Raw genomic sequence first — 57671 nt, forward strand, 5'->3', positions numbered from 1 at the left:
TGTACGCCTAACTGGTGGCGAATCTGCGAGGCCAGGCGGGTCGCCAGCAGCGAGTGCCCGCCCAGCTCGAAAAAGTCATCCGTCACACCGACCCGCTCCACACCCAGCACCTCGGACCAGATTCTGGCCAGGGCGCGCTCGGCGTCATTGCGGGGCTCGACATAGCCAGTGGCAGCGGCTTGCGCCTCGACCTGCGGCAACTGCTTGCGATCCAGCTTGCCGTTGGCCGAGAGCGGCATCGCCGGCAATTGCAGCAGTCGCCACGGCACCATGTATTCAGGAACGTGCTGACCCAGATGAAATTTAAGCGCGGCTTCGTCGGCGTCGGTGCCGACCCAGTAGCCGAGCAGCTGATTGTCCCGGGCTATCACCACGCATTCGTGCACCGCGGCATGGGCCAGCAACACTGCCTCGATTTCGCCCAGCTCGATTCGCTGGCCGCGCAACTTGACCTGATGATCGAGACGACCCAGGTAGTCGATGGCACCGTCGGCGCGCCAGCGTGCCAGGTCGCCACTGCGGTACATGCGCTCGCCGGGAGCACCGTAGGGGTTGGCGACAAAGCGTTCGGCAGTCAGTGCCGGACGGCCCTGATAGCCCCGGGCCAGATTGACCCCGGCGATGTACAGCTCGCCCGCCACCCCCACCGGCACAGGATTGAGATCGGCATCGAGGATATGGATTTGCGTGTTGGCGATCGGGCGCCCGATCGGCACGCTGTTGCCGTCCTCGCGGCAGGCCCAGGAGGTGACGTCGATGGCCGCTTCGGTCGGGCCGTAAAGGTTGTGCAACTGGCTGGCGGTTTGTCCCAACACCTGACGCTGCAACTCGGCCGGCAAGGCTTCTCCGCTGCAAATGATCCGTTTCAGCGAAGTGCAAAGGGGTAGTTCGCCGGCAGACACAAAGGCCTGCAACATCGACGGCACGAAGTGCAGCGTGGTGATGCCGTGCTCCACAATCAGTTCGCGCAAGGCCCGTGGATCACGGTGGGCACCGGGTGGTGCCATCACCAGTGCCGCGCCGCTGAGCAGCGGCCAGAAGAACTCCCAGACCGAGACGTCGAAGCTGTAAGGAGTTTTTTGCAGCACCCGGTCGCCGGGGTTCAGGCCGTATTCGGCCTGCATCCATTGCAAACGATTGAGCAGCCCGGCATGACGATTACCGACGGCCTTGGGCTTGCCGGTGGAACCCGAGGTATACAGGCAGTACACCAGGTTTTCCGGGCCGATATCGACCTTGGGTGCAGTCTGCGGCTGAGTCGCCAGCGCCAGGTTTTCCAGTGCATGCATCGGTACCCCGGCAGCACCGGACCAGCTGTCCAGCAGGTGCGCCTGGGTCAGCAACAACGGGCTGCCACTGTCGGTCAGCATCCCTTGCAACCGCTCCCGCGGGTGGTCCGGGTCCAGCGGCAGATACGCGCCACCGGCCTTGATCACCCCCAGCAGTGCCACCACCAGCTCCACCGAGCGTTCGGCACACACCGCCACCGGTACATCCGGGCCAACGCCCTGAGTTTGCAGCCAGTGGGCCAGTTGATTGGCCCGGGCATCCAGTTCGCCATAGCTCAGTTGCGTGTCGCCATACACCAGCGCCAGGGCATCGGGGGTGGCGCGCACCTGTTCGGCAATCAAGGCTGGCAGGCTCGGGTACTGCGCATAGTTGAACCGGGTCGCGTTCCACTGCGAGAGCCGCTGCTGTTCTGCGTTATCGAGCATCTGCAACTGGCCAAGGCGCACCTTTGACGGCCCCTGCGCCTCGGCCGCCATGGCCAGCAGCAGGTTCTGCAAATGCTCACCGAGGCGCGCCACGCTGGCAGGGTCGAAGGCACTCAACAGGTAACTCAATTGCAGGTCCAGGGTGTCACCCGCGTGGATCACCACAGTCAAGGGGTAATGGGTGGTTTCCCGCGAAATCACCTGGCCGAATTGAACGCCGCTGCCGCTGCGCAGGGCGCTGTCCACCGGGTAGTTCTCGAACACCAGCACAGTGTCGAACAGCGCCCGGCCACCCTGCCCGGCCCAACGCTGGATATCGAACAGCGGCGTATGTTCATGCTCACGTACCGCCAGGTTCAGCGATTGCAAATCCCGCAGCCAGTCCCCCAGCAAGCGCTGCGGCCCGGGCGCCTGAATGATCGGCAAGGTATTGATAAACAGCCCCAGCACGCGCTCCGCATCGGCCAGGGCGGTCGGGCGACCGGCCACAGTGGCGCCGAAAGCCACGCTGCGCTGCCCGCTGTAGCGCTGCAACAACAGGCTCCAGGCACCTTGCAGCAAGGTGTTGAGGGTCACCCGCTCGCGTCGGGCAAACACCCCCAGCGCCGAGGTCACGTCCGGGGCCAGTTGCAGGCGCAGGTCACCATGCCCGCTGCGGGCCGGCACCGCCGGCAAGGCATCGGCCAGCAGGGTCGGTTGCTCCAGCTCGCACAGTTGCTGGCTCCAGAATTGCTGGCTCGACGCGCCATCCTGACGGCCCAGCCAGGCCAGGTAATCGCGGTAGCGGCTGGCCCCCGCCGCGGGCGTCTGACCGCGGTAATGCAACAGCACTTCTTCGATCAGGCGCGCCGTGGCCCAGCCATCGAGCAGGATGTGATGGCGGGTCCAGATCAATTGGTAGGCGCTTTCGCCCAGACGCACCAGCAACACCCGTTGCAGCGGTGGCCGGCGCAGGTCGAAGCCCTGATCGCGCTCGGCATCGGCCAGTTCGGCCAGTTCCAGGCGCGCCTGTTCGGCGCCGCGTTCGCGCCAGTCAAGATGGCGCACCGGCGAAGGTAACTGGCGGTGGATCCATTGCAGGGGCTGGGGCAAGTCGCCTTCCCAGGCGAAACCGGCCCGCAGGATCCCGTGCTCATGGCTGACCCGCTCCCAGGCTGCGGCGAAGCGCAGGCCATCGACATCGCTCAGCGGCACGCAGACCTGATTGACATAGGCACTGCCCGCGGCGCCTTGCAGGGCATGAAACAGCATGCCCTGTTGCAGCGGTGACAAGGGGTAAAGGTCTTCGAGGTCGGCGGCGGCCACCGGCAGTGCGTCCAGTTGCGCCTGACTGATGCTCGCCAGCGGGAAGTCCGAGGGTGTGACCCCGGCAGCGCCGGGGCTCAGGCAATGGTCGATCAGCGTGCCCAGGCTCGCCAGGTAGTCCTCGGCCAGACCTTGCACCAGCTCGCTGTCGAAACGCTCGCAGCCATAGCGCCAGCTCAGTTGCAGGCAGCCGTCGCGCACTTGACCGGTGATCACCCATTCGCTGTCGGCATCGGCACTCGGGTCCAGGGACGCACCCAGGTGTTCCCCGGCCAGGTCGAACAGGCCGTCGGCCAGGCGGCCCGGGTCGAACTGCCCCAGATAGTTGAAGGTGATTTGCGGCGCCGTGCGGGACGCCAGCCGGCGGGCCAGATCGTCCTCGCCCAGATAGCGCAACACGCCGTAGCCCAGGCCCTGGCCGGGCACCTGGCGCACTTGTTCCTTGATCGCCTTGATCGCTTCACCGGGTGCGCGGCTGCCGGGGGCCAGGCGCAACGGGTACAGGGCGGTGAACCAGCCGACGCTGCGGCTCAGGTCCAGTCGGGCCGGGGCATCGGGCCCCGGTGTGCGGCCGTGACTTTCCAGGAGGATGTCCAGTGCCGGCTGACCACTCCATTGGCACAGGGTACGGGCCAGCGCGGCCAGCAGCAGTTCATCGATCCGCGTGCGATAGGCCGCGTGGGCCGCCCCCAGCAAGGCGCGGGTCCGCGCCGGGTCGAGCTGCACCTGCACCCGGGCCGTCGCGCCGAGGGCACGGCTGCCTTGGGGCCGCGGCACCCGCAACGGGGTTGCCGTGGTCTCGGCATACGCCTGCCAGTAGGCCAGCTCGCTGTCGCCCAGCCCTTGGCGCTGCCAGCTTGCCAGGTGCTCGCCCCAGGCCTTGAAGCTGCTGGTACGCGCAGCCAGATGCAGCGCTGAACCGGCCAGCGCCTGGGTATAAAGCTGTGCCAGATCTTCGAGCAGGATGCGCCAGGACACGCCATCCACCACCAGGTGATGGGCCACCAGCAACAGCCGTTGCTGGCCATCGCCCAGTTGCATCAGCACTGCCTTGAACAAAGGCCCCTGACCCAATTGAAAACCGCGCTGGGCCGCTTCGCATACGGCGCTGATCGCCTCGGGCCGGCTCAGAGTCAAGCACTCCAGCAACCCGGGGGCGTCGGTGCCATGACTGGCGCTCCACTGCCCGTCCAGCTGCCGGAATTGCAGGCGCAAAGCATCGTGGTGGGCGAACAGCGCGGTCAGTGCCTCATCCAGAGCAGCGGGCTCCAGGCTGTGCAGCGGGCGCAGCAATAATGCCTGGTTCCAGTGGCCCGCAACCGGCACCGCCTGGGCGAAAAAATGCGCCTGAATCGGGGTGACCGGGGCCGCGCCCTGAACCGGACCGCTGTCAGCGCTGGCCTGCTCCAGAGGCACAGCGACACGGGCCAGGGCAGCGATGGTTTGATGCTCGAACAGGTCCCGCGGATTGAGCTGCCAACCGGCGCGGCGCATCCGGCTGATCACTTGCAGGGACAGAATGGAATCGCCCCCCAGCTCGAAGAAATTGTCGCTGATCCCGACCTGTTCCTGACCCAGCACCTCGCCCCAGATGGTCGCCAGGGCCTGCTGGATTTCGCTGGCGGGTGCCACATAGTCTTCGGTCACCTGCCCCTGGGGTTGCGGCAACTGCTTGCGATCCAGCTTGCCGTTGGCCGACAGCGGCAGCGCCGGCAATTGCAGCAGGCGCCACGGCACCATGTATTCAGGAAGGTGGCGGGCCAGATGGGCCTTGAGTGCTTCTTCCTCGATGGCAGCGCCCACCCAGTAGCCGATCAGCTTGTCGTCCCGGGCTATGACCACGCTTTCCTGAACATTGGCGTGGCTCAGCAACAGCGCTTCAATCTCCCCCAGTTCGATACGCAGGCCGCGCAATTTCACCTGATGATCGAGACGGCCCAGGTAATCGATGGCACCGTCGGCGCGCCAGCGTGCCAGGTCGCCACTGCGGTACATGCGCTCCCCGGGAGCGCCGTAGGGATTGGCGACAAAGCGTTCGGCGGTCAGCGCAGGACGCCCCTGATAACCCCGGGCCAGATTGACCCCGGCGATGTACAGCTCGCCAGCCACGCCCACCGGCAGCGGATTGAGATCGGGATCAAGAATATGGATTTGCGTATTGGCGATCGGGCGGCCAATGGGCACGCTGTTGCCGTCTTCGCGGCAGGCCCAAAAAGTGACGTCGATGGCCGCTTCGGTCGGGCCGTAGAGGTTGTGCAACTGGCTGGCGGTTTGTCCCAGCACCTGACGCTGCAACTCGGCCGGCAAGGCTTCACCGCTGCATATGATCCGCTTCAGTGAGGTGCAAAGGGGCAGTTCGCCGGCAGACACAAAGGCCTGCAACATCGACGGCACGAAGTGCAGCGTGGTGATGCCGTGCTCCACAATCAGTTCGCGCAAGGCCTGTGGATCGCGATGGGCACCCGGCGGCGCCATCACCAGTGCCGCGCCGCTGAGCAGCGGCCAGAAGAACTCCCAGACCGAGACGTCGAAGCTGTAAGGGGTTTTTTGCAGCACCCGATCGCTGGCATTTAATCCGTATTCGGCCTGCATCCATTGCAGGCGATTGAGCAACCCGGCATGGCGATTACCGACGGCCTTGGGCTTGCCGGTGGAGCCCGAGGTGTACAGGCAGTACACCAGGTTTTCCGGGGCGATATCGACCTGGGGCGCGGTCTGCGGCTGGGTCGCCAGCGCCAGGTTTTCCAGTGCATGTACCGGTACTTCGGCAGCGCCGGACCACTTCTCCAGTAAGTGTTTCTGGGTCAGCAACAACGGGCTGCCACTGTCGGCCAGCATCCCTTGCAGACGCTCAAGGGGCAGATCCGGGTCCAGTGGCAGGTACGCGCCACCGGCCTTGATCACCCCCAATAACGCGACTACCAGTTCCACGGAACGCTCGGCACACACCGCCACCGGTACATCCGGACCAACGCCCTGAGTTTGCAGCCAATGGGCCAGCTGATTGGCCCGGGCATCCAGCTCGCCATAGCTCAGTTGCGTGTGGCCATACACCAGTGCCAGGGCATCGGGGGTGGCACGCACCTGTTGCGCAATCAGGGCAGGAAGGTTCGGGTACTCGGGGTAGCGACTCGCTGTCGCGTTCCATGTAGTGAGCTGCGCCTGCTCGTCCGCGTCCAGCAACGGCAGGCTGAACACCGGACGGTCGGGCGCTGCGAGCATGCCCTGCAGCAGCTGGCACAGGTGCTGGCCGAGGCGCTCAATGGTCGGGGCGTCGTAGAGCTCAGTCACATACTCCAGACGACAATCGATGGCGTCGGGGCCGGCGATAACATCCAGGGTCAGGTCGAAACGCGCGCTTTCCAGCTCGACATCCAGCACCTCCACCTCCAGCCCCGGCAACTGCAAGGGCTGGGCGTCCCGTGAGTGGCGGAAGTTGAACAGCACCTGGAACAGCGCCGTGTGGCGCAGGTCGCGGGTCAGGTTGAGACCGTCCAGCACGCACTCGAAGGGAAAGTCCGAGTGTTCCAGGGCAATCCGGCTTTCATCCCGCAGGCGGCTGCACAGCTCGCGGGTGGTCAGTTGCGGATCGAGCCGGGCGCGATAGACCTGGGTGTTGACGAAGAACCCGACAATCTCCTGGACCTGGGCATGGCTGCGTGCGGCGTTGGGCACACCGACCGCGAAATCGCGCTGGCCGCTGTAGCGCGCCAGCAGTACTTGCCAGGCCCCCAGCAGTAGCACGAAGGGCGAGCAATGTTGCGCCCGGCACCATTCACGCAGCGCCCGGGCCACAGCGTCCGGCAGCCGGAGATCATGGCGCGCGGCCTGCAGCCGTGGCGCTGCGCTGCGCGGGCGGTCGCTGGGCAATTCCAGCACCGGCACCTCCTGGCCCAGGTACTGGCGCCAGTAGCCCTGGCCTGCAGCAGCGCCCTGGCCTGCAAAGTGCTGGCGCTGCCAGGTCGCGTAGTCGGCGTACTCCAGGGGCAAACCCGGCAACGGCCGGTCATTGCCGTCCAGAGCCGCGGCATAGGCCCGGCCCAGGTCGGCGATCAGCAACGGGTTGGACCAGGCATCGGCGACGATGTGGTGCAAGCACAACAGCAACACCGCCCCCTCGCCGTCGCACAACAGGCTGGCCCGCAGCAACGGTGCGCAACCGAGGTCAAACGGCACGGCAACCCGCTGGCGCAGTTCGGCTTGCAGGTCGGCGCCGGCCGCCAGGGTCACGCATTCAAGATGAAAATCCACAGCGGGTTCGATGACCTGCAGCGGCTGCTCATCCACCAGCACGAAGCGGGTGCGCAGGCTGGCATGGCGCTCGATCAGGCGGCGCAAGGCGGCCTCCAGGGCCCCGACATCCGGCCGGCCCTGAATCCGCAGCGCCCGGGCCGAGTTATAGGCCGGGCTCTGTACTTCGTACTGCTGGAGAAACCACAAGCGGCGCTGGGCGAATGACAGCGGCGCCGGCCCCGGCTCGGTGCGCCGGCCCGGCCCGACGGGTGCGGCTGGCGCGTCATCATCAAGTAACAGGGCAAGCAATAGGTCGCGGTCGATATCGGTCATGGTCAATCCAGTGCGGAATAAAAAAAGCCGGCCTCAGCCGGCCTGTTTTCAGTGGGTCGTCAGGCCCCGGGCGGCGCGGGCCTGGGCCAGTAGCTCGGCGCGTTGTTGATCGCTGAGACTGTCGAGCTCGCGGCGCAGGCGAGCGATCTTTTCCAGACGCAGGGGCTCTGCAAGTTCACCGAGGGCCTCGGCCAGACCGGCGGCACTGGGATGATCGAACACCAGCCCGGGGGCGACTTCTAGCTTGAACATCGTGCGCAGGCGTGCCACCAGCTTGATCACCAGCAGTGAGTGGCCACCGGCCTCAAAGAAGTCGTGGTCCACCCCCAAAGCGTCCGGCGGACACTCCAGCAATTCGGCCATGGCATCGCGCAGGCAGGCTTGCAGTTCGCTGGTGGGGGCCCGTACCGGTTGCCGGGGTACCTGCTGGCCCGGATCGGGCAAGGCTGAGCGATCGACCTTGCCGTTGGCCAGACGGGGCAGGCTCGGCATGGCCAGCAAGCGCGCCGGGCACAGGGCTTCAGGCAGGCGCGCGGCCAGAGCCCGGGGCAACTGTTCCAGGGCACCCTCAGCGGCATCCTCGTTGAGCACCACATAGGCGATCAGGCTGGCCGCGCCATCGCCGGGCGACCATAGCCGGGCCACAGCCTGTTCGACCCCGGGCAAGGCCAGCAGCGCCGCCTCGATTTCACCCAGCTCGATGCGCTGGCCGCGCAACTTGACCTGCTGGTCCTGACGGCCAACCAGTTGCAGGCCGCCTTCGGCCCGATAGCGGCCCAGGTCGCCGGAGCGATACAGACGCTGCCCCGCCAGGAACGGATCCTCGATAAAGCACTCGGCACTGGCTTGCCCCAGGTAGCCACGGCATAGCTGGGCTCCGCCGATGTACAGCTCACCCAGGGCACCGGTGGGTACCAGTCGCAGGCGCTGGTCCAGCAGGTACACGCGATTGCCGTCAAGGACACGGCTCAGGGGCACCCGCTCATCGCGGTCCGGGGCGTCGGCCCGCAGGGGGTGAAACATCACCCCGACCGTGGTTTCGGTGGGGCCGTAGTGGTTGAACAGGCGCAAGCCCGGCGCCCGCTTGAACAGTTGCTCCACCAGACGTTGCGGCGTGGCTTCGCCCCCCAGGATCAGGGTTTCGGGCAACGGCGGGGTATGTCCTTCGAGCAAGGCCGCCAGGTGCGAAGGCACGAATTTCGCCACGTCCGGTCGTTCCCGAAGCAAAAAGCGGCTGAATGCCGCGCCATCCACAAGATCCTCCGCGGCGGCGATGACCAGCCCGGCGCCGACCTGCCAGGCGCCGAACAGCAAGGTGTGGCCCAGGTCGACGCTTAGCGGACTGGTGAGTGCCAGGCGCATGCCGGCTTGCAGACCGAGGGCTGCGCTGGCCGAGCGGGCGTAGTTGCCCAGCGCGCCGTGCTCCACAAGCACGCCCTTGGGTGCCCCGGTCGAGCCGGACGTAAATAGCAGGTACGCCAGGTGCCGGTCAGTCAGTTGCGGTGCCTGGAACGGCAATTCGGCATCCCTGCCCGCCTGCTCCAGACTGGCGCTCGGCCAGGGGCCGTGAGCACTGCTGGACGCCGGATCGCACAGCACCAGTGCCGGTTCGGCGCGGGTCAACAGATCGTGACGGCGCTCCGCCGGCCAGGCCGGTTCCAGCGGCAAGTAGTAAGCCCCGGCCACCAGCACCGCAAGGATATGCAGCACCCCTTGCAACGAGCGCTCGGTCTCGATGGCCACGCATTGCCCCACGCCGACACCCTGCCCTTGCAACCAGCCGGCCATGCGTGTGACGGTCTGCTGCAAGCCGGCATAATCCAGCTGCTGCCGGCCATCGCTGAGGGCCATGGCCTGCGGGGTTTGCCGGGCATGCCGGGCCAGACACTGCGCCAGCCCCTCATTGCTCTGCACCGGCTGCTGCGGGGCCAGGCCCGACAGCCGCTGGCGCTCCCGGGCGCCCACCGGCTCCAGGTCGTCGAGGGTCACGGCGCCATCACCCGGCAGCTGTTGCAGCAGGGTGCGGTACTGTTCCAGCAGCACCTCGATACTGGCGGCGCTGTAGGCCGCGCCATTGGCCTGGATATTCAGGAACAGGGTCTGGCCCCGGACCCGGGCACTCAACAACAATTCGAAGGCCCCCCGGTGCGGATAGGCAAGCACCTGGCGTGGATCGATGTGCGCCTGTTCAAAGACAAACCCCGCCAGCAGCGGCGCGGCGCTGGTGGGCGCCTCGATCGGGCAGTACTCCTGCCAGCCCAGATGATCCCCCAGGCGTTCTTCGGCCTGTTGCAACCATTCGCCGAGATGGCGCGCCGGGTCCAGCTCGACCCGCAACGGCAGGATTTTTTCGAACACCCCCAGGGTGTTCTCGAAGTGGTCGTAGTCGCTGCGGCAATCATGCAACCAGCCAGCGACAAAACCGCGCTGACCGCTCAGGCGCCCCAGCAGCACCCACCACAAGCCTTGCAGCACCAAGTCCAGAGGCTGGCCGAGGAAGTCGGCCAGGGCCAGGGCGCCACCCAGATCCGACAGCGGCACTTCCAGCTGCAGGGTCTGACGCAGCGCCCCTGAGGGCTGCGGGTTGCCGCGCAGGCCCAGATGCAGGGCGTCACCCCGGGCCGGATCAACCCCGGCGTGTTGCCAATAGGCACGGCCCTGGGCAGCGTCTGCATCGGCGGCCATGTCCTGGCGCCATTGCACATAGTGTTCGTAGCCCACTTCGTTGAAGGTCGGCGCCTCACCATTGGCCAGCGCCAATACCTCAGCCACCAGTTGCTCCAGGCTCGGTGGGTCCAGGGCCAGGGCAGCGGCAACGAATTCCAGCTCGACCCCGCCGTTGGCCAGGGTACGCTGGCTGACCGCCAGCACCTCGTCCGGGGCCAGGTTCAAGGCCGCTGCCTGGGTGTCCAGCCCGACCCAGCGTATTGCCCCACCCTGATTGGGCAAGGCCTGACGCCAACCACGCAACCCCGGTACTTGCAGCCAGCAGGCGGCGAGAATCGGCTGGCTCGCCGAATAGCCTTGCAGGGCCGCCTGGATGTCCGCCGGCACCTGTGCCGCAGTCAGCGCCAGGCGCAGTCGATGGCTGCCGGCGTCAGCCCGGGCCGGATCATGGCCGAGCAGGCAGGCACGCTGCTCGGGGCTCAGGGCCAGGGTCTGTGGTGCGGTCAAATCAAGACTCAAATCATTCATCACAGTGTCCTTAAACAGGCAGCCCGGCCGATTGGCCCGAGCGCTCTTCGTTGTCTTGGGCAGCGTCATCGAACACGCTACGGTCGGTCATTTCGCCCATGGCCACGACGATCCGCCGCGGGCCTTCGAACGGGTCCCGGGCGTGGGCCACCAGCATGTTGTCGAGCATCACCACATCCCCGCGCTGCCAGTCGAAGCGCACCGCGCAGGCTTCGTAGAGCTGGCCCAGTTGTTCCATGACCAGGTCATCGATGGGCGTGCCATCACCGAAATACACCTGCCGCGGCATGTACCCGGCACCGACTATGCCCAGCAGGTCGCGGCGCACGTCGGCTTGCAGGCAATAGTCGTGGTGCAGCTGGACCTGGTTGAAAAAGGACTTTTCCCCGGTGTAGGGGTGGCGGATCACTGCCGGGCAAGGGGTGCGGGTCTGCAGGCCGCCATTGGCCAGCCATTCGAACGCCACGCCCTGCTCGCGGCAGGTGGCCTCGACCACGGCACGCTGCTCGGTTTTGTAGAAGTCGCGCCAGTCCACATCGAAGCCCGGGGTGAAGGTGCGCACATACAACAGTCCCTTGCGTTCGAAGGTCTCGGCCAGCGCGGCCGGCAAGGCGCGGTACATCGCCCGGCAGTCGACGATAGGTGTGGCACCGCCCACCGGCGATGGCTGCTCGCAGAAGAACCACTGCTTGCGCGGCCAGCGTCGCAGGTGCGCGCTTTCGTTGTGGAACAGGATCATCTGCCGCTCGGGGTATGGCGTGGAGCGGTAGGTATTGCGCCCGCCCTCTTTCTTCGGCAAGTCGCCATAGGCGCCATACAGGCCCGGCTGGATGGCCTCGGCGAAGGCTTCGAAGTCTTGCGCGGTGCTCAGGCCGAAGCCACGGAACAGCAGGCCGGCATGCCGGCGCAGGCTGGTTTCAATGAACTCTCGGTTGAGGCTGGCCCACACGCAGGGGTCGAGATCGGCACTGACTGGCTCGATTACCAGCGGCAACTCGCAGCCGGCATTCAGCGGCGTGCAGCGCACGGCAGCCTCCGCCACCGACGGCGTGCTCGGACGGGCAAAGGACTTCAACTTGTCGCGCCTGGCCTCCAGCCGCGAGCGCCCGCTGACCGGCGCTGCAACCGCGGGCTGCAAGGCGCCGAGGGTCAGGCTGTCGAGGGAACGCTCGGGGTCGGCGAGGATTTGACCCAGCAGGTCGACCCAGGCCTCGACCCAGCAGCGCACCCGCGCCTCATCGAGGATCGCCGTGGCGAATACCCACTCGCCGCCCAGCCCCCGGGCGTTGGGCGTCAGGAACAGGGCCATGTCGAACTTCGAGGTCTGGGCGGGCGCGGCCAGCAGTTCGGCGCTCAGCCCCGGCACCGCGAACTGACCCCGGGGCATGCTGTGCAGCACGAACAGCGCCTGCACCAGCGGGTTGCGCTGACGGGGCACGGCGCTGGCATCGACGATCTGTTCGAAGGGCAAGTCCGCCTGTTCGAACAGGTTCAATGAATCCTCGCTGACCCGGGCCAGCCATTGGTTGAACGATTGCTGCGGGCGCACCCTGGCGCGCAGCGGCACGATGTTGACGAAGAAGCCGATGAGCTGTTCCAGCTCGGTTCGCGGTCGACCGGCGATATCGGTGCCATAGATCAAATCGTCCTGGCCGGTGAGGCGATGCAGCAGCCAGTCGAAAGTCCCCCGCAGGACCATGAACAGGCTGGCGCCGTGGGCACGGCCCAGGGCTTCGAGACGCCCGACCTGTTCGGCGTCGAGCTGGAAGGCCACGCTGGCCCCACCAGTGTGCGGGGCCGAGGGACGCGCACGGTCAGTGGGCAAGGCCAGTTGCTGCGGGGCGCCTTGCAGATAGTCGGCCCAGAAATCGCGTTCGCGCTGGCGCTCGGCACTGCCGGCCCGGGCGTTCTGCCAGGCCGCATAGTCGCTGTACTGAATACTCAACGGCGCCAGCGCCGACTGGCTGCCGGCCAGTTGCGCCTGATACCCCGCGCCCAGTTCCTGGACCAGCACGCCGAACGACCAGCCATCGCCGATCAGGTGATGCATGCTCAACAGCAAGCGATATTCCTGAGCGCCCAGGCGCAGCAGGGTGGCGCGTAACAGCGGCGCGCGCTGCAGGTCGAACGGCTGCCCCGCCGCTTCGGCCTCGGCCACCGCCAGGGCGGTGGTTTGTTCGCCATCGCGCAGACCACTGAGGTCAAGCACCGGCAAGGCCAGTTCCACCTGACCCGCACAGTGCACCAGGGCCACGCCATCCGGGCCCGGCACAAAGGCACTGCGCAAACTCGCCTGGCGTTGCAGCACACCGGCCAATGCCGCTTGCAGGGCGTCCACCCGCAGCTCGCCACACAGACGCAACTGGGCAACCATGTTGTAGGCCGCCCCGGCCTGCTCCCCGCCCAGCTGCTGGGCCAGCCACAGGCTGCGTTGCACCGGCGACATGGCCTGCGGGCCGCTGACATGCAGCGCCTGCAAGGGTACGCCGGCGGCCAGACGTGGTGCAGCGTCAACCATGGCCGCCAGCCGGGCCAGGGGGCTGGCGGCAAACAGCGCGCTCAGGGGCAATTCGACGTTGAACTCGGTGCGCACCCGCGCCAGGACTTGCACGGCGGCGAGGGAATGCCCGCCTACGGCGAGAAAGATGTCGTCGCGGCTGATCTCGGCGCCTTCCAGCACCTCGGACCAGATCGCCGCCAGACGCTGTTCGGTGTGGCCCAGGGGCGCGGCACCTGCCGGCGCGGCCCCACTGCGGCTCAATACGGGCCGGCGATAGACGTGATACGCGCCCAGTTCACCGGTCTCCAGACGCTGGCGGCAGGCCGAGCGTTGCAGCTTGCCGCTGGTGGTCTTGGGCAAGGCCGCCGGCTCGAGCAGGGCAATGACGCTGGCCGGTTCCTGCTGGGTTTCACTGACCACCCGGTCGATGGCTTCGATCAATACTTGAGGGTCGAATTTCTTTTGCACACTGCGCCCGATCTCGGCGGCGATGCCAATGCACTCGCGCCCGTCGACCTGCACCGGAAACGCTGCGACACGGCCCTTGCGCACCGCTTCGACGCCCTGCTCCACGGCTTTTTCGATGTCTTGCGGGTAACGGTTCTGGCCGCGAATGATGATCACATCCTTGGCCCGCGAGGTGATGAACAGACCGCCCTGGTGCAGGAACGCCAGGTCGCCGCTACGCAGCCAGCGGCCGTCGGGCAGGTCGAGGAAGGTACGGGCGGTGGCTTCGGGGTTGCGCCAGTAGCCACGGGCCACACTGGGCCCGCGCACCCAGATTTCACCCACGCTGTTTTCAGCCACCGGTTGCAGGGTCTGCGGGTCCATCAGGCGCACCTGATCATCGAACAGCAAACCACCGCTGCTGACCATTTCGCTGCCGTGCGGGTCAGGGACCACCCGGCCCAGCGCCAATTGCTCATGGTCCACATGCAGGGTGTAGTACGGGCCGCCACGGGTGTTGCTGGTGACCATCAGGGTCGCTTCAGCCAGGCCGTAGCATGGATGTACGGTGGTTGCCGCCAGCCCTGCCGGCGAGAAGCGCTCAACGAAGTCGGCCAGGGTGTCGGCCCGCACCGGTTCGGAACCGCAAAACGCAACCCGCCACTGGCTCAGGTCGAGCTCGGCAAGCAGGCTGTCGCGCACGCTCTCGGTACACAGGCGGAAGGCAAAGTCAGGGCCGCCGCTGAGGGTGCCGCCGTAGCGGTGGATCGCTTCCAGCCAGCGCGCCGGCCGGGCGAGGAAGTGCTGGGTGGTCAGCAACACCAGCGGCACCCCGGCATAGATAGGTTGCAGCATGCCGCCGATCAGGCCCATGTCGTGGTACAGCGGCAGCCAGCTGACAAAGACATCCCCCGGGCGGGTGCCAAAGCCCATTTGCAACAGGCGCTGATTGTCCAGCAGGTTGGCGTGGGTGACTTCGACGCCCTTGGGTTCGGAGGTGGAGCCGGAGGTGTATTGCAGCATGGCGATGGCATCGCCCGGCACGGCACGGGGTTGCCAGGCCCGGGGCGCTTGCGCTTCAAGATCCTGGACGCTGGCCAGGGCCGGCAAGGACGCCAGGGTCAGGCCGTCACGCAGCAACCGGGAAGCGTCGAGGGCAGCATGCTCGCAGAGAATCAACGAGGGCTCGGCATCCATGGCCATGCCTTGCAGGCGTTCGGTGTGGAACTGGCGATTGCGCTCCGGCGGATAGGCCGGTACCGCGATCAGCCCGGCATACAGGCATGCGAAAAAGGCCACTATGTAGTCCGGGCCGTTGGTCAGCAGCAGGAGCACCCGGTCGCCCTCCCCGGCGTGCTGCCCGAGGCAGGCGGCCAGGTGCCGGACCCGGGCATCCAGCTGGGCGTAGGTGTACAGCTCGGTGGTCTGGTTACCGTCACCGAGAAAGCGCAGGGCCAGTTGATCGCCTTGCTGCTCGGCGCGCTGCGCCAGCATCTCGATCAGGGATTGGGGTTGAGGCTGATGTGGGATGGCCATGGGGCGTCCTCCTGCAATCGCAAAAAGTCAGAAAAAAATCGGGGGGTACTCAGCGCACGTCGGCGCCGTGGGGTTCGGCCATGGCCACCACCACTTTGCGTGGCCCCTGAAACGGTGCGCGACCGTGGGCGGTGAGCATGTTGTCGAGCATCAGCACGTCATTGTCCTGCCAGGAAAATTCGACCTGTTCCTGTTGCATCACGCCGCGAATGTCCTCCAGCAGGCTTTCTTCCAGCGGGCTGCCGTCGCCGTAATAGACGTTGCGCGGCAAGTCCTCTTCCTCCACCAGATCGAGCAGGGTTTCGCGCACCTCCTCGGGCAAGTTGGAAACGTGGAACAGGTGCGCCTGGTTGAACCACACCGCGTCGCCGGTGCGCGGATGGGTGGCCACCGCCTGGCAAACCTGGCGCGTGCGCAGGCCGCCGTCGTCTTTCCACTCCAGGCTGATGCCGTGGGCCTCGCAGTAGGCGTGCACGACAGCGCGGTCCTGGGTGTTGAATACCTGCTCCCAGGACACGTCCAGGCCGTTGCCGTAGTTGCGGGTGTACATCAGGCCTTTGCTGGCGAAGCGCTGGCGAATCTGTTCACCGACCCGGCGATAAATTGCCCGGCTGTCACCAATCGGCGTGGCACCGCCTACGGGAGATGCCTGCTGGCAGAAGAACCAGATTTTCATTGGCCAGTCCCGGGTGTAGGCCTGTTCGTTATGCAGCGGGATGTGCTGGTGCGGCGGATATTCGGTAGAGGTGTAGATGCCGGCGGTGACGTTGCTGCGCGGCGTGGAACCGAACTCGTAGGTCAGCAGGTCCGAACCGAAGCCGGTGGCGAAAGAGCGAAAGCGCTCGGCGGTCTGCACCTCGAAGCCGCGCAGCAATACGCCGCCGGCGACCAGCAGTTGCTGCTCGATCAGCGCCCGCAGCGCGGGCAGGCAGACCGCCAGTTCAAGACCGGGCTCGCGGGCTTCAATCAGCAGCGGCAAGGGGGTATCGGCATGGCGCAGGGGCCGGATATCGAAGCGTGAATCAAGCATGGAAGACTCCGCGAAAAAAGGACGGCGGTACGACCCGGATCAACCCAGGGCGCGCAATGAAGGGAGCGAGAGACGCGATGCCTGCCGGCGTAGATCCAGGCACAGCGCGAGCAGGCGCTGGAGGAAGTCGGCGCGCTGGCGATGCAGGAAAAAGTGCCCGCCGTCGCAGATCTGCAAATGGAACGGCCCGCTGCATTCGGCTTCCCAGGCCGCCAGGGCACTGACGGCGACACTGTCGTCACGCCCGCCGAACACATGCAGGGCGCAAGGCAAAGGCCCACGGCGCGGCGGCTGATAGCGGTCACCGAGGAGGAAATCCGCGCGCAGCACCGGCAGCACCATGGCCAGCAATTGCGGATCGTCGAGTACTGCCCGGGGTGTACCGTCGAGGCGAAGCAACTCGGCGATCAGTTCGGCATCGGTCATGGGTTGCGCATCGGGATTACCGTCGCGCTGCCCGGGGGCGGTACTGGCCACGGCGATCAGGGCTTCGGGCGGTTCGAGCCCCAGAGCGACCAGGGCGTGGGCCACCTCCAGGGCCACCACGCCGCCGACGCTATGGCCGAGCATCAGGTAAGGGCCGTTGATCATCGGCGCCAGTTCGGCCGCCAGGCTGGCGGCGAGGACCTGCATATCCACCTGCAACGGTTCATCGCCACGGCCCCCGTGGCCGGGCAGTTCGACCGGCTGCACATCGAGCCATGCCGGCAATACAGCCCGCCACGGGGCGAAGGCCATGGCACTCGCGCCGGAACAGGCGAAGCAGAACAGGCGGATGCGATCGGGGGCGACGGACACTGCGGATCTCCTTAAAAGCAGTCGACAAGCCGGGCCGGCCTTGCCTGGAACACTGCTAATAAGAACGAAAGAAATACCTGGGGAATTAACTGTCTTTGATAAATATTGTTATTTGCAGGGCACCAGACCTGGCCTGGTCTGTAGTTGCTGGCGAGCTGTGCGAGGCGGCGATCGGGCAAAGCCCGCAACCCCTCAAACCGCGGTATTCCAGTTGCTTGAACTAGGTACATATCCGTTCATTGCGCAACGGCGATTTACGGGTTTCGCCCTTACGGCGAGGCACTTTTGGCAAACGCCGAAGTGCCTACAAGGTCGTTTTTGATCTGCTTTTGATTTTGATCTTCAAGCCCCTTCGGGAGGCCGAGCGGAGGTTCTGCGTAGTGGTCCTCCCGGCATGGATGCCGGGAGAGCCGTGTTGGGCCATGGATGGCCCGTCACGGCGTGGCCACGGAGCAGGACCGGAGCGAGGGGACCTGAGCGCAGCGAAGGCCGTACGCTGGGGCAGGCCTTTTTGGTTCCTTTTGTGGCTGTTTGACAAAAGGGACTCGCTGTAAGAGCGAAACCGATATTTCAGTTAAACGCCTGTAACGGATATGTACGCGGTACCGCAGTTAGAACTGAGCGTACATATCCATTCTATGTATCACGGCTTTTTACGGGTTTCGCCCTTACGGCGAGTCCCTTTTGGCAAACGCCCCAAAAGGAACCAAAAGGTCTGCGCCCTACCATACGGCCGAGCTCGCCTAGGCTCGCCCGGTTCCCTCACTCAGGCACTGTTGTGGGGGCACGCCGTGACGGGCCATCCATGGCCCGGCACGGCTGGCTCGGCGTCCTGCCTCGCCACCCCCCACAACAGCACCTGCGTTCGGCCTTCTGTGATGGGCATCCGCGTCGTTTCGACTATCGAGTGGCGGCAGGGACATCGTTTTTAAAAGCAAAAATCAAAACAGCGCCTACAAGGTCGTTTTTGATCTGCTTTTGATCTGCTTTTGATCTGCTTTTGATCTGCTTTTGATCTTGATCTTCAAGCCCCTTCGGGAGGCCGAGCGGAGGTTCTGCGTAGTGGTCCTCCCGGCATGGATGCCGGGAGAGCCGTGTTGGGCCATGGATGGCCCGTCACGGCGTGGCCACGGAGCAGGACCGGAGCGAGGGAACCTGAGCGCAGCGAAGGCCGTACGCTGGGGCAAGGCCTTTTTGGTTCTTTTTGTGGTGGTCCGACACTCGGCTGTTTGACAAAAGGGACTCGCCGTAAGGGCGAAACCCGTAAAAAGCCGTGATACATCAAATGGATATGTACGCTCAGTTTTAACTGCAGTACCGCGTACATATCCGTTACAGGCGTTTAACTGAAATATCGGTTTCGCTCTTACAGCGAGTCCCTTTTGGCAAACGCCCCAAAAGGAACCAAAAAGTCTGCGCCCTACCATACGGCCGAGCTCGCCTAGGCTCGCCCGGTGCCCTCACTCCGGCGCTGTTGTGGGGGCACGCCGTGACGGGCCATCCATGGCCCGGCACGGCTGGCTCGGCGTCCTGCCTCGCCACCCCCACAACAGCACCTGCGTTCGGCCTTCTGTGATGGGCATCCGCGTCGTTTCGACTATCGAGTGGCGGCAGGGACATCGTTTTTAAAAGCAAAAAGCAAAAATCAAAACAGCGCCTACAAGGTCGTTTTTGATCTGCTTTTGATCTGCTTTTGATCTTGATCTTCAAGCCCCTTCGGGAGGCCGAGCGGAGGTTCTGCGTAGTGGTCCTCCCGGCATGGATGCCGGGAGAGCCGTGTTGGGCCATGGATGGCCCGTACGGCGTGGCCACGGAGCAGGACCGGAGCGAGGGAACCTGAGCGCAGCGAAGGCCGTACGCTGGGGCAAGGCCTTTTTGCTTATTTTTGTGGTGGTCCGACACTCGGCTGTTTGACAAAAGTGAGCCGCCGTAAGGGCGGAACCCGTAGAAAGCCCTGATACATCAAACGGATATGTATGCGGTATTCCAGTTGCTTGAACTAGGTACATATCCGTTCAATGCGCAACGGCGATTTACGGGTTTCGAGTGGCCGCAGAGGCATCGTGTTTAAAAGCAAAAATCAAAAAGAAAACCAGCGACTACCGGACTCTTCGGGAACATTGTGCAGTCGTTGACGAGCCCTACGAAGCTGCGATCGGGCAACGCCCGTAACCCCCTCACCCGCGGTGTACCTGACACACCTCAGGACTCGACTGGCGACTACTGGAGCTGACAATCTGCCCACGCTCAAGCTTGATCAACTGATCGGCCAGATGGAAATAACGGTCATCGTGGGAGATGACCAGCAACGTCTTACCCTGGGCCCGCAACTCAGGCAGCAGTTCGCAATAGAACACTTCACGGAACGCCGGGTCCTGGTCTGCCGCCCATTCGTCAAAGATGATCACCGGCCGCCCTTCGAGACAGGCAACGATCAACGCCAGGCGCTTGCGCTGGCCCTGGGACAGTTCTCGGGTGGAAAACGAACCATTGCTGACGCTGACTTTGTGCTCCAGGTGCAGCTTGGCCAGCCAATCAGATGCCTGGCTGTCGAGGCTGGAATCCGGCGCTTCGAGCAGGGTGTCGAACAGGTGGAAGTCCGAGAATACCGCCGAAAACAGCTGGCGATAATCGTCCCGCCCGTCCGCCGCCACAGGTCGGCCATCGACCCGCACTTCGCCACTTTCCGGCACGTACAGGCCGGCAATCAGCTTGGCCAGGGTGGTCTTGCCGCTGCCGTTGCCTCCGACCAGGAAGGTAATCTCGCCAGGCTTGAGGGTCAGCGTGACCGGGCCAAGGGTAAAAACCTCATCCTCGCGCTCACTGAAATAACCATGGGTCAGACCATCCAGCTCCAGGGTAACGCCCTTGGCCTGCACCGCAGGCGCCGGCGTTTGCGAGCGAGCTTCGGCTTCCAGTTGCGCAAGGGTCGCTTCAATCCGTGCGCTGGCAACTCGTGCCTGACTCATCTGCGGCAGGTTCAGCAGCACGCCTTCCAGAGGGCCCATCATGTACAGGAAAACCATCACGTAGCCGGTGATCACCGCCGTGTCGGAAGGCACCCACAGGCGCAGAAACAGCACCACACCAATCAGCACCAGAAACAGCAAACGCCCCCAGCCACCGGTAATGGCGAACAGCATCAGGCCCTTGGCCCGGTTGCGGCGCACTTGCTCGACAGCGCTGACCAGTACTTCATCGAGAAAACGCCGGGCCTTGGAGCGGTTGAGTTTGAGTTCCTTGGCCCCCGAGACCATGGCGTCGAAATGACCGAAGAGTTCGTCCTGGCTGGCACCGGCCTTGCGGAAGTACTGCAGCATGTGGGAATGGCACAGGTGGTAGCCCAGGGAGCCAAGGCCGATGGCCAACACCGAAACCAGAAAGATCACCCACGACAGGTATGCCAGGTAGCCCAGGCAACCGAGCACCACCACGGCACTGGTCACCAGCATCGGGAAGCCGGTAAAGAAGTTCGACAAGGTGGTGGTGTCGTCGGCCAGGGCCGCCTGGATACGTCCACGTCCGGCCTTTTCCAGCCCGCGCAGAGGCGCCGCAACCACGTGCCGTGAAATGTGCATGCGCAGGGTGGCCAGGCCTTGTTGACTGAGGTAGGCGAACAACGCCCTGGACAGCACCTGGCTGCCCATCACCAGGGCTATCACCAGCACGAAGGGCAGCGCATAGCTGGCCAGGCCGTCCAGTGGAGCATTCAGGGCCTGGTTGATCAGCGCCACCAGCAACACGTTGGCCAGACCGCAGACCAGGCTCGCGCCAATGGCCACGGCCAGCCGTGTGTGCGAGGTGCGAACCAGCATACCGAACAATGACATGGTGTCTCCTTGGGGGTCGGCTGGCGCAGGCCGTCACGCCGCCGCCATCGATAAATTGGGTTCCCGGAATAGACGAAGCCTGTGGCGGATTCTTTAGGACGCAGCATTATTGCAGGTATTGGGAATTAGGTGCTGTTGCTATAGACTCTCATTCTCGCCTGAGGGCGACCTGTCTGCTTCGGAGTCTGTTGCAATGCCCATTACCCGCCGTCGGGCCCTGACCGGCCTCGCATTGTTGCCGGTCGCGCTGTGCGGCTTGCCTGTGGTCCGCGCTGGCGATCCGACACTGCCGAAAGTCGATATTGTCAGTTTCGAGCCTGCCCTTACCGAAAGCCTGCTCGGCCTCGGCGTGGCGCCCCGGGCGGTGGTCAACGCCGGGTATTATCGCGAGTTCGTCGCCAGCCCGGAATTGCCCGACGATGTGCTGGATCTGGGCCCGAGCATCGAGCCCAATCTGGAGTACCTGCAACGCCTGGCGCCGGAGCTGATCATCGGCACCTCCTGGCAGCTGGAAGGCACCTTGCTCTCGCGTATCGCGCCGTTGCGCAGCTTCGATATCTATAGCGCGAACGCCCAGCCCTATCGCAATGCCGGCCAGGTAGTGCTGGAGCTCGGCGCTCTGGTGAACCGGCGCGCCGAGGCACAGGCATTGCTGGAACAGACCGACCGCCTGCTCGAGCAGTTGCGCGTCAGGCTGGCACCGGTCAGCCAGCGCCCGGTGTACATCGCGCGCCTCAACCCGGACGGTCGCCACCTGTTGCTGTTCGGTGCCAAGGGCATGTATCAGGCCGTACTCGAGCGCCTGGGTCTGCGCAATGCCTATCAGGGCCGCACCAATGCCTGGGGCGGCAGCCCCGCGGTGGGCATCGAGACACTGCTTGAGCAACCCGACGCATCGCTGCTGTATTACACCAACCCCCGCGAAGCTCTGGCCGCCCAGCGCCGGCTGGACAACAGTCCGATCTGGCGCGCTTTGCCGATGATCCACGAAGGCCGCGCCCTGGGGCTGCCACGGTTCTACCCCAGTGGCGGGTTGCTGACCGCGCAGCGCCTGGCCCTGTCCATCACCGAACAACTGCTCGCCATGGAATCCAACCGTGCCTGAACCCACTTCACCCCTGCGCCGGCAACCGGTCTGGCTGGCCCTCGGCCTGCTATTGATCGCTCTGGCCCTGAGCGTCCACCAGGGCAATTCGCTGTTGGCCCATGTTTCATGGAGCACTGCCATCGGCCCGGCGTCACCCGAGGATCTGCCCGCCCTGCTGGTGCGCTACAGCTTTTTGCCACGGCTGGTGATCAGCCTGCTGGTGGGCGCGGCCCTGGCCCTGGCCGGGGTGATATTCCAGCAAGTGCTGCGCAACCCCATTGCCGAACCGACCACCCTGGGCGTGGCTTCCGGTGCCTACCTGGCCCTTTCCGCCTGCGCAATCTATGCCCCGGGCCTGCTGGACGGCGGCCAGGAAGGCGTGGCCCTGGCCGGCGCCGCCCTGGGCATGCTCGCGGTGCTGGGCCTGGCCTGGAGCCGGCGCCTGTCGCCGGTGGCGCTGATTCTCTCGGGGCTGATCATCAACCTGTATTGCGGGACCCTGAGCACCTTGCTGGTGCTGGCCAACCATGAAGTCTTGAGCAATCTGTTCATCTGGCAATCGGGCTCGCTGAACCAGAACAGCTGGCAGGATGTGTATCATCTGGCGCCACGCCTTGGGGTGGCTGCACTGCTCGCCGCACTGCTGGCCCGGCCGCTGCAACTGCTGGGCCTCAACGATGCAGCGGCCGGCAGCCTGGGCCTGTCGCCCAACCGCCTGCGCCTGATGGCCCTGGCCGTGGCCGTGGCCTTGAGTGCCAGCGCCATCGCCAGTGTCGGGGTGATAGGTTTTGTCGGCCTGGCCGCTCCCGCCCTGGCCCGCCTGGCCGGCGCCCGCACCCTGCGCCAGCGTTTGCTCTGGGCACCCTTGTTCGGGGCCTTGCTGCTGCTATTGGCCGACCAGGTGGTTCAGGCGTTGGCGCCGCTGCTGGGGGGCGAGATCCCCACCGGCATCCTCACTGCGTTCCTTGGTGCGCCGCTGCTGCTGGTGCTGCTGAGCCGCCTGCATGAAACCCGCCTCAACCCGCCAGCCGCCCGCGCAACCGCTCAGGTCGCCCGACTCAAACGCACCAGCTGGATATTGCTCGCAGTGCTGGCCATTGCCCTGTTCCTTGCGCTGACCTGGGGCCGCGGGCCAGATGGCTGGTATTTCAGCAGCGGCGCCGAGTTCGACGCCCTGCTGCCATGGCGCGCGCCCCGGGTTGCCGCGGCCTTTGGCGCCGGCATCCTGCTGGCCCTGGCCGGGACCTTGATGCAACGCATGACCGGTAACCCCATGGCCAGTCCGGAGATGCTCGGGGTGAGTTCCGGCGCCGCACTGGGCGGCATTTTTGCCCTGCTGCTGGTGCCCGGCTTCAGCCCTTTGCTGTTGTTGCTGGCGGCCACCTTTGGCGCCCTGCTCGCCTTGCTGGCCATCGTCGCCCTGAGCTGGCGCAGCGCCTTCGCCCCCGACCGCATGCTGCTCACCGGCGTGGCCCTGAGCACATTGCTCAACGCCTTTGCCGCACTGTTCATGGTCAGCGGCGATTCCCGGGTACTGCTGATGCTCAGCTGGATGACCGGCTCAACCTATCGCATAGACGCCAGCCAGGCAGTGATCATCTGCGCCCTGGCCGCGCTGTTCCTGCTGGTCACGCCGTTGTGCAACCGCTGGCTGGCGATCATGCCGCTGGGCGCCGAACGCACCCGGGCGCTGGGGATTTCCCTGGGCGGCAGCCGTCTGCTGTTGTTGCTGCTGACCGCGGTGATGACCGCGGCGGCCACCCTGGTGGTCGGGCCGCTGAGTTTCGTCGGCCTGATCGCGCCGCACATGGCGCGCCTGCTGGGCGCACAACGGCCGGTCGCACAATTGCTGCTTTCGGCCCTGCTGGGCGGCACGCTGCTGGTGCTGGCCGACTGGCTGGGGCGCAACCTGGTGTTCCCGTGGCAGATCCCCGCCGGGATGTTCGCCACTTTCATCGGCGGCCCGTATTTCATGTGGTTGCTGGCGCGCAAGCGCTGATCCGGAGCAGGACAGAATCCGTCAAGAAATAAAATCTAAATAGTTCTGATTCCCATTCGTTACAGTTTTACCTAAGCTTCGCCTGCACCAACTGCGCCGGCCACTGCCGGTCAGTTGTTTTCGGGCCGGCATACGCGAGAAAACATTAACGGAGAAGCATCATGACCACGCCTAACTTCACCCTTCTTCTGGCTGACGGCCGCAGCGTGATCGCCCGGGTGGCGGACGATGGTAACGCCAGCCTGACCATCGAGGGTGTTGCCCCGGTGTATTTCCGCCGCCAGGATGCCCATGTGCAACTGGAAAGCCTGCCCGAAGCGTTCCCGGTCAGTGGTCTGCTGGCACTGCTGGGTCAGGTCTTCTGCAATTCGTCCCGCGTCCCGTTGCTGGAAGTCAGTGCCCCGCTCTCCCTCGACCGCGCACGGGATGCCATACGCCAGGGGGTGTTCGACACCCTGCTCGGTCATGATGGCCATACCGCACGCCTGGCCTGCTCGCGCAGCAGTTTCTGGCAACACCCGCTGCCCTGGCTTACTACCAGTTCCGCCGCCGGCATGCCGCTGCGCTACACCTTCAGCGGGGAAAAGCGCCATCCGCAGCGGCCACCCATTCCCCACGGCGAGGTCTATCGCCGCGAACTGCCCGGCCTGAACACCACCTTCAGCTTGCGCACCGTGGACATCGGTCTGGACCTGGAGCGTTTCAACCGCTGGATGAACCTGGAGCAGGTCGCGTTCTTCTGGGAGCAGACCGGCAGCCTGGATGAACATGCCGCGTACCTGCAACAGATGCTGGATGACCCGCGGGTGCTGCCACTGATCGGCAGCTACAACGACGAGCCGTTTGCCTATTTCGAGATCTACTGGTGCAAGGAAGACCGCATCGCCCCCTATTACGATGCACAGGACCACGACCGTGGCTGGCACGTGGTGGTCGGCGAGAGCAAGCACCAGAGCGCCGGCAAGCTCAAGGGCTGGTTCCGCTCGCTGATGCACTACATGTTCATCGACGAGCCGCGCACCCAGCGCATCCTCGGCGAACCGCGGATCGACCATACCCGGCAGATCGGTTTCCTTGAGTCCCAGGGTTTCGGCAGGCTCAAGACCATCACCCTGCCCCACAAGAAAGCCGCCCTGCTGCGCCTTGAACGCGAGACGTTCTTCGACGACTACCACCCCTGATCCATCGTATTTGGCCGCACGCTGCCTGATGGGGATCGGGTAGCGCGCGGCCTGCCCTTAATCCACTAAAAAAATAATCACTTCTCACTCCGGAACCTCCATGCACGCAAAAAACCTCTTCGCCTACCATCCCTTGGCGCTGGCCCTGTGTCTCAGTGGCCTGCCACTGAGCACCGCCTTCGCCGCCGAGCAACCCGCTACCGCAGCGCCCGGGGGCGCGCTGATGCTGGAAGAAACCAGCATCAATGCCAAAGCCGTCGAGAACCCCACCGGCCATGTCAGCGGCCCGGTGGCGATGCGCAGCACCAGCGCCAGCAAAACCGACGCGGCGATCAAGGAAATCCCGCAGTCGGTGTCGATCATCACCCGCGATGAAATGGACCAACGCAAGGCCGATACCCTGGCCGAAGTCCTGAGCTTCACCCCGGGGGTGATTACCCAGCCGGGGGGGTTCAGCCGCGTGGGCGATGACTTCGTGATCCGTGGCTTCAACGTGGGCTCGGGCACCGGCGGTATTCTGCGCGACGGCATGAAACTGCAAGGCAGCGTGTATGACGGCGGCATCGAACCCTACGGCCTGGAGCGCGTGGAAGTGGTCAAGGGCGCGTCTTCAGTGCTGTACGGCCAACTGTCGCCGGGCGGCCTGATCAACACCATCACCAAGCGCCCGACCGATGTCCCGCTGCATGAAGTCAACGTCGAATACGGCAGCCATGCGCGCAAGCAGTACAGCTTCGACCTGGGCGGCCCCCTGGACGACCAGGGGCAGTTTTCCTACCGCCTCACGGGCCTGTGGCGCGACAGTGACACCCAGACCGTCGACGCTCCCGATGACCGTCGCTACATCGCGCCGGCCTTCACCTGGCGTCCGGACGAGGACACCTCGCTGACCTTCCTCGCCAGCTACCAGGAAACCCGCACCAGCTTCGCGCCGCCGCTGGACTACGACCTGACGACGTCATCCAGCACCCTTTACCCCAAGGTCGACCGCGATTTGTTCACCGGCGAGCGCGGCTTCGATCACTACAACAACTACTCGACCACCATCGGCTACCTGTTCGAACACAGCTTCACCCCTGACCTGAAAGTCCTGCATTCGCTGCGCCACTTCGATGCAAACCTGAGCTGGGACTACATGCAAATTGCCGATACCGGCAGCGCCGCCTTGCGCAATCAGGGACTGCTGGCCCGCAGGGCGAGCATCCGCCGTGAGCACTCCGAAGGCTGGACCAGCGACAATAACGTGCAATGGACCCTCAACAGCGGCCGCTGGCAGCACACTCTGCTGGCCGGGGTGGATTACTACCACAAGACCTACGACTCGCATCGCTATGCTGGCGCCACTTCGCTGTTCAACCCGGACGCACCGGTGTACGACGCACCGACCACCATTACCTCGGCCGATAGCGGATCGGATCTGCACAGTTCGCAGACCGGTCTTTACCTCCAGGATCAGATCAAGTTCGACGACAAGTGGATTCTGGTCCTGGGCGGTCGCCAGGACTGGGCCGAGAGCCGAACCTATGCCAATGCCACCGGCAAGCGCACGCCACGGGAAGACAAGAAAGCCACTGGCCGCATAGGCCTGGTGTATGAAGCAGACAATGGCCTGGCGCCCTACATCAGCTGGAGCCAGTCGTTCTTGCCGGCCAACGTGTTCAACGCCAACGCCGACACCTCGTTCGAGCCAACCGAAGGCGAACAGTACGAAATGGGTGTGCGCTACACCCCGCCAGGCATGAATGCGCTGTTGACCGCCGCGGTGTACGACCTCAAGCAGAAAAACTCCCTGAGCACCGATCTCACCGGCAACACCGTGCAGTTCGGTGAGACCCGCTCCCGGGGTGTCGAGCTGGAGGCAAAAGCCGAGATCACCGCCAACCTCAGCACCACCGCCTCCTATACCTACACCGACGCCAAGATTACCGAAGACTCCGTGGCCAGCCGGGTCGGTACCCGCATCGACGGCGTGCCTTACCACATGGCCAGCCTGTGGGCCGACTATCGCTTGAGCGCCCTGGGTCTGCCCAAGGTCGTGCTCGGCGGCGGCGCCCGCTACATGGGCACCAGCCGCACCTCCAGCTCGGACCTGGACGAGAAGGTTGACGCCTACACCCTGTTCGACGCGAAAGTCAGCTACGAAGTCGACGACAACTGGACCGTGGCCATGAAGGCGCAAAACCTGTCCAATGAGAAGTACCTGTTCTGCAACGTTTCTTGCCGATATGGCGACGAGCGCACGTTGATCGGCTCGGTCAATTACCGCTGGTAAACGAGGTACCGCATTCTGTAGGAGCGAGCTTGCTCGCGAGCTGTGTGCGTATGGCAAAGCTCGCGAGACAAGCTCGCTCCTACAGGGGGGGCCGGGTGTTGAATATGTAAAAAACGCCGTGGCCCGTTTCGGGGGGCTGCGGCGTTGTTCTTTGCTGAAAAGCTCGCGAGACAAGCTCGCTCCTACAGGGGGGGGGCCGGGTGTTGGATATGCAAAAACGCCGCGGTCCGTTTCGGGGGGCTGCGGCGTTGTTCTTTGTTTAAAGGCTCGCGAGCAAGCTCGCTCCTACAGGAGGATCGGGTGTTGGATGTGCAAAAACGCCGCGGTCCGTTTCGGGTCAGCGGCGTTGTTATTTGTAGGAGCGAGCTTGCTCGCGAGCTGTGTCGGTCCAGCGTCAGGCCTGCATCGCCTCGCGCAGGCTGGCCGGGCGCATGTCGGTCCAGTTGGCTTCGATGTATGCCAGGCACTCGGCCCTGGAGGCCGCGATGCCTACCGCTGACCAGCCTTGCGGCACGGCCTTGAACTCGGGCCAGATCGAGTACTGTTGCTCCCCATTGATCACCACCAGAAACTGCGTGTCTTCACGGTCAAATGCCATCGGTTGTCTCCTGCAGATAGTTGGGCAGACCGGTGTCACAAACACAGGCCTGCCCATGGAAGACGCTCGACACAGCCCTGAAATTAGTCCCGCCCCCATTCGCCCCGTTACATTTCAGCCTTGGCCACCAGGCGCCGCTCAACCAGATTGTCACGGTTGAGGCCATAACGACGGGCCGTCAATACCCCGACCAGGCCCATCATCGCGCAGAACATCACGCACACCCAGGCACTCCACGGCATCAGCGCAATCAGCAGCAACGGCGTGGTACTGGCCCACAATGCGTAGGCAATGTTGTAGGTGAAGGAAATCCCCGAGACGCGGATCGGCGCCGGAAACAGGCCGACCATGACCGAAGGCACCACCCCGACAATTCCGCAGGTCAGACCGGCGAAGGCGTATGCCAGGCCGGGCAAGGCCCATTGACCCACCAGACTGGCGTACAGCAGGCCAATGCCCAGCGGCAGCAGCACGCTGTAGAGCACGATGCTGCGCCATACGCCAATGCGGTCGACGATCAGCCCGGCCAATACACAACCGATATTCAAAAACACGATGCCCAGACTGCTCAGGGCAAAGGTATGGCTGGCCGTCATGCCAAAGCGCTGCTGCATCACGGTCGGGGTGATCACCACAAACACCACCACGGCACTGGTCAGCACGCAGGTGAGCAATGCCGCCGGCAGTAACGACGCCCGGTGATCGCGCAATACGGTGCGCAGCGGGAACTCTGCCCGGCCCTCTTTGCGTTCGCGCAAAGCCAGAAATACCGGAGTTTCACTGAGCCAGCGGCGCAACCACACGCCAATCACACCAAACACGCCGCCGAGCAGGAACGGGAAACGCCAGGCGTAGTCGAGAATTTCTGCCGGGGTAAAGAGTTGTGCCAGCAGTGTCGCGGTCAAGGCGCCGATCAGATAACCGAAGGTCAACCCGGCCTGCAAAAAGCCCAGGGCAAAGCCCCGGCGCCCGGCCGGCGCGTGTTCGGCGACAAACACCCAGGCGCTGGGCACCTCGCCGCCGACTGCCGCCCCCTGCAGGATGCGCAGGGCCAACAGGATCAGCGGCGCGAAATAACCGATATCGGCATAAGTGGGCATGATGCCGATCAGCAGACACGGCAGTGCCATCATCAGAATACTGAGGCTGAACACCCGCTTGCGCCCCAGATGGTCGGCAAAGTGCGCCATCAGGATTCCGCCCAGCGGACGTGCCAGATAGCCGGTCACGAAAATGCCGAAGCTTTGCAGCAAGCGCAGCCATTCAGGCATGTCCGGCGGGAAAAACAGTTGACTGAGGGTCAGGGCAAAGAACACGAAAATGATGAAATCGTAGATCTCCAGCGCCCCGCCCAGAGCTGCCAGCCCCAGGGTTCGGTAGTCGGAACGGGAAAAACGCACCGTTGTGGCTTGGGTATCGGCAGACATAATTACGCTCAATGTGAACTGGACGCGCCTATGTTGGCGCTTGAAGTCGAGGGCGCGAGCATAGCAAATCTGCCCCTGTTCTGTGGCAGCCGGCTTGCCGGTGCTGCTTCAGACAAACCCGGGCGACTGCATCGCTGGCAAGCCAGCTCCCACAACTGCACACAAGCGCTGCGCCAATGCCCCCAATATGCCCATGTGGGAGCCGGCTTGCCGGTGCTGCTTCAGACAAACCTGGGTGCCTGCATCGCTGGCAAGCCAGCTCCCACAACTGCACACAAGCCCTTGGCCAATGCACCAATATGCCCATGTGGGAGCCGGCTTGCCGGCGATGCTTCAGACAAACCCGGGCGCCTGCATCGCTGGCAAGCCAGCTCCCACAAGTGCACACAAGCCCTGCGCCAATGCCCCCAATATGCCCATGTGGGAGCCGGCTTGCCGGCGATGCTTCAGACATACCGGGGCGACTGCATCGCTGGCAAGCCAGCTCCCACAAGTGCACACAAGCCATGGGCCAATGCACCAATATGCCCATGTGGGAGCCGGCTTGCCGGTGCTGCTTCAGACAAACCCGGGTGCCTGCATCGCTGGCAAGCCAGCTCCCACAACTGCACACAAGCCCTGCGCCAATGCCCCCAATATGCCCATGTGGGAACCGGCTTGCCGGTGCTGCTTCAGACACACCGCAGCGCCTGCATCGCTGGCAAACCAGCTCCCACAAGTGCACACAAACCATGGGCCAATGCACCAATATGCCCATGTGGGAGCCGGCTTGCCGGCGATGCTTCAGACAAACCCGGGTGCCTGCATCGCTGGCAAGCCAGCTCCCACAAGTGCACACAAGCCCTGCGCCAATGCCCCCAATATGCCCATGTGGGAGCCGGCTTGCCGGCGATGCTTCAGACATACCGGGGCGCCTGCATCGCTGGCAAGCCAGCTCCCACAAGTGCACACAAGCCATGGGCCAATGCACCAATATGCCCATGTGGGAGCCGGCTTGACGGCGATGCTTCAGACACACCGCAGCGCCTGCATCGCTGGCAAGCCAGCTCCCACAAGTGCACACAAACCATGGGGCAATGCACCTATATGCCCCTGTGGGAGCCGGCTTGCCGGCGATGGCTGCCCCGGCTGCATGCTATCCCTGCCAGCCTCCGCCCAGCGCGGCGTATACGTCCACCAATGACAACGACACCTGGGCCGTGCTCTCGACCAGCGCGGCCTGGTTGGCCAGCAATGCATTTTGTACGGTCAATACGTTCAGAAAATCCACCGTGCCCTGGGCGTACTGTTGATGAACACTGTCCAGTGCATGCTGGCTATGCTCCACCGCCTGTGTGAGGCTGTCGCGCCGGCGCTGACCGGCCTGATAGGCAACCATCGCGTCGTCCACTTCGTGCCAGGCCCGCAACACGGTTTTGCGGTAGGCAATGGCCGCTTCTTGCTGGCGTCCTTCCTGCAATTGCAACGCCCCTTGCAAACGTCCGCCCTCGAACAGCGGTACGCTCAAGCCCGGCCCAAAGGCAAAACTGCGCGAACCCCAACTGCCCAGATCCGACAGTTGCAGCGCCTGGAACCCGAGGCTGCCGGACAAGGTGATACGCGGATAAAAATCCGCCCGGGCCATCCCGATCGAGGCTGTAGCCCCATGCAGACGGGCCTCGGCACGGCGGATATCAGGACGCCGCTGCGCCAGCTCACTGGGCAGACCGACCGGTACATCAGCCCCAAAGGCCGGAACCGCCTTGGGTTCGCTCAGTTGCTGTGCCATCGCCCGCGGCTCTCGGGCCAGCAGCAAGCTGAGGGCGTTGATCAACTGCGCGCTGTGCTGTTGCAAAGGCGCCGTTCGCGCTTCGATTTCTGCCACCTGGGCCGCCGCTTCGGACACTTCCAGGTCGGTGGCCACCCCCTCTTTTACCTGCAACCGGGTCAACTCCAGGCTGCGCCGGGCAATCTGCAGGTTCTGCTGTACCACGGCCAGTGCCTGCTGGGTGGCACGCAACTGGATATAGTGCTGTGCGGTCTGCACGATCACCAGTAACTGCACGCCATGGCGGTCTTCTTCGGCCATCTGCACAGAAGCATCGGCCGCTTCCACAGAGCGTTTGACCCGGCCCCACAAGTCGGCTTCCCAACTGAGCCCCAACCCGCCATTCCACAGGTTGAACGCCTGTTTGCCACTATGGCCCGAGGGGTCGTTCAAACCCTGCTGACTGTTGCGGCTACGGCTGTAAGCCAGGGACCCGTCAACCGCAGGCAGGCTGTCAGCCGCGATTTGCCGGCGAATGGCCCGGCTCTGCTCAAGCCGGCTGGCAGCCAGTTGCACATCGAAGTTGCTCTGCTGTGCTTCTTGCACCAGGGCCGATAATTGCGCATCGCCAAAACTGTCCCACCAGCGCGGGTCTACCGCCGACTCGACAGTGCGGCTATGACCCTGCTCACTTGCCACCGGAGCCCAACGCTCAGCCAGTTGCGGCACGGGGGCCTGAAAATCCGGCCCCAGTACACAACCACTCAAAGCCAGCGCGCTGTAACAGGCCACAGCGCAGACCAGAAAACCAGGCTTCATCGCACACTGACCTGTTCATTGGCAGTGGCTGTGGTGTCGATGGACGCATCCACCGACATTCCCAGACGCAGCCGCCCGGCTGACAACTGTCCCTGGTCCAGAGTGACTTTCACCGCAATGCGCTGCGCCACCTTGGTGAAGTTGCCCGTGGCGTTGTCCGGGGCAATGGCCGAAAACGTTACCCCTGTGGCCGGCGCAATACTGTCGACGACACCGAGCAGGGTTTCGCCGGGAAAGCTGTCGACCTTGATCGTGACCCGTTGCCCCGGGCTGACGTGGGTCAGTTGGCGCTCCAGAAAGTTGGCGACCACATACGCCTGGGCCAATGGCACCACCGCCAGCACTGAGTCACCCGGTTTTACATAGGCACCCAGGCGCACGCTGCGCCGGCCCACTACGCCATCGAAGGGCGCCACCAGGCGGGTGTGGGACAAGTCCAGCTCGGCCCGGGCCTGCAAGGCTTCGGCATGCTGTACCGAAGCCCGGGCAGCAGTGGTTTGCGCCACCAGCACCCGGGTTTGCTGGCGGGCAGCCTCCAGCGCAGCACGGTGTTGAGCCAGTTCGGCACGGGCGATCTGTGAGCGGTTTTTTGCCTGCTGCGAGTTTTGCAGCGTGCCCGCGCCCTGCCCGGCCAGATGTTCATAGCGCTTCAATTCATGCCGGGCAAACTCAACCTGGGCCAGATCAGCGTCAACCGTGGCACTGGCCTGCTCGATCAGCGAACGCTGACGCTCGAGCATGGCCAGCGCGTTGGCCAGTTGTGCCTGGGCCGTCGCCACATTGGCCCGGGTTGCTTGCAGATTGGTCTGGTAGTCCTGGGGATCAATGCGTACCAGCAACTGACCTGCCTTGACCGGCTGGTTGTCTTGCACCAGCACCTCATCGATAAAGCCTGCGACTTTTGGCGCGATCAAGGTGTAGTCGGCACTGACAAAGGCATCATTGGTGCTTTGTACTGTGCTGGTGGCAAAGATCAGTTGCCATAGCCCGTACAGCACGACTATCGCCACCAGGCCCGCACTGCCCAGTACCCAGGGCTTGCGCCCGATTGTTGTGGTCATTTCACGGCTCCAACAGCTGTGCCCGGCGGATAGATCCGCGTCGGGCCAAAAGGAATTAATACAATTAACAACAGCGCCAGACCGGCCATGTACAGATAGAGGTCTGAAGAGGTCAGGACCACCGCCTGCTGGTGTATCCGGTGTGCCAGATCTGTACTGCCAGCCACCAGCGGCGAGTTACCCAGGCGATCGATCAGCATCGTCGAGTGGAAGTGCTCGCGGTTGAGCGTCAACACCCCAAGAAGGCTGCCCGCGGCCGTTGCCGAAAAGCCTTTGACGGTATTGAACCAGGCCGAGGCAAACGGCCCGTCGGCCGGGTTCAGGCCACCGGTGGCCAACATCAACAAAGGAATCACTGCCATCGGCTGGGCGATGATTTGAATCGCCTGCAACGGGTAGAAGTTCTCCCGGCTCCACGCCGCCGTCACTTGTGAACCGATGCCACAGGCCAGTGCCAACAACCCGAGACCTATGGCCAGAACCCAGCGGCAATCAACCCGGCGCAGGTTGCACAGGGCAACCACCAGCGGCAGCGCAAGCAATTGCGGCAGCGCCACCAGCAACATCACCGGAGCGGTTTCCAGCGGGCGATAGCCCTGGATCTGGGCCAGATAGCTGGAGGGAATCTTGATCACTGCCAGCAATACAAACAGCACCCCGCCCAGGGTCAGCAAGGCGTGGGCCAGATTGCGGATTTTCAGCAATTGCAACTTGAAGAACGGCAGTGGATGAAACCATTCGTTGATAAAGAACAGCACCAGCAGCGTGCCGCCGCCGAAGATGAAAAACCGGATCATCGGCGACTCCAACCAGTTCAGGCGCTGGCCCAGTTCCAGCGCCAGAACCAGCATGATCAGGCCCGGCAACCCCAGGAGCAGGCCGCGCCAGTCAAACTGTTTGAAGCGCTCAAGGCGCAGCGGGTCCTGCGGCAGACCCCAGGCCACACAGCCCATTGCCAGCAGGCTTAGCGGCACAATCTGCCAGAACGCCCATTGCCAGCCGGCATATTCCACCCACCATGCGGACAGCGGCGTACCGAAGCTGGGGCCGAAGGTTGCGGTCAGCGCATAGCTGCCCAGGCCGTATAGGCGAATGCCCGGCGGTAAAAACCGTAGCGCCACCGACATCAGCATGGGCGGCAACGCGCCACCGGCAAACCCCTGCAAAGTGCGCAGCACCATCAGTACATCAACGTTAGGGGCAAACGGACAGAGGATGCCCAGCAGCAAAAAGGCACCTATGGCACACAGGGTGAAACGGCGCAGGGAGAATGTCGCAGCACACCAGGGTGCAAACGCCATGGCGCTGATCGACGTGGCGCTGTACACCGCCAGCAACCAGGTGCCCTCGTCATAGCCAATGCCCATGGCGCCACGGATATCGGGCATTGCCACCTTGGTCACGTTCTCGTTGAACCCCGAGACCAGCACCGCCAGCAATACCCCTACCAGCCCGGTAAAAATCCGCAGGCCAAAAGCAGCATTGGCTGGGGGGGATTTGGCTGACATCGCGGCAATCGTGGAACCGGCGGTCAGCGAGGTCATGCCCCGCCCTCCGGCGCCAGATGACGCCCACGTTTAAAACGCCAATACATGGCTGACTCCGTCTTTTAGATGACGAAAAGTTTAACCAGCAGGCAATGCTATAAAAATTGATAAATAGCTAACTATGGAGTGCGTCGGACGCAATCCACAGCCAGATCGAGAGCAAGCGTGTGCCTGAAGCGAGGATCTCTCAGGCCACGGCGTTATCGCAGAACGTCTTGAGGGTGCGGCGCAGCCAGCGGTGGGCATGGTCGTTGTCCAGACGCGGGTGCCAGGCTTGAAAGATTTCAACCGGTTGCAGGGGGATCGGCAATTCAAAAGGACGCAGTTTCAAACCCATTGGGGCCAGGGTTTTGAGCAAGACCTGGGGCATCAGCGGCAAGATCAAATCCGCGCCGGCCAGGGCAAAAATCGCCGAGTAAAAAGTGGGCGTGGTAAAGGACACCCGGCGCTCCAGCCCCTGCTCGGCCAGCACCGTATCAATCGGCCCGCGAGCCCGGCCCCGGCGCGAAACACTGATGTGGTCAAAGGCGATAAAGCGTTGCGCGGTGATGGGCTGATCGAAGATCGGATGACCTTCCCGCGCCAACCCCACAAAGGGGCAGGTAAACAGCCGCTGGACCTTGATGTCTGAACTGAATTTGTTGGTGGCACAGATGGCCAGGTCAATGCGCCCTTCGCTCAAGGCTTCATCATCGGTGAAGCCTTCAGGTACTACCCGCAGCGACGCCTTGGGCATCTCCAGGGCCATTTGCTGACGCAAGGCACCCCCGTACACACCGAAAAACACGTCATTGGCGCGAATGCTGAAGGTGCGCTCCAGCAGGCGCAGATCACTGTCCTGGCTCTGGGTGAAGACACCGTGGGCCAACTCCACCACGCCCCGCACCTGCTCGCGCAATTCCAGTGCCCGGGGGGTGGGCACCAGGCCACGTCCCGAACGCACCAGAATCGGGTCGTTCAAGGCATCGCGAATGCGGGTCAAGGTGCGGCTCATGGCCGGAGCACTCAGGTTCATGCGCCGGGCGGCGCCCACTACCGAGCCCTCTTCGAGCAAGACATTCAGGGCAACCAGCAGATTCAAGTCAGGTATTTGCATGGGGCCAAAGGGTAGCGTTTAACGCGCCGGATCGCTAGACGGGCAATTCTGCATTGTTGCATGACAGGTAAAACTGTATCGCCACTTGTTAGGTAGCTAACTAAGTTAAGGATTGGTACATTGTTTCCCGTCAGGCCGAGGCCTGACGCTCTCTTTGGTTGAGATTTTTGGCCATTACCGGATCCCCATGATGGTAATGGCCTTTTTTATTTCTTGAGCCACGCCACAACGCTTCCCCCGCCCCCCCCTCTTTATCGCGCCATGGCAACCCCGTTGCCGGTGGTGGCCTGACTGTTCCTGAACTACGCTCCGTGCGCATTCCATTACAGGGTTTGGGGGCTTTATGCAGCTAGGCAATAAAATTTCGAAACTGGAGCGGCTGCTCTGTAAATACAGCCGCTGGATTCATGCCGCGCGAATCAGCCTCGCCTTTCTGACCACCTTCGTTGCCATCCGCTATTTCAAACTCGACGGCGCGTCTTACGCCCTGATCACCATGCTGATCGTGATGGGGCCCCAGCCTTACTGGGGCAATGTGTCTTCCCGTGCCGTACAGCGCACCTTCGGCACCGTCATTGGTGCGCTGTCCGGGCTGGCGGGGCTGTATATGGAGCTCTACTCGTTTCCCGCGATGCTGGCGTGGAGCGCGGTCACGATGTTTATCGCCGGTTACCTGACCCTGGGTAAACACCCCTATATGGCCCTGTTGATCGGCGCCACCCTGGCGGTGGTCAGTTGCGCACCGCCCAACGACATGGAGTCGGCAATCACCCGCAGTCTTTATGTACTGGCAGGTTCGGTACTGGCCATGCTCTTCACCAGTATTTATCCGCAACGGGCGTATACCGACATGCGAATCAAATTCAGCGAAAGCCTGGGCAAACTCAGCGAGTTGTATGAAGCGTACTTCTCCCCGCTGGTGCTGGAGCGGCCCAATCTGGATGACAAGTTGAAAGACGAGCTGGACACAGTGGTCAAGCTACGCAATTACGTGTCGGCGGCCAGCAACGAAAGCAATTTGAAGCCCGAAGTTTTCAACTCCATGCAGACCCTGCACCGCAATTTGTTCACCACCATGAGCCTGATGATTGATGCCTACTGGGCGTCCCATGAAGGGCATAAGCTGATTGAGAGCGAGCCCGCCCTGCGCGACCTTAATCGCTTGATCCCGCAGGCCCTCGAGTCGCTGCAGGACAAGCTGTGCAACGGTGTTTCGGATAACCAGATCAGCGGTGAACTGCGCCAGAAAGCCAACGACTTGAAAGAGCTGGTGCTCAAGTGCATCGATGGCAAGGTCAACGAAACCCAGTTTTATGCCTTTGTCTGGCTGAGTCTGCAAATGCTCCGGCAACTGACCGATCTCAACGACCAGCTGCATGCTGCGTTTTACCAAAAAGGCCATCGGCATCTGTTGCTGAAAAATCCCCTACAAGCCCATAAATAGCGCCAGGCACTCTGGGTGGGCAATCGTCTATCTGGAGGCTAACAGGCGATCCGCCCGCTATTTTTCAGCAACCCATCACTCATTTAAATGACATATCGCACTAAAGATTAATAATTCTTCACTCAAAACAATGGGTTATCGGGTACCAAAGGCACTTGAAATCTCGCCAATACCTTCGTAACCCTATGTTTTTTAAATAGTTATAAGAAGTCAACAAGACTTTTATCAATATCTCCCCCCCCCTCCTCCAGCTTCTGGCCAGTCGGAAATTATGGTCTAGGTGTAGTGGTCAACTCATCCCGGACACGGTTTTGAGTTTTTCTTCCGTTTTCGCTGGGGCCAATCCATCGTTAAATTGATGAGGTCGGATCCAGTTGTAGTGATGCATCAGGTACTGGCTAATATCTCTCTGAGCCTGGTGGCCGGTCATGTAGCCAGTGGTTGGTATCCACTCTGTTTTCAAGCTGCGAAAAACCCGCTCCATCGGCGCATTATCCCAGCAGTTTCCTCGGCGGCTCATACTCTGACGCATGCGATAACGCCACAGCCGCTGGCGAAAGTTGCGGCTGCCATATTGGGATCCCTGGTCTGAGTGAAATAGCAGGCCTTGCGGCTTGCCACGCTGCTCGTAAGCCACATCCAACGCCTTGATCACCAAGTCTGCATCCGGCTTTTCTGATAACGCCCAGCCCACCACTCGGCGAGCGTAAAGATCCATGACAACCGCAAGGTAGTGCCATTTCCCCTGTGCCCAGATGTAGGTGATGTCGCCGCACCAGACCTGGTTGGGCGCTTCGACATCAAATTCTCGGTTCAATATATTTGGGATATCCGGCCGCTCGACTGTGGCCTTTTTATAGGCGTGTGATCCTGGCTGCTTGCTGACCAACTCCAGCTCACGCATCAGCCTGCGTACCTTAAACCGTCCAATTTGCTCACCTTCTTCTTGCATCATCAACGTGATGCTTCGACTGCCGGGAGCACTTCGGCCCTGGGTGAACAACTCGCTCACTCGGCTACGCAGCCTGAGCCGCTCAACATCTGGTGTTCGCCGCCTTAGACGATGCGCGTAGTACCCCGAACGAGCGACCTCAAACGCCTCGCACAAGCAGTCAACAGGCTCATGGACGCTTAGCTGATTGATCAGCGCGTACGCTCGAGATCTTCCGACATCAAGAGCGCGGTAGCCTTTTTTAATATTGATTTCTCGCGCTCGAGGCGAGCAATCCGAGCTTCCAACTCCTGGATTTTTTGCTGCTCTGGTGTCAGGGCCTTGCTCTGGGGCGTGACGCCGGTGCGCTCTTGCTGAAGCTGGTCGACCCAGCGGCGCAGCGCCGACTCACCAACACTCAGTGAACGACTGGCTTCGATGAAGCTGTAGTTTTGCTTGAGCACGAGGTCGGCAGCCTCGCGTTTGAATTCAGCGGAAAAGGTACGGCGTTGTTTGGTCATCTGACACCTCGATCTGGCGAGCATTCTCGCCTAAAAGGGTGTCCGGTTTCATTAGACCACTACAAGGCTCTGTTCGCGCCCGTCTGACAAGGATTTGAACGGTTGAGCCCCATGAAAACAAATCTCGCATTCGCCACCCCGCCACACCTTTTACCCACCTTCGCAAGCGTTCAACGTGCGCAGCGTTTTTGCCTGCACCTCTGCCCGACCGGCACTCCAGAACTTAAATTTTTTACCGCACTGTAGATAGGAGGGCTTATGCAGCTCACCCCGAGAGAAATCGACAAACTGATGATTTACACCTTGTCGGACGTGGCATTGCGACGCAAGGCTCGTGGCTTGAAGTTGAACTATCCGGAAGCAGTTTCGATTATCACCGTGACCGCACTGGAAGGCGCACGGGACGGAAAGTCGGTTGAAGACGTAATGAATGAAGCCAGCAAGGTGTTGACCAAAGACGATGTCATGGAAGGCGTCAGTGACCTAATTCCCAACGTTCAGGTTGAAGCGATTTTCACCGATGGCAGCCGCCTGGTTACGGTCCACGACCCGATCAAGTAAAGGCGCCCGCGACATCCGGCTAACGCAAGACAGACCCGTTTTGAGGAATCAGTCATGAGCAGCAAAAAACCCGCGACTCCCGCCAGTGCAGCAAGCCCGCACCAGGATACCCATCCGGATCACAAGATCCCCCATGCCAAAAACCCTGGCGGTGTGCATCAGGGTAATGAACAGGACGTGCCGCTGGGTGGCTGCATCTACGCCAGCAGCCCGATCGTGTTCAACGAAGATCGCCCGGTAACCAAGGTCAAGGTGCGTAACACCGGTGACCGGCCGATTCAGATCGGCTCGCACTTTCATTTTTTCGAAGTTAACCGTGCACTTGAATTCGATCGCGCAGAGGCCTTTGGCAAACGGTTGAATATTTCCTCAACCACTGCGATCCGCTTCGAGCCGGGTGACGAGATTGAAGTGTCGCTGGTGCCTTACGGTGGCAAGCAAACCCTGTACGGCTTCAACAACCTGGTGGATGGCTGGGCGCCGGACAAACTGACCAGCAACCATGAACGCCCGGAAAAACTGCAAGCGATCCAGCGCGCGCGCGATCACGGCTTCAAGTTTTCCAAGCCCGCCAAGTAATCAACGCATTCCCATACTTTGCACTCGCGCCGTTGAGTTATTGACGCCCGTGCGGCATTAGAAAGGAGCCACCGATGCCTACCATTTCACGCAAAGAATACGCCGGCCTGTTCGGCCCGACCACGGGCGACAAGATCCGCCTGGGTGATACCAACCTGTTTGTCGAAATTGAAAAGGATTTACGCGGTTACGGCGACGAGTCCGTATACGGCGGCGGTAAATCCCTGCGTGACGGCATGGGCGCCGACAACACCCTGACCCGCGATAACGGCGTACTGGACCTGGTGATCACCAACGTCACCATCATCGACCCGATCCAGGGCGTGATCAAAGCCGACGTCGGCATCCGCGACGGCAAGATTGCCGGGATTGGTAAAAGCGGTAACCCGGGCACCATGAATGGCGTAACCCCGGGCCTGGTGGTGGGTGTGAGCACCGACGCCATCTCCGGCGAACATCTGATTCTGACCGCTGCCGGGATCGACACCCACGTTCACCTGATCTCGCCTCAACAGGCTTATCACGCGCTGTCCAACGGTGTGACCACCTTCTTTGGCGGCGGCATCGGCCCGACTGACGGCACCAATGGCACCACAGTGACCCCCGGGCCCTGGAACATCCGCCAGATGCTGCGCTCACTCGAAGGCTTGCCGATCAACGTCGGCATGCTGGGCAAAGGCAACTCCTATGGTCGCGACCCGCTGGTCGAACAAGTGATCGCCGGGGTTGCCGGGTTCAAGGTTCACGAGGACTGGGGCGCAACTTCAAACGCCCTGCGTCACGCGCTGCGTACTGCCGATGAACTGGACGTCCAGATCTCGGTGCACACCGACAGCCTCAACGAATGCGGTTACGTCGAAGACACCATCGACGCTTTCGAAGGTCGCACCATTCACACCTTCCACACCGAAGGTGCGGGTGGCGGTCACGCCCCGGACATCATCAAGGTCGCCAGCCAGACCAACGTGCTGCCGAGCTCCACCAACCCGACCCTGCCCTATGGCATCAACAGCCAGGCCGAGTTGTTCGACATGATCATGGTCTGTCACAACCTCAACCCGAACGTACCGGCCGACGTGTCGTTTGCCGAAAGCCGGGTGCGTCCGGAAACCATCGCCGCCGAAAACGTGCTGCAGGACATGGGCGTGATTTCGATGTTTTCCAGCGATTCCCAGGCCATGGGCCGGGTCGGTGAAAACTGGTTGCGGGTGATGCAGACCGCCCACGCGATGAAAGCCTCCCGCGGCAAGCTGCCGGAAGACAGCGCCGACAACGACAACTTCCGGGTGCTGCGTTACGTGGCCAAAATCACCATCAACCCGGCTCTCGCCCAGGGCATCAGCCACGTGCTGGGCTCGGTGGAAGTCGGCAAAATGGCCGACCTGGTGCTGTGGGACCCGCGCTTCTTCGGGGCCAAACCGAAGCTGGTGATCAAGGGTGGCATGATCAACTGGGCCGCCATGGGCGATCCGAACGCCTCGCTGCCAACCCCGCAGCCTGTGTACTACCGCCCGATGTTTGGCGCCCAGGGCAAAACCCTGCAAGACACCTGCGTGACCTTTGTCTCCCAGGCAGCGGTGGATGACGGCGTCAAGGAAAAAGCCGGGCTGGAGCGTCAGGTGATGGCGGTGCGCGGTTGCCGGACCGTCTCCAAAAGGGATCTGGTGCGCAACGATAAAACCCCGCATATCGAGGTCGATCCGGAAACCTTCGCCGTGAAGGTCGATGGCGTGCACGCCACGTGCAAACCCATAGATACGGCCGCGATGAACCAGCGTTATTTCTTTGGCTGAGACTGTGGGAGCCGGCCCGGCGATGCAGACCACGCAGTTGCGTCTGTGTCGCCAGGCCCGGCACCCGCAGGGTGTGGTCCGTAACAATCAAGGAAGGAGTTTGCAACGTGATTTTGATTGAACACATTCTGGGCAATGCCAAGAAAGACCCGGTCTGGAAACAGAAACTGGAAGGCGCCAACGTCGACCTGCTGGTGCTTGATCAGCGTGAAGCGCAAAAAAGCCGCTGCCGGCGCACCAGTATCGGCGGGCTCGATCTGGGGATTTCGCTGGAACGCAACGTAGTGTTGTCCGATGGCGATGTACTGATGTGGGATGAACCATCGCGCACCGCCGTGGTGGTGCAGTTGAACCTGCGCGACGTGATGGTGATTGACCTCAAGGAGCTGAAAAAACAGCCCCTGGACGTACTGATCAAAACCAGCTTCGAGCTGGGCCACGCCCTGGGTAACCAGCACTGGAAAGCGGTGACCAAGAACAACGAGGTGTACATCCCGCTCACGGTCGAAACCAAAATGATGGATTCGGTGATGCGCACCCACGGCTTCCAGCATCTGCCGTACGCCTTTATTGGCGGCGCCGAGATCCTGCCCAAGCTCACCACCTCCGAAGCACGCCTGCTGTTTGGTGGCGCCGAAGAAACCGACACCCACGTTCACGTTGCCAGCCCGCAAGACAAGCTCGATGCTGCCGCCCTCAAGATCCAGGGCCTGCACAGCCATGGCGACGGTATCAGCCACAGTCACGGGCATGACCACGGCCACTCGCACCACGATCACGACCATAAGCATTAAATCCGGCAAGAAGGCGCCTAGATGAACGCATCTGATCTAATTCGCATCATGCAGTTTGGCGATTCCGTATTGCCAGTGGGTGCCTTTTCGTTCTCGAACGGCGTTGAATCCGCCATTCAGAAAGGCATCGTCCACGATGTCGCGACCCTCAAAGGCTTTGTCCTCACCGCCCTCAAACAAGCGGCCAGTTGTGATGGCATGGGCGTGGTCGCCGCCCACCGCGCGGCCAGCAATGATGATCGTGACGGAATTTTGCGCGCCGACTGGGCCGTAAATAACCGCAAGCTCAACGAAGAAAGCCGGTTGATGGCCACGCGCATGGGCAAAAAACTGGCAGAAATGTCGATCCATGTCGTCGAGAAACCGCTGGTGCGCTGGTGGCTGGAGCAGATCAAGGCCGGTAATGCAGCGGGCACCTACCCCGTCACCCAGGCGGTAGTGATGTCGACCCAGGGCATTGGCGCCCGCGAGGTGGTGGTGATGCACCAGTACGGTGTGGCCATGACCATTCTCAGCGCCGCGATGCGCTTGATGCGGGTCACGCACCTGGACACCCAGCACATCCTGTTCGAACTCAACCACGACATTGAAGCGTTCTGCGACATCGCCGAAATCGGTGATATCGAGCAAATGTCGTCCTATGTGCCGATTGTCGACGTGCTGGCTGCCGTCCACGTCAAAGCCCACGTGCGGCTATTTATGAACTGATGCTGCAAGCGAATCCGGATCAACAGCGCTGACCTGAGTCGACGCTGAATCAGCTTCAATTTTTTGTTAAGGAATTTATCGTGAAAAAGATTACTCGCATTGGTATTGGCGGCCCGGTCGGCTCTGGTAAAACCGCGATCATCGAAGTGATCACTCCGATCCTGATCAACCGTGGCTACAAGCCGCTGATCATCACCAACGACATCGTGACCACCGAAGACGCCAAACAGGTCAAGCGCACGCTCAAAGGCATCCTCGACGAAGACAAGATTCTGGGGGTCGAAACCGGTGCCTGCCCGCATACCGCAGTGCGTGAAGATCCGAGCATGAACATTGCCGCAGTCGAGGAAATGGAAGAGAAGTTTCCGGACAGCGACCTGATCATGATCGAAAGCGGTGGCGACAACCTGACCCTGACCTTCAGCCCGGCCCTGGCCGACTTCTACATCTACGTGATTGACGTGGCCGAAGGCGAAAAAATCCCCCGCAAGAACGGCCCGGGACTGGTGCAGGCGGACATTCTGATCATCAACAAAATCGACCTGGCACCCTACGTCGGCGCCAGCCTCGATGTGATGGAAAGCGACACCAAGGTGGTGCGTGGCAACCGCCCTTATATCCTCACCAACTGCAAGACCGGCCAGGGCATCGAAGAGCTGGTGGACATGATCGAACACATGTTCCTGTTCGCCCAGAAACCGGCGGCCAAGAGTGAGGTCACTGCATGACAGCCCAATGCCAGATCGTGAACAACCCTTCAAGGCTTCGCGCTCACTCATTGGGTAACGATGCGCCGGAGCTTGCGCAGTATCAGGACGAGCCGCCGCAAATGAGCAGCGGCGCCGTCGGCAAAAGTGGTTACTTGCGCCTTGGTTTTGAAAAACGCGGTAACCGCAGCGTGCTGGCGGACATGGAGCGGCGGGTTCCGTCGCTGGTGCAGCGGGCACTGTATTGGGACGAAATAATGCCCGAACTGCCCTGCGTGACCATGATTTCGACCTCGGGCTGCATCCTGCAGGGCGATCGCCTGGCCACTGATGTCAATGTCGGGGTGGGTGCCTGCGGGCACGTCACCACCCAGTCGGCGACCAAAGTGCACTCGATGAACGCCAACTACGCCTCGCAAATCCAGAATTTTCGGGTTGAAGAAGATGGCTACCTGGAGTTCATGCCCGATCCCTTGATCCCCCATCGCAATGCGCGGTTTATCACCGAAACCAGAATCAGTATCCACCCTACGGCTACGGCGATTTACTGCGAAATCCTGATGTCGGGACGCAAGTATCACCATGTCGACGAGCGTTTCGGCTTTGACGTGTATTCCTCACGGGTCACGGCCGAAAACCTTGAAGGCAAGGAACTGTTTGTCGAGAAGTACATTCTGCAACCGAAAGAGGAAAGCCTGGACGCCATCGGCGTCATGCAAACCTTCGATGTGTTCGGCAACGTCGTGTTGCTGACCCCCAAGGAGCATCACGACCGGATAGTCGAGCGCGTCCCTGCGATCTTCGACATGGAGGCAGGAATTGCCAGCGGTGTCACCCGCTTGCCAAACAACTGCGGGCTGATTTTCAAAGTGCTGGGCAATGACAGCGGTGAAGTCAAAGCGCAGGTGCGCGAGTTCTGGAAAGTCGCCCGTGAAGAGATTCTGGGCCTGACGTTGCAACCGCAATTTTTGTGGCGATAGGAAATACCAAATGGATCCTGTGGGGGCCGGCTTGCCCGCGATAAAGGCAAAGCGGTTTGACTGACACTGCGCAGTGATGCTTTCGCTGGCAAGCCGGCTCCCCTTGCGATGGATCTGGCCAAGTGCACAATCGGGAGAGTCAATATGGATGCTGCATCAGCCCCTACGTCCAAGTGGTCACAGCTGACCCAAGGTAACGTCTTTCTGGAGTTCATAGACGTTACCCTGCGCGGTTGTGCCCAGGTCATGTTCCAGAACAATCCGCTGACCGGACTGCTGTTTTTTGCCGCGATTTTTGTCGGTGCCTATGGTGAGGGCAACCCCGCGGTGGCCTATGGCGCGGTACTGGGTACTGTGGTTGCTACCCTTACCGGCTTGAACCTCAAGGACCGTAAATCCTGGAAAGCCGGTTTGTATGGCTATAACGGCTGCCTGGTGGGGGCAGCCTTGCCAACATTTCTGGATGTCACACCGGCGCTCTGGTTGTGCATCATCCTCGGCAGCATGGTCTCGGTGATCGTCATGATTTGCATCGCCGACATTCTCAAGACGTGGAAAGTCGCCGCCCTTACCGCCCCTTTCGTGCTGGTGACCTGGATCATGTTACTGGCCAGCTATGCCTTTGGCGGCCTGAACAGCAGCGTCTTGCCGGTACCCAACCTGCCCCATGAGCTGGTCGCGGTGAACAGCAGCCTGTTCGACGGCATCCATTTGGTCGATGGCACCTTCTACGGCATTTCCGAAGTGTTCCTGTTCAGCAGTGTCATTGGCAGCGTGCTGCTGCTGGCGGGGCTGGCGGTGTCCTCGGTATGGGCCGCAGTGTTTGGATTGTGCGGTTCGCTGCTGGCGATTCTGGTGGCCACGGTGCTGCAGGCCGAACACACCAGCGTCAATAACGGGATGTATGCATTCAGTGCCGTACTGACGGCCATCGCCCTGGGTTCGACCTTCAACAAGCCCAGCCGGCGCGTGCTGATCTATACCCTGATCGGGGTGATTTTCACTGTATTTGTACAGGGCGCCTTGAATACGCTACTGGCACCCGTTGGCATCCCGACCCTGACCATGCCGTTTGTTCTGGCGTCATGGCTATTCCTGGTCCCGAACAAGGATGTGATGCCGCATCACCGTCAATAACGCCCGACTTTTACAGGGAATTTTTCAATGACAGCTATCGCCCGGTTAGCGCCCGCTATCGAGTCGTCCAGCACGACGCGGCGCGCCATCTATTTATTGATCGGCCTGATCGCTGCCAACCTGCTTGCCTGGGCCTGGGCTTTTATCGAGTTCGGCGCCAACCCGGTATTGATGGGCACCGCGTTACTGGCTTACAGCTTCGGCCTGCGGCATGCCGTGGATGCAGACCACATTGCCGCCATCGACAACGTCACCCGCAAGCTGATGCAACAAGGCAAAAAACCCATTGCCGTGGGTACCTGGTTCTCCCTGGGACATTCCACCATCGTGGTGCTGGCATCCTTCGCCATTGCAGCCACAGCCATGGCATTCAAGGACGACATGGCCTGGTTCCATGAAACCGGCGGCCTGATTGGCACCCTGGTTTCTTCCGCCTTCCTGCTGCTGTTTGGCCTGCTCAATCTGGTGATCCTGCTGTCGGTGTACAAGAAGTTCAAACAGGTCAAGGCCGGCCAGCAACTGGCCCCCGAAGAACTCGACCTGCTGGTCGCCAACAAGGGTGGATTGATGGCGCGGATCTTTGGCCGGCTGTTCAATCTGGTGGATAAAAGCTGGCACATGTACCCGGTTGGTTTTTTGTTCGGCCTGGGCTTCGACACTGCCACCGAGATCGGCCTGCTGGGTATCAGTGCCACCAGCGCCTCACACGGCATCAGCCTGTGGTCGATCATGGTGTTCCCGGTGCTGTTTGCGGTGGGCATGGCCCTGATCGATTCACTGGACAACTTCGTGATGATCGGCGCCTACGGCTGGGCCTTCTCCAAACCGGTGCGCAAGCTTTACTACAACATCACCATCACCGCCGCTTCGGTGGTGGTGGCCCTGTTTATCGGCGGGATCGAAGCATTGGGCCTGATCGCCGACAAGCTTGAATTAACCGGCGGGATCTGGACCCCGATCAATGCCATCAACGAAAACTTCGGCCAAATTGGCTACTGGATCATCGGCATGTTTGTGCTGTGCTGGCTGATCTCGGGCCTTAACTACTATCTGCGCGGTTACGACCAACTGGGAGCCAATACCTGATGAAATTTGTCACAGTGCGGGCCTGCTGCGGGCAGCCTGCGAAACCTGGCCTAAAATCCATCCACCTCTCAACAGACGCGTCGTAGGTACTATGACTTTATTACAGGACGTAAAAAATCGGCTTTCCTTTGCCTACGGGGTCGCCTTGCTGGTGGCCATCAATGGCTTTCTCTTGTTCTTGCCGGTGCTGCAACGGGGGGTTGCGCACTCCAATGAGGCTGGTGGCTCATTTGACACTTGGAAGGAGGCGCTAAGCTTTTTGGCCTTGCTGGAAATACCCGGGTTCGTGGTGGGCTTTGTTCTGGTGCTGATGTCATTGGGGCTGCTGATCAAGTCCCGCATCAGTTGGTTCTTCGCCCTGTTGCTGCTGGTGGCTACGGTTTGCGTTGATTTTTTCATTCTGAAAAAGCCCGGCGGCATCACCTTCTTCTCGATCTTCACCATTGCGGTACTGGCCTTTTATTGGCGCCGGTTTGACCACTACAGCCTGGCCACCGGCAGCTTCTTTGCAGTGGTCAGCATCGCCTCGCTGATTGTCTACAGCACCCTGGGCACGCTTTACCTGGGCGAAGAGTTCGCACCGGCGGTGACAGATCTGCCGTCGGCGTTTTACTTCGCCATTGTGGTGATGTCCACCGTAGGCTTTGGCGACATAGTGCCGCACACCACCGATGCGCGTTTTTTCACCCTGACGGTGATCATTCTGGGCATCACCATCTTCGCGATCTCGGTGGCGTCCATTGCCGGCCCGCTGATCAGCAACAACATCCAACGAATCGTTAAAGGCAGGATTACCCATATGGCCCGTAAAAATCACTACATCCTTGTCGGCGTCGGCTCATTGGCCCAGAACATTTACAAGGGCCTGAGCGATCGTGGTGAGCATGTCACCGTTGTGTGCGCCACCGGCAGCCAGCACGAGCTACCGGAAAAGGCCGACATCATTGAAGGTGATCCATCGTCGGTAGCCACCCTCAAACTGGCCGGGGCTGCGGATGCCAAGTACATCGTGACCCTGTGCGACAGTGACGCCGAAAACGTCTTCACAATTCTGGCGGCCAAGGAAATAGCCGGTGACGACACCCAGATCATCGCGCTGGTCAATGAAACGCGGAACATGCCCAAGGTCAAACGCGTCAACCCGACCATGGTGCTGTCGTTGCCGCTGCTGGGCAGTGAGTTGCTGGTACGCACCCTTGAGGGGGATGAAATCAACAAGGACCTGATCACCGAAATGTTCTTTGGCAAACGTACTTCCCTGGCCTGACCCGGGCTGAAACTGCAGGAGCGAGCTTTTCAGGATCAAAAGATCGCGAACAAGCCCGCTCCTGCAGGGTCAGGGCTTTAATCTGTCGCTGGCAATGGTTTAACCCTGGCTCCGGCGAACAGGCCCAGTTCAACCGCGGCAAAACCTACCACCAGGCTGGCCACCAGATAGCAGATGGATAGCAGCACCCCGCCCGGATCTTTCATCATCTCCACCGCACCGAATACAAAACTGGAAAAAGTAGAAAGCCCGCCCATGATCCCGGTGCCGATCATTACGTGTACGTATTGATTGATCCGGTTGCTCTTGAACAGCGAAGTGGCGACGCCCAACAGGAATGCCGCGACGATATTGGCGACAAAAATATCCATGGGAAAACCGTCGGCCAGGCGTGGTATCGACAGCATTACAAACTCGCGGCACATGGCACCGAATGCCCCACCGACGAAAATCAGAATAATCAGATTCAGCATATTCCCTGCTCCTTGTCAGCGCGCCAGCCAGGCGCCAAATGCGGCAGCGGCCAGACCCACCAGTACCGAAATGATCAGATAGCCGCCAGCCAGTGCACGGTCCCTGGCGTTGGCCAGTTTGGAGGCGTCCAGTTGCATGCTGCTGAACGTGGTATAGCCACCGAGAATGCCGGTGAGCACGGCAGCATTCATTACATCGCCATAACGGTCGCGCCAGTCCACGGCAAACAGAATGCTCAGGTAGCCGATAACAAAGGCACCGCTGACGTTGATCAGAAACGTGCCCAACGGAAATTTGCCTTTATAAAACTGCCCGACCCGCAGCCCGATCCACCAGCGCAGCAGCGAGCCCAGGCCACCTCCCAGCCCCACCCAAAAAACGTCCAGCGCAGTCATGTAGATCCCTCTCGTGTCTGTTGGTTTGGGGGGAACTCTAGTTCATAAGGTCAGTGGTCGCTGACGAGTCACGAAGCTGCGATGGACTGCGCAGCAGACCTTGACGCGACTACGCAACTGCAGGGCGCGAAGAAAAGGAGTAACCTGCCGTCCGGCTTTAATTCCCGCCCCATGGAACCCCTATGTTTCCCAACGCTGAACGCTACAACCACTCCACCGAATACGCCAACAAGCTGGTGGACCGCATTGGCCAGACTCCGGCCTGGATCGCCCAGCGCATCGGCGTGACGGAAAAGCGCATGCGCTACATCCTTGCCGGTTCGCGCACCATCAAGGGTGATACCACCGAGATCATCATGAGTTACGCCGAACAGTTTTGCCTGGAGTGCCTGGCCGCCGAAGCCAAGGCCGCCAAAGACCGCGCCAAGTCCAAGGCAACCCCGGCCAGCGACGCTTAAAACAAGCCCAGCTGCCCGCCCACCAGTGCGCTGAAATCATCGTCGACAAACGCCAGAATCGCGTCCGCCACCGGTTGTAGCTGGCGCGTCAGGTAGTGATCGTAATCCAGCCCGGCCGTGCGGTTCTCCAACGGCTGGGGGCCGGCCAGGGTGATCACGTAGCTGATGGTGCCGCCGTTCTGGTATTGCCGGGGGCGCCCCTGCCGGTCGTTGTACTCGTCCGCCAGCCGCGCGGCCCGCACATGGGGCGGCACGTTGCGCTCGTAGTCACTCAGCTGCCGGCGCAAGCGCTTGCGGTAGATCAGCAGCTCGTCATGCTCCCCGGCCAGGGTACTGCGCACAAAGTCACGCACGTAGTCCTGATACGGCTGGCGATTAAAGATGCGCAGGTACAACGCCTGCTGAAACTGCTGGGCCAGCGGCGACCAGTCACTGCGTACGGTTTCAAGCCCTTTGTAGACCATCTCCCGGCGCCCGTCCGCGTGCGCAACCAGCCCCGCATAGCGTTTTTTACTGCCCTCTTCGGCCCCGCGAATGGTCGGCATCAAAAATCGGCTGTAGTGGGTTTCGAACTGCAACTCCAGCGCACTGCTGAGCCCGTACTCGTCACGCACATGGGCCTGCCACCATTGGTTGACGTGCTGCACCAGTTCGCGTCCGATACGGGCCGCATCGGCCTCACTGTGCTCACTGCGCAGCCAGACGAAGGTGGAATCGGTATCGCCATAAATCACGCTGTAGCCCTGGGCTTCGATCAAAGCCCGGGTCTTGAGCATGATTTCGTGCCCGCGCAAGGTAATGGACGACGCCAGCCGGGTGTCGAAGAAGCGGCAGCCGCTGGAGCCCAGCACCCCGTAGAACGCATTCATGATGATTTTCAGCGCCTGGGACAAGGGGGCGTTCTTCTCCCGCTTGGCGACCTCGCGACCATTGGCTACCCGCTCGATAATGGCCGGCAAACAGTGCCGGGTCCGGGAAAACCTTGCCCCGCGAAAGCCCGGCACCGAGGTCTCGTTACCGGGTTCACGCAACCCTTCCACCAGCCCCAGCGGGTCAATCAGGAAGGTGCGGATAATCGACGGGTACAGACTTTTGTAATCCAGCACCAGCACCGATTCGTACAGGCCCGGCCGGGACTCCATCACAAAGCCACCGGGGCTGGCCTGGGGCGGGTTGTCTCCGACATTGGGGGCAACGAAACCCTGTCGGTGCATCAGCGGCATGTACAAATGATAAAACGCCGCCACCGAGCCGCCGCTGCGATCCGCCTCCAGCCCCGTCACCGAGGCCCGCTCCAGTAAAAAGGTCAGCAGCTGGGTTTTTTCGAAAATCCGCGTCACCAGCTCGCAGTCCTTGAGGTTGTAACGCGCCAGCGCGGGCTTGTCCTCAGCGAACATGCGGTTGATTTCGTCCATGCGCTGGTACGGCGTACTGATGTCCTTGCCTTCACCCAGCAGGGTCTGGGCAACGTTTTCCAGGCTGAAGGACGGGAACGACCAGGTCGCCGAGCGCAACGACTCAATGCCATCGATAATCAGCCGGCCCGCGGCACTGGCGAAGAAGTGGTTGTTGCGGGTGCCGTGCTCGCGCCACTGCATCTCGCTGGCGCCGCGGCCCAACAGCAAGGGAATACCCAGACGCCGGGCATGCTCGTGCAACACCCGCATGTCGAACTGGACCACGTTCCAGCCAATGATCGCGTCAGGGTCGTGCAGGGCCATCCACTGGTTCAAACGTTGCAGCAACTCGCCACGGGTGGCGCAGAACTCCAGGTCGAAATCCACCGCCGCATCGGCCTCGGTGGCCTTGCCCAGCATATACACCTGACGCTGGCCGCAGCCCTGCAGCGCAATCGAGTACAGATCGCCATGGGCACTGGTTTCGATGTCCAGGGACACCAGTTGCAAATGCGGCCGGTAGTCGGGATGGGGCTTCATCCGGGTATTGCGCAGCGGCCCGTCAGCCGCACAGGTGCCGCCGAAGCTCACCGGTGCGGTGATAAAGCGCTCCATCAAAAAGCGCTCCGGGGGGCGGATATCGGCCTCGAACACCTCGACCCCGGCACGCCGCAGGCGCTGGGCGCTATCGATCAGGCGGGCGTGCTGCTGGCAATAAATACCGAGCACCGGGCGTGACTGAAAATCCTGTAGCGCCAGTTCACGAAACTCAATGCCGGGCTCATCCTGCAGCAACGCCTGCGCCTGAGAACGCTGGGCTGCCGGGATAAACATGACTGCAGTCTGATAAGGCAGGCGCACGTGCTGCGGCCCGTCATCGGTGGCCAGCCAGAATTCGACCTCAATGCCCGACGGCGTGTCGTGCCAATGCCGGGTGAGGACAAAGCCCTGTCTCAGGTCCATCCGTTACAGCCGGGTTACAGACATGTCGCCAGCATCGCCATACGGCGCATGGCTGCGCTGTCGTCCGGCTGTTTGGCGTAATAACTGACTGCCGTGCCCGTGCCCTGCGGCACCAGATCGGCAAAGGAACTGGCGTCACGGGTGTAAACCGTCAGTTCGCCGGACTTGCCGGACTTGCCGGAGTTGATATAAGCGCTGGCATCCACCCCGAACACCCCTTCGTTCTGCCACGAGAACTTGATGCACTCAGCCACCAGCGGGGTCGGTTTGGCCGAAGCCAGTACCCGGGTCGGGCTTTTGCTGCGGGCATCATTCATTGCAGGTGAAACGCAGCCGGCCAGCATCGCCACGCCCAAGGCACCGATCAGTAATCGCATTGCAAATCCCCTCGAAAAGTTGAGCACGATAACACGCTGCCTGACTGGCTTAGCGCCCGGATCCATACCCTGGCAAAAAGCGCCCATCACAGTGACACCCGGGTAAAGAGCCAAAACGTGATGCAGATCATGAAAGCGGCGGATTTATGCCCCGCAACTGGCGAAACAGCAAGTTACTGCTAGCTTCATCCCGTGTTCCGCGCACAACACGAAAGTTAGAACAATTACTCTAAAACCGCTTATCAGATCCGCGCATTCACCCTGCCCGGCGCATAACCAGCACTGGTGCCATTCGGGTGCCGGTCGACAAAACGCCATAGAGCGGTGAAGGAGCAATGCAATGGGGTTAACCACCGCCCGCAAGGCCAGCTACACCGCGTGGACACTGGCCCTGGTGCCGATACTGGGTTACACCGATAACGCCCGCGACTGGCAAAACCTGCCGACCGATTTGAACATGCTGTTCGGCTATTACAGCCGCATTGACACCAACACCCCCATTGACACCTCTCTGCCCATCGACGGCCTGTCCCTTAATGCTGACGTCTACATCATGCGTTACGCCCGCTCCTTTGCGGTGGACGGTCGCAACAGTGCGATCCAGATTCTGCAGCCCTATGCCGATATTTCGGCATCGTTCGATGATGCGCGCTTCTTTAGCGGCACCAAGCACAACGGCGGCATGGGCGACACCCAGGTGGTGCTGGTGCACAACATCTTCGGCGGCCCGGCCCTGAGCAAGGAAGAATTTGCCAGGTGGAAGCCCGAGACCTTCCTCACCGGCGCACTGTGGATCACCACACCAACCGGTGATTACGATAAAAACAAGGTGATCAACATCGGCGCCAATCGGTGGGTGTTCAAACCGGAAATCGGCTTTGGCACCCCTTTCGGTCCGACCTGGCTGGAGGTCAATACCTGGGTCTCGCTGTACGGCGACAACGACGAATACCAGGGCAACGGCAAGCTCGAGCAGAAGCCGCTGTATGCCGTCGAGGGGCACTACAGCTACACCATCAACCCTGCCCTCTGGGCTTCTCTGGACGCCACCTACAGTGCCGGCGGCGAAACCAGAATCGACGGCGACTGGCAGGACAACAAGCAGGCAAACACCCTGGTCGGCGCCAGCATGGGCTTTATGTTGTCGCCGCAATTCGGCGGTTTGCTGGCTTACACCGATACCGTCTCGGAGCGCACCGGCTCGCCGGATGTCGCGACCTGGACTGTGCGCCTGCAGTACGTCTGGTAGAGATATCGAATATGCCTATTGTGCGTAACACCCTGCTGGGCCTGCTCCTGGTGTTTAGCGGCCAGATCTGCGCCACGCAGCCTGCGTCCATTGAACCCGCAGCCGTAAAGGCGCTGCAACGGATGGGCAGTTACTTGCGCAGCCTCAAACAATTTGCGGTTGAGGCCCGCAGTCAGACCGACCAGGTGCTGGATAACGGCCAGACCGTCGAGTTTCGCCATACCACCCGCTTGCTGGCCGAACAGCCCGACAAGCTGCAGATTTCGATCGACAACCAGGACCTGCAGCGCAGTCTGTTTTACAACGGCAAGACCTTCACCCTTTACCAGAGCCCCGGCACTTACTATGCCCGGGCACCGGCGCCCGCCAATATCGATGCGCTGATCGACCAGTTGCACGAGCGCTACGCAATCGAGTTGCCCCTGGCGGACCTGTTTCGCTGGAATGCCGACACCGCCAGGCAGGCCGGTCTGCGCTCGGCTCTGTTGATTGGCAGCGACACCCTCGACGGTCAGCGCTGTGACCATTACGCACTGCGCCAGGACGATATCGACTGGCAGTTGTGGCTGCGCCAGGGCGAACAACCCTTGCCTTGCCGCCTGATCATCAGCCGCCGTGACATCCCCGAACAGCCGCGCCACAGCGTGGACTTCAGCTGGCAGCTGAACCCGCCGCTCAACGCTAAAAGTTTCGAGTTCGTGCCGCCCGCCGGTGCTCAAGAAGTACCGCTGCAATGGGCACCCGCTCAATCCGGCGCGGAGCAACAGCCATGAAAAACACCCATTGGCTGCTCTGTGGCCTGCTCAGCCTCAGCCTGCTGCACACCTCCCTCGCCCAGGCCTGGCAGATGCGTAGCGGTGGCGGCGCCCGGACCTTCGTCGTGCCCCACAACTTCCCCCAGGGCGGCGGTCACCCGCAGCCGGCTCCGCGCCCCATGCCGCCGGGCCCGCACCCCCAACCGCATCCGCATCCGCCACAGCCGGGGCCCCATCCGCAGCCCCATCCCGAACCGGGACCCCATCCTTATCCGCAACCCGGCCCGGGGCCGCACCCTTACCCGCCGCCAGGGCCGCATCCTTATCCACCGCCGGGACCCCATTACGGGCCTGGCCCCTATCCACCGGGACCGCATCCCGATGGCTGGTACAACCCGTGGGCAACCGCCGCCGTCATTGGCGCAGCCACGGCAACAGCCATAGCCATTGGCACCTATGTGTCCAGCGTGCCTGCCGATTGCGTTTCGGTGGTGGCCAACAACGTGGCGTATCAGCATTGCGGGCCCAATTGGTATCAGCCGCGCTACGTGGGCGGCAATGTGCAGTTTGTGGTGGTCCCCGCGCCCTGGTAATGGTGCTCAGGCAAGGAATGTCATATGACAGTGCTCAACGATTTGAATGCTCTGCAAGCCAGCGTTGGCGAAGCGGTACTGGGTCAGGATGAAGTGATTCGCCAGATCGTCGTGGGCCTGCTGGCCAACGGTCACCTGCTGCTCGAAAGCCTGCCGGGGCTGGCTAAAACCCGTACGGTCAAGGCGCTGGCCAAGCACCTGGACGCAAAGATGAGCCGTATCCAGTTCACCCCCGACCTGCTGCCCTCGGACATCACCGGCGCCGAGGTGCTGCATCAGGCCAACGGACAAAACCAGATCATGTTTCAGCCGGGACCGCTGTTCGGCAACCTGATCCTGGCGGACGAGATCAACCGCGCACCGGCCAAGGTCCAGGCCGCCCTGCTTGAAGCCATGGAAGAGCGCCAGATCACCGTGGCCGGCAACAGCCATGCCCTGCCGGAACTGTTTATCGTACTGGCCACGCAAAACCCCATCGAACAGGAAGGCACCTACCCGCTGCCGGAAGCGCAGATGGACCGCTTTCTGATGAAGCTGGTGCTCGACTACCCCATGCCCGCGGATGAATCCCGGGTGCTGCGCATGCTGCGCGGTGAAGAACAGGCCCAGGGCACGACCCGCGAAGCCGCAGCCGGCTTCGCCCTGGGCCAGGACGTCATTTTCGCTGCCCGCCGTGAGGTCAGCGCAGTGGCCGTGTCCCCGGCCATTGATAGCTACCTGATCGACCTGATCAATGCCACCCGCCACCCCGCCGATTACGACGCTGATCTGGCCCGCTGGATCAGCATCGGTGCCAGCCCTCGCGGTGGTATCGGCCTGGACCGCTGCGCCCGTGCTGATGCCTGGCTGCGCGGCCAGGCATTTGTCTCGCCGGACAACGTGCGCGCCGTGGTCCATCCGGTGCTGCGCCACCGCCTGCAACTGAGCTACGACGCGGTGGCCGATGGCGTCAGCGCCGATCAGGTGCTGGACCGGATTCTCGCTAAAGTCGCGATCCCCGCCTGAGGAGCAAACCGATGCAGGCTCTACAACAGGATGTCGACGGGCTTGTGTATGTCTCGCTGGGGCAATTAATGGCGCTGGAGCACAAGGCCCGGGCGTTGAGTTTTGTCGCCCGCCAGCCCCAGGGCAGCATCCTCTCGGGCAGCCATGCCTCGCGCTTGCGCGGGCGCGGCCTGGATTTCGATGAGTTGCGCCGCTACCAGCCCGGCGATGATCTGCGCCACCTCGACTGGCGCGCCTCGCTGCGCACCGGCAAACCGGTGGTACGCACCTTTACCGAGGAACGGGACCGCCCGGCGTTGATCCTGGTCGACCAGCGCATGTCGATGTTTTTTGGCTCCAGCCGCAGCTTCAAATCCGCCATCGCCGCCGAGCTGGGGGCATTGGCGGCATGGATGGTATTCAACGCCGGTGACCGGGTCGGCGGTCTGGTCTTCAACGACCAGGGGATCGACAGCATCGCCCCGCTGCGCAGCCGCAAACGGGTCGAAATGCTGTGCAGCAAAATCGCCCTGCAGAACCAGCAGCTCAATAGCGCCCTGCCCGACTGCGAAGACGCCGACCAGCTGGACAAGGTGCTGCAACGCTGCCTCGCAGTGGCCGGGCACGATCATCTGATTTGCCTGATCAGCGACTTCGCCGGTGCCGGGCCGCGCACCCTGCAGTTGCTGCGCCAGCTGGCCGTGCATAACGATGTCATCGCAATGCAGGTCTATGATCCACTGGCGCTCAACCTGCCGGACAACGCTCGCCTGCTGGTGACCCAGGGCCAGTTGCAAATGGAACTGGCGGTGCAGCATCAACATGTACGCCAGCCCCTGGGCGACTTTTTCAGCGGCCGCTTTAAAGAGGTCGCCAGCCTGCTGCGACGCAGCCAGGTGCCACTGATGATGTTCAGCACCGCACAGGATGCCCGGAGCCAATTGCGCACTGAACTGGGCAAGCTCGGCGGACCCCATCGATGAACCCCCACATCCCCGCCATCGACCAGCTTCAGGAGCTGGGCCTGCCCGCGCCGATCAGCTATATGCCGCAAACCTGGGGCTGGTGGGTGGTGTTCGGGCTTCTGCTGGCCGGCCTGCTGGTCTGGGCGGCACGGGGGTATTGGCACTGGCGGCGCAACCGCTACCGGCGCGAAGCCTTGCAACGCCTGGCCCAATTGCGTGCCAGCGACGAGCCGCTGACAGCCCTGCGTGAACTGCCCACCCTGCTCAAGCGCGTGGCTATTTCCATGCCCGTACCACAAGCCGCCGGCCCCCTCAAAGGTGATGCCTGGCAGGGGTTTCTGGTGAGTCACTGCGCACAGCCCTTGCCTGAAGATTTCAGCCAGCAACTGGCAATGCTGGCCTATGCCCCGGACGAGCAACTGCTGGCGCTGCCCGACACCCAACGCCAGCAGCTGTTCGATACCTGCGCACTCTGGGTGGAGCAGCATCATGTGGCAGTTTGACTACCCCTGGCTGCTGCTGTTGCTGCCACTTCCCTGGCTGGGCTATCGCTATTTACCTGAATACCGCGAAGCCCGCAGCGCGGTTCGGGTTCCGTTCTTCAATGCCATGAGCCGGGCCATCGATCAGGCTCCGCAAACCTCGGGTGCGCGGCACAACCCCTGGCAACTGCTGCTCAATGTGCTGGTGTGGGCATTGCTGGTGGTGGCTGTCGCCCGCCCGGTGTGGATCGAAAAGCCCATCGAGCGTCAGCAGCCGGTACGCGACCTGATGCTGGCCATCGATATATCGCAATC

At 62.2% G+C, this 57671-nt stretch carries 38 protein-coding genes and 3 pseudogenes (2 of these 41 cut by a window edge); 23 read left to right on the plus strand and 18 right to left on the minus strand.

Features of this window, described 5'->3' with window-relative positions:
* The 7 genes and pseudogenes from JQ848_RS23090 to JQ848_RS13690 form a co-directional block, all read right to left on the minus strand.
* Positions 1-3020, minus strand: a pseudogene (locus JQ848_RS23090) (amino acid adenylation domain-containing protein) (its annotated part extends 49 nt beyond the left edge of the window); the annotation flags it as partial.
* Between the two features lie 15 nt (positions 3021-3035).
* Positions 3036-7586 (minus strand): annotated as a pseudogene (locus tag JQ848_RS23095) (amino acid adenylation domain-containing protein); the annotation flags it as partial.
* 48 nt (positions 7587-7634) lie between these two features.
* Positions 7635-10781 (minus strand): non-ribosomal peptide synthetase, encoded by a 3147-nt coding sequence (locus JQ848_RS13670; protein WP_202210838.1) that lies wholly within the window; start codon positions 10779-10781, stop codon positions 7635-7637.
* Between the two features lie 10 nt (positions 10782-10791).
* Positions 10792-15264, minus strand: a complete 4473-nt coding sequence (locus JQ848_RS13675; RefSeq protein ID WP_202210839.1) for a condensation domain-containing protein — start codon at positions 15262-15264, stop codon at positions 10792-10794.
* Between the two features lie 49 nt (positions 15265-15313).
* A complete protein-coding gene (locus JQ848_RS13680; protein WP_003444936.1) occupies positions 15314-16294 on the minus strand; it encodes a TauD/TfdA family dioxygenase in 981 nt (326 codons plus the stop codon).
* A gap of 39 nt (positions 16295-16333) precedes the next feature.
* On the minus strand, positions 16334-17092 hold the full coding sequence (locus tag JQ848_RS13685; protein WP_202210840.1) for a thioesterase II family protein: 759 nt from the start codon (positions 17090-17092) through the stop codon (positions 16334-16336).
* Positions 17093-19269: 2177 nt separating this feature from the next.
* Entirely contained in the window at positions 19270-20922 is a 1653-nt protein-coding gene (locus JQ848_RS13690) for a cyclic peptide export ABC transporter (protein WP_003444944.1), read from the minus strand.
* A 193-nt stretch (positions 20923-21115) separates the two neighbouring features.
* Here JQ848_RS13690 and JQ848_RS13695 point away from each other — a divergent pair, with 193 nt between their 5' ends.
* From JQ848_RS13695 to JQ848_RS13710, 4 genes are all read left to right on the plus strand, one after another.
* Positions 21116-22027 carry an ABC transporter substrate-binding protein gene (locus tag JQ848_RS13695; RefSeq protein WP_202210841.1) on the plus strand — a complete coding sequence of 304 codons (912 nt, stop codon included), beginning with the start codon at positions 21116-21118 and terminating at the stop codon, positions 22025-22027.
* Positions 22020-24008, plus strand: a complete 1989-nt coding sequence (gene fhuB, locus JQ848_RS13700; protein ID WP_010657198.1) for a Fe(3+)-hydroxamate ABC transporter permease FhuB — start codon at positions 22020-22022, stop codon at positions 24006-24008. Before JQ848_RS13695 ends, fhuB begins: the two co-directional genes overlap by 8 nt.
* Positions 24009-24169: 161 nt before the next feature.
* Positions 24170-25189: a GNAT family N-acetyltransferase gene (locus JQ848_RS13705; RefSeq protein ID WP_003444950.1), complete on the plus strand. Its 1020-nt coding sequence runs from the start codon at positions 24170-24172 to the stop codon at positions 25187-25189.
* 100 nt (positions 25190-25289) lie between these two features.
* Positions 25290-27461 carry a TonB-dependent siderophore receptor gene (locus JQ848_RS13710; protein ID WP_202210842.1) on the plus strand — a complete coding sequence of 724 codons (2172 nt, stop codon included), beginning with the start codon at positions 25290-25292 and terminating at the stop codon, positions 27459-27461.
* A 394-nt stretch (positions 27462-27855) separates the two neighbouring features.
* Here JQ848_RS13710 and JQ848_RS13715 read toward each other — a convergent pair whose 3' ends face one another.
* The 6 genes from JQ848_RS13715 to JQ848_RS13740 all read right to left on the minus strand — a co-directional run bounded on the left by JQ848_RS13715 (position 27856) and on the right by JQ848_RS13740 (position 35756).
* Positions 27856-28059, minus strand: a complete 204-nt coding sequence (locus tag JQ848_RS13715; protein ID WP_202210843.1) for an MbtH family protein — start codon at positions 28057-28059, stop codon at positions 27856-27858.
* Between the two features lie 107 nt (positions 28060-28166).
* A complete protein-coding gene (locus tag JQ848_RS13720; protein ID WP_003444956.1) occupies positions 28167-29486 on the minus strand; it encodes an MFS transporter in 1320 nt (439 codons plus the stop codon).
* 1135 nt (positions 29487-30621) lie between these two features.
* Positions 30622-32052 (minus strand): efflux transporter outer membrane subunit, encoded by a 1431-nt coding sequence (locus tag JQ848_RS13725; protein ID WP_202210844.1) that lies wholly within the window; start codon positions 32050-32052, stop codon positions 30622-30624.
* Complete coding sequence (locus JQ848_RS13730) at positions 32049-33113, minus strand: HlyD family secretion protein (RefSeq protein ID WP_202210845.1); 1065 nt, start codon at positions 33111-33113, stop codon at positions 32049-32051. Before JQ848_RS13730 ends, JQ848_RS13725 begins: the two co-directional genes overlap by 4 nt.
* Positions 33110-34657, minus strand: coding sequence for an MFS transporter (locus JQ848_RS13735; RefSeq protein ID WP_003444960.1), 1548 nt, complete (start codon positions 34655-34657; stop codon positions 33110-33112). Before JQ848_RS13735 ends, JQ848_RS13730 begins: the two co-directional genes overlap by 4 nt.
* Before the next feature lie 190 nt (positions 34658-34847).
* A complete protein-coding gene (locus JQ848_RS13740) occupies positions 34848-35756 on the minus strand; it encodes a LysR family transcriptional regulator (RefSeq protein ID WP_037001729.1) in 909 nt (302 codons plus the stop codon).
* A 343-nt stretch (positions 35757-36099) separates the two neighbouring features.
* Between JQ848_RS13740 and JQ848_RS13745 the strand changes: the two genes are divergently transcribed.
* Positions 36100-37200, plus strand: a complete 1101-nt coding sequence (locus JQ848_RS13745; protein ID WP_202210846.1) for an FUSC family protein — start codon at positions 36100-36102, stop codon at positions 37198-37200.
* A gap of 289 nt (positions 37201-37489) precedes the next feature.
* Here the strand turns inward: JQ848_RS13745 and JQ848_RS13750 are convergent.
* Positions 37490-38652, minus strand: a protein-coding gene (locus JQ848_RS13750) for an IS3 family transposase (RefSeq protein WP_095019831.1) whose coding sequence is annotated in 2 segments (ribosomal slippage) — positions 37490-38397 and positions 38397-38652 — 1164 coding nt in all. Because the reading frame shifts where the segments join, the coding sequence is not laid out codon by codon here.
* Positions 38653-38910: 258 nt separating this feature from the next.
* Here JQ848_RS13750 and JQ848_RS13755 point away from each other — a divergent pair.
* The 10 genes and pseudogenes from JQ848_RS13755 (at position 38911) to kch (ending at position 48264) form a co-directional block, all read left to right on the plus strand.
* Positions 38911-39213 carry an urease subunit gamma gene (locus JQ848_RS13755; protein WP_003444963.1) on the plus strand — a complete coding sequence of 101 codons (303 nt, stop codon included), beginning with the start codon at positions 38911-38913 and terminating at the stop codon, positions 39211-39213.
* Between the two features lie 54 nt (positions 39214-39267).
* Positions 39268-39687, plus strand: a pseudogene (gene ureB, locus JQ848_RS13760) (urease subunit beta); the annotation flags it as partial.
* Between the two features lie 179 nt (positions 39688-39866).
* Complete coding sequence (locus tag JQ848_RS13765) at positions 39867-41585, plus strand: urease subunit alpha (protein WP_202210847.1); 1719 nt, start codon at positions 39867-39869, stop codon at positions 41583-41585.
* Between the two features lie 107 nt (positions 41586-41692).
* Positions 41693-42379 carry an urease accessory protein UreE gene (locus JQ848_RS13770; RefSeq protein WP_003444967.1) on the plus strand — a complete coding sequence of 229 codons (687 nt, stop codon included), beginning with the start codon at positions 41693-41695 and terminating at the stop codon, positions 42377-42379.
* 21 nt (positions 42380-42400) lie between these two features.
* Positions 42401-43087 carry an urease accessory protein UreF gene (locus JQ848_RS13775; RefSeq protein ID WP_003444968.1) on the plus strand — a complete coding sequence of 229 codons (687 nt, stop codon included), beginning with the start codon at positions 42401-42403 and terminating at the stop codon, positions 43085-43087.
* An 80-nt stretch (positions 43088-43167) separates the two neighbouring features.
* Positions 43168-43815, plus strand: coding sequence for an urease accessory protein UreG (ureG, locus tag JQ848_RS13780; protein WP_003444969.1), 648 nt, complete (start codon positions 43168-43170; stop codon positions 43813-43815).
* Complete coding sequence (locus tag JQ848_RS13785) at positions 43812-44774, plus strand: urease accessory protein UreD (RefSeq protein ID WP_029612920.1); 963 nt, start codon at positions 43812-43814, stop codon at positions 44772-44774. Before ureG ends, JQ848_RS13785 begins: the two co-directional genes overlap by 4 nt.
* A 144-nt stretch (positions 44775-44918) precedes the next feature.
* Positions 44919-45911, plus strand: a complete 993-nt coding sequence (yut, locus tag JQ848_RS13790; RefSeq protein WP_202210848.1) for an urea transporter — start codon at positions 44919-44921, stop codon at positions 45909-45911.
* A 27-nt stretch (positions 45912-45938) separates the two neighbouring features.
* Positions 45939-46997 carry a HoxN/HupN/NixA family nickel/cobalt transporter gene (locus JQ848_RS13795; RefSeq protein ID WP_003444972.1) on the plus strand — a complete coding sequence of 353 codons (1059 nt, stop codon included), beginning with the start codon at positions 45939-45941 and terminating at the stop codon, positions 46995-46997.
* 91 nt (positions 46998-47088) lie between these two features.
* Complete coding sequence (kch, locus tag JQ848_RS13800) at positions 47089-48264, plus strand: voltage-gated potassium channel protein (protein ID WP_010657204.1); 1176 nt, start codon at positions 47089-47091, stop codon at positions 48262-48264.
* Between the two features lie 77 nt (positions 48265-48341).
* Here the strand turns inward: kch and crcB are convergent, their stop codons facing one another.
* Positions 48342-48737, minus strand: coding sequence for a fluoride efflux transporter CrcB (gene crcB, locus JQ848_RS13805; RefSeq protein WP_003444974.1), 396 nt, complete (start codon positions 48735-48737; stop codon positions 48342-48344).
* Between the two features lie 15 nt (positions 48738-48752).
* On the minus strand, positions 48753-49133 hold the full coding sequence (locus JQ848_RS13810) for a fluoride efflux transporter FluC (RefSeq protein WP_003444975.1): 381 nt from the start codon (positions 49131-49133) through the stop codon (positions 48753-48755).
* A gap of 182 nt (positions 49134-49315) precedes the next feature.
* Between JQ848_RS13810 and JQ848_RS13815 the strand changes: the two genes are divergently transcribed.
* Positions 49316-49591: a hypothetical protein gene (locus JQ848_RS13815; protein ID WP_003444976.1), complete on the plus strand. Its 276-nt coding sequence runs from the start codon at positions 49316-49318 to the stop codon at positions 49589-49591.
* On the opposite strand, the gene JQ848_RS13820 is transcribed toward JQ848_RS13815, so the two are convergent.
* Entirely contained in the window at positions 49588-51951 is a 2364-nt protein-coding gene (locus JQ848_RS13820; protein WP_003444977.1) for a DNA polymerase II, read from the minus strand. The genes JQ848_RS13815 and JQ848_RS13820 overlap by 4 nt on opposite strands.
* Before the next feature lie 14 nt (positions 51952-51965).
* Complete coding sequence (locus JQ848_RS13825) at positions 51966-52328, minus strand: hypothetical protein (protein ID WP_202210849.1); 363 nt, start codon at positions 52326-52328, stop codon at positions 51966-51968.
* Positions 52329-52668: 340 nt separating this feature from the next.
* On the opposite strand from JQ848_RS13825, the gene JQ848_RS13830 reads away from it, so the two are divergent.
* The 7 genes in view from JQ848_RS13830 to JQ848_RS13860 are tightly spaced (at most 24 nt apart) and all read left to right on the plus strand, a layout consistent with a single transcriptional unit that may run on beyond the window.
* Complete coding sequence (locus JQ848_RS13830; protein ID WP_161719946.1) at positions 52669-53577, plus strand: transporter; 909 nt, start codon at positions 52669-52671, stop codon at positions 53575-53577.
* An 11-nt stretch (positions 53578-53588) separates the two neighbouring features.
* The gene (locus JQ848_RS13835; RefSeq protein ID WP_202210850.1) at positions 53589-54350 is read left to right on the plus strand and encodes a DUF2092 domain-containing protein; all 762 of its coding nucleotides are present in this window, start codon (positions 53589-53591) and stop codon (positions 54348-54350) included.
* Positions 54347-54925, plus strand: a complete 579-nt coding sequence (locus JQ848_RS13840) for a hypothetical protein (RefSeq protein WP_202210851.1) — start codon at positions 54347-54349, stop codon at positions 54923-54925. Before JQ848_RS13835 ends, JQ848_RS13840 begins: the two co-directional genes overlap by 4 nt.
* 24 nt (positions 54926-54949) lie before the next feature.
* Positions 54950-55930: an AAA family ATPase gene (locus JQ848_RS13845; protein ID WP_127196400.1), complete on the plus strand. Its 981-nt coding sequence runs from the start codon at positions 54950-54952 to the stop codon at positions 55928-55930.
* An 11-nt stretch (positions 55931-55941) separates the two neighbouring features.
* Positions 55942-56892: a DUF58 domain-containing protein gene (locus JQ848_RS13850; RefSeq protein ID WP_161719942.1), complete on the plus strand. Its 951-nt coding sequence runs from the start codon at positions 55942-55944 to the stop codon at positions 56890-56892.
* Positions 56889-57377, plus strand: a complete 489-nt coding sequence (locus tag JQ848_RS13855; protein ID WP_202210852.1) for a DUF4381 domain-containing protein — start codon at positions 56889-56891, stop codon at positions 57375-57377. Before JQ848_RS13850 ends, JQ848_RS13855 begins: the two co-directional genes overlap by 4 nt.
* Positions 57364-57671, plus strand: the beginning of a protein-coding gene (locus JQ848_RS13860) for a vWA domain-containing protein (RefSeq protein WP_127196397.1). 685 nt of this gene lie beyond the right edge of the window; the window shows 308 of its 993 coding nt (coding positions 1-308); its start codon is at positions 57364-57366; the stop codon falls past the right edge of the window. The genes JQ848_RS13855 and JQ848_RS13860 overlap by 14 nt, the downstream gene beginning before the upstream one ends.

The sequence above is a fragment of the Pseudomonas paraversuta genome (assembly GCF_904067025.1).
GTDB classification, from domain to species: Bacteria; Pseudomonadota; Gammaproteobacteria; order Pseudomonadales; family Pseudomonadaceae; genus Aquipseudomonas; species Aquipseudomonas paraversuta.

Coding starts and splice junctions, on each gene's coding strand:
- JQ848_RS13675 (WP_202210839.1), bottom strand. CDS start 15,264: ATGGCCATCCCACATCAGCCTCAACCCCAATCCCTGATCGAGATGCTG.
- JQ848_RS13690 (WP_003444944.1), bottom strand. CDS start 20,922: ATGTCATTGTTCGGTATGCTGGTTCGCACCTCGCACACACGGCTGGCC.
- JQ848_RS13825 (WP_202210849.1), bottom strand. CDS start 52,328: ATGCGATTACTGATCGGTGCCTTGGGCGTGGCGATGCTGGCCGGCTGC.
- JQ848_RS13835 (WP_202210850.1), top strand. CDS start 53,589: ATGCCTATTGTGCGTAACACCCTGCTGGGCCTGCTCCTGGTGTTTAGC.
- JQ848_RS13815 (WP_003444976.1), top strand. CDS start 49,316: ATGTTTCCCAACGCTGAACGCTACAACCACTCCACCGAATACGCCAAC.
- JQ848_RS13855 (WP_202210852.1), top strand. CDS start 56,889: ATGAACCCCCACATCCCCGCCATCGACCAGCTTCAGGAGCTGGGCCTG.
- JQ848_RS13740 (WP_037001729.1), bottom strand. CDS start 35,756: ATGCAAATACCTGACTTGAATCTGCTGGTTGCCCTGAATGTCTTGCTC.
- JQ848_RS13810 (WP_003444975.1), bottom strand. CDS start 49,133: ATGACTGCGCTGGACGTTTTTTGGGTGGGGCTGGGAGGTGGCCTGGGC.
- JQ848_RS13765 (WP_202210847.1), top strand. CDS start 39,867: ATGCCTACCATTTCACGCAAAGAATACGCCGGCCTGTTCGGCCCGACC.
- JQ848_RS13755 (WP_003444963.1), top strand. CDS start 38,911: ATGCAGCTCACCCCGAGAGAAATCGACAAACTGATGATTTACACCTTG.
- JQ848_RS13725 (WP_202210844.1), bottom strand. CDS start 32,052: ATGAAGCCTGGTTTTCTGGTCTGCGCTGTGGCCTGTTACAGCGCGCTG.
- JQ848_RS13670 (WP_202210838.1), bottom strand. CDS start 10,781: ATGAATGATTTGAGTCTTGATTTGACCGCACCACAGACCCTGGCCCTG.
- JQ848_RS13720 (WP_003444956.1), bottom strand. CDS start 29,486: ATGTCTGCCGATACCCAAGCCACAACGGTGCGTTTTTCCCGTTCCGAC.
- JQ848_RS13730 (WP_202210845.1), bottom strand. CDS start 33,113: ATGACCACAACAATCGGGCGCAAGCCCTGGGTACTGGGCAGTGCGGGC.
- JQ848_RS13710 (WP_202210842.1), top strand. CDS start 25,290: ATGCACGCAAAAAACCTCTTCGCCTACCATCCCTTGGCGCTGGCCCTG.
- JQ848_RS13785 (WP_029612920.1), top strand. CDS start 43,812: ATGACAGCCCAATGCCAGATCGTGAACAACCCTTCAAGGCTTCGCGCT.
- JQ848_RS13745 (WP_202210846.1), top strand. CDS start 36,100: ATGCAGCTAGGCAATAAAATTTCGAAACTGGAGCGGCTGCTCTGTAAA.
- JQ848_RS13695 (WP_202210841.1), top strand. CDS start 21,116: ATGCCCATTACCCGCCGTCGGGCCCTGACCGGCCTCGCATTGTTGCCG.
- JQ848_RS13715 (WP_202210843.1), bottom strand. CDS start 28,059: ATGGCATTTGACCGTGAAGACACGCAGTTTCTGGTGGTGATCAATGGG.
- JQ848_RS13850 (WP_161719942.1), top strand. CDS start 55,942: ATGCAGGCTCTACAACAGGATGTCGACGGGCTTGTGTATGTCTCGCTG.
- kch (WP_010657204.1), top strand. CDS start 47,089: ATGACTTTATTACAGGACGTAAAAAATCGGCTTTCCTTTGCCTACGGG.
- JQ848_RS13775 (WP_003444968.1), top strand. CDS start 42,401: ATGAACGCATCTGATCTAATTCGCATCATGCAGTTTGGCGATTCCGTA.
- JQ848_RS13820 (WP_003444977.1), bottom strand. CDS start 51,951: ATGGACCTGAGACAGGGCTTTGTCCTCACCCGGCATTGGCACGACACG.
- crcB (WP_003444974.1), bottom strand. CDS start 48,737: ATGCTGAATCTGATTATTCTGATTTTCGTCGGTGGGGCATTCGGTGCC.
- JQ848_RS13735 (WP_003444960.1), bottom strand. CDS start 34,657: ATGACCTCGCTGACCGCCGGTTCCACGATTGCCGCGATGTCAGCCAAA.
- JQ848_RS13830 (WP_161719946.1), top strand. CDS start 52,669: ATGGGGTTAACCACCGCCCGCAAGGCCAGCTACACCGCGTGGACACTG.
- JQ848_RS13845 (WP_127196400.1), top strand. CDS start 54,950: ATGACAGTGCTCAACGATTTGAATGCTCTGCAAGCCAGCGTTGGCGAA.
- JQ848_RS13840 (WP_202210851.1), top strand. CDS start 54,347: ATGAAAAACACCCATTGGCTGCTCTGTGGCCTGCTCAGCCTCAGCCTG.
- JQ848_RS13705 (WP_003444950.1), top strand. CDS start 24,170: ATGACCACGCCTAACTTCACCCTTCTTCTGGCTGACGGCCGCAGCGTG.
- yut (WP_202210848.1), top strand. CDS start 44,919: ATGGATGCTGCATCAGCCCCTACGTCCAAGTGGTCACAGCTGACCCAA.
- JQ848_RS13680 (WP_003444936.1), bottom strand. CDS start 16,294: ATGCTTGATTCACGCTTCGATATCCGGCCCCTGCGCCATGCCGATACC.
- JQ848_RS13795 (WP_003444972.1), top strand. CDS start 45,939: ATGACAGCTATCGCCCGGTTAGCGCCCGCTATCGAGTCGTCCAGCACG.